General features: G+C 63.3%; 56 protein-coding genes, 1 tRNA gene and 1 pseudogene (1 of these 58 running past the window's edge). 28 read left to right on the top strand and 30 right to left on the bottom strand.

Annotated features, from left to right (window positions below; all coding sequences use genetic code 11):
* Window positions 1-535, bottom strand: a pseudogene (locus NKH05_RS24345) (helix-turn-helix domain-containing protein); the annotation flags it as partial.
* Between the two features lie 175 nt (window positions 536-710).
* Between NKH05_RS24345 and NKH05_RS24350 the strand changes: the two are divergent.
* The gene (locus tag NKH05_RS24350; protein WP_352483545.1) at window positions 711-1,511 is read left to right on the top strand and encodes an SDR family NAD(P)-dependent oxidoreductase; all 801 of its coding nucleotides are present in this window, start codon (window positions 711-713) and stop codon (window positions 1,509-1,511) included.
* A gap of 142 nt (window positions 1,512-1,653) precedes the next feature.
* Here the strand turns inward: NKH05_RS24350 and NKH05_RS24355 are convergent, their stop codons facing one another.
* From NKH05_RS24355 to NKH05_RS24370, 4 genes are read right to left on the bottom strand one after another with little or no spacing between them, the layout of a single operon-like run.
* Window positions 1,654-2,079, bottom strand: a complete 426-nt coding sequence (locus tag NKH05_RS24355; protein ID WP_352483544.1) for a DUF1178 family protein — start codon at window positions 2,077-2,079, stop codon at window positions 1,654-1,656.
* Window positions 2,076-2,942 (bottom strand): carbon-nitrogen hydrolase family protein, encoded by an 867-nt coding sequence (locus tag NKH05_RS24360; RefSeq protein ID WP_352483543.1) that lies wholly within the window; start codon window positions 2,940-2,942, stop codon window positions 2,076-2,078. The genes NKH05_RS24355 and NKH05_RS24360 overlap by 4 nt, the downstream gene beginning before the upstream one ends.
* Window positions 2,943-2,952: 10 nt before the next feature.
* Window positions 2,953-3,222 carry a glutaredoxin 3 gene (gene grxC / locus NKH05_RS24365; protein ID WP_023721036.1) on the bottom strand — a complete coding sequence of 90 codons (270 nt, stop codon included), beginning with the start codon at window positions 3,220-3,222 and terminating at the stop codon, window positions 2,953-2,955.
* Window positions 3,223-3,259: 37 nt separating this feature from the next.
* Complete coding sequence (locus tag NKH05_RS24370) at window positions 3,260-4,060, bottom strand: ComF family protein (protein WP_352483542.1); 801 nt, start codon at window positions 4,058-4,060, stop codon at window positions 3,260-3,262.
* A gap of 54 nt (window positions 4,061-4,114) precedes the next feature.
* Between NKH05_RS24370 and NKH05_RS24375 the strand changes: the two genes are divergently transcribed.
* On the top strand, window positions 4,115-4,987 hold the full coding sequence (locus NKH05_RS24375) for a methyltransferase domain-containing protein (protein ID WP_023721038.1): 873 nt from the start codon (window positions 4,115-4,117) through the stop codon (window positions 4,985-4,987).
* A gap of 51 nt (window positions 4,988-5,038) precedes the next feature.
* On the opposite strand, the gene NKH05_RS24380 is transcribed toward NKH05_RS24375, so the two are convergent.
* The 5 genes from NKH05_RS24380 to argJ all read right to left on the bottom strand — a co-directional run bounded on the left by NKH05_RS24380 (window position 5,039) and on the right by argJ (window position 8,297).
* Window positions 5,039-5,218: a Flp family type IVb pilin gene (locus NKH05_RS24380; RefSeq protein ID WP_023721039.1), complete on the bottom strand. Its 180-nt coding sequence runs from the start codon at window positions 5,216-5,218 to the stop codon at window positions 5,039-5,041.
* 206 nt (window positions 5,219-5,424) lie between these two features.
* Window positions 5,425-5,730: a hypothetical protein gene (locus tag NKH05_RS24385; protein ID WP_023721040.1), complete on the bottom strand. Its 306-nt coding sequence runs from the start codon at window positions 5,728-5,730 to the stop codon at window positions 5,425-5,427.
* Window positions 5,731-5,857: 127 nt separating this feature from the next.
* A complete protein-coding gene (locus tag NKH05_RS24390; RefSeq protein WP_352483541.1) occupies window positions 5,858-6,280 on the bottom strand; it encodes a (deoxy)nucleoside triphosphate pyrophosphohydrolase in 423 nt (140 codons plus the stop codon).
* Window positions 6,277-7,056, bottom strand: a complete 780-nt coding sequence (locus NKH05_RS24395) for a GNAT family N-acetyltransferase (protein WP_352483540.1) — start codon at window positions 7,054-7,056, stop codon at window positions 6,277-6,279. The genes NKH05_RS24390 and NKH05_RS24395 overlap by 4 nt, the downstream gene beginning before the upstream one ends.
* Window positions 7,056-8,297 (bottom strand): bifunctional glutamate N-acetyltransferase/amino-acid acetyltransferase ArgJ, encoded by a 1,242-nt coding sequence (argJ, locus tag NKH05_RS24400; RefSeq protein WP_352483539.1) that lies wholly within the window; start codon window positions 8,295-8,297, stop codon window positions 7,056-7,058. Before argJ ends, NKH05_RS24395 begins: the two co-directional genes overlap by 1 nt.
* Before the next feature lie 180 nt (window positions 8,298-8,477).
* Here argJ and NKH05_RS24405 point away from each other — a divergent pair, with 180 nt between their 5' ends.
* A complete protein-coding gene (locus tag NKH05_RS24405; protein WP_352483538.1) occupies window positions 8,478-9,704 on the top strand; it encodes a caspase family protein in 1,227 nt (408 codons plus the stop codon).
* A gap of 3 nt (window positions 9,705-9,707) precedes the next feature.
* On the opposite strand, the gene NKH05_RS24410 is transcribed toward NKH05_RS24405, so the two are convergent.
* Window positions 9,708-9,944, bottom strand: coding sequence for a putative antibiotic biosynthesis monooxygenase (locus tag NKH05_RS24410; protein WP_352483537.1), 237 nt, complete (start codon window positions 9,942-9,944; stop codon window positions 9,708-9,710).
* A 111-nt stretch (window positions 9,945-10,055) separates the two neighbouring features.
* Here NKH05_RS24410 and NKH05_RS24415 point away from each other — a divergent pair, with 111 nt between their 5' ends.
* Window positions 10,056-10,712, top strand: coding sequence for a TetR/AcrR family transcriptional regulator (locus NKH05_RS24415; RefSeq protein WP_352483567.1), 657 nt, complete (start codon window positions 10,056-10,058; stop codon window positions 10,710-10,712).
* A 43-nt stretch (window positions 10,713-10,755) separates the two neighbouring features.
* Here NKH05_RS24415 and NKH05_RS24420 read toward each other — a convergent pair whose 3' ends face one another.
* Window positions 10,756-11,673 carry a peptidylprolyl isomerase gene (locus tag NKH05_RS24420; protein ID WP_352495602.1) on the bottom strand — a complete coding sequence of 306 codons (918 nt, stop codon included), beginning with the start codon at window positions 11,671-11,673 and terminating at the stop codon, window positions 10,756-10,758.
* Window positions 11,674-11,926: 253 nt separating this feature from the next.
* Between NKH05_RS24420 and secA the strand changes: the two genes are divergently transcribed.
* Window positions 11,927-14,659, top strand: a complete 2,733-nt coding sequence (secA, locus tag NKH05_RS24425; protein WP_023721048.1) for a preprotein translocase subunit SecA — start codon at window positions 11,927-11,929, stop codon at window positions 14,657-14,659.
* Between the two features lie 280 nt (window positions 14,660-14,939).
* Here secA and NKH05_RS24430 read toward each other — a convergent pair whose 3' ends face one another.
* On the bottom strand, window positions 14,940-15,890 hold the full coding sequence (locus NKH05_RS24430; RefSeq protein ID WP_156948167.1) for a 2-hydroxyacid dehydrogenase: 951 nt from the start codon (window positions 15,888-15,890) through the stop codon (window positions 14,940-14,942).
* Window positions 15,891-16,330: 440 nt separating this feature from the next.
* A complete protein-coding gene (locus NKH05_RS24435) occupies window positions 16,331-16,516 on the bottom strand; it encodes a hypothetical protein (protein ID WP_031194557.1) in 186 nt (61 codons plus the stop codon).
* A gap of 270 nt (window positions 16,517-16,786) precedes the next feature.
* Between NKH05_RS24435 and NKH05_RS24440 the strand changes: the two genes are divergently transcribed.
* From NKH05_RS24440 to NKH05_RS24450, 3 genes are all read left to right on the top strand, one after another.
* The gene (locus NKH05_RS24440; protein ID WP_353026295.1) at window positions 16,787-18,187 is read left to right on the top strand and encodes a lipopolysaccharide biosynthesis protein; all 1,401 of its coding nucleotides are present in this window, start codon (window positions 16,787-16,789) and stop codon (window positions 18,185-18,187) included.
* Window positions 18,187-19,467, top strand: coding sequence for a GNAT family N-acetyltransferase (locus NKH05_RS24445; protein WP_023721052.1), 1,281 nt, complete (start codon window positions 18,187-18,189; stop codon window positions 19,465-19,467). The genes NKH05_RS24440 and NKH05_RS24445 overlap by 1 nt, the downstream gene beginning before the upstream one ends.
* 214 nt (window positions 19,468-19,681) lie before the next feature.
* Complete coding sequence (locus NKH05_RS24450) at window positions 19,682-20,290, top strand: hypothetical protein (protein WP_023721053.1); 609 nt, start codon at window positions 19,682-19,684, stop codon at window positions 20,288-20,290.
* 221 nt (window positions 20,291-20,511) lie between these two features.
* Here NKH05_RS24450 and NKH05_RS24455 read toward each other — a convergent pair whose 3' ends face one another.
* Both NKH05_RS24455 and NKH05_RS24460 read right to left on the bottom strand, forming a co-directional pair.
* Window positions 20,512-21,249, bottom strand: a complete 738-nt coding sequence (locus NKH05_RS24455; RefSeq protein WP_352483536.1) for an SDR family NAD(P)-dependent oxidoreductase — start codon at window positions 21,247-21,249, stop codon at window positions 20,512-20,514.
* A gap of 154 nt (window positions 21,250-21,403) precedes the next feature.
* A complete protein-coding gene (locus NKH05_RS24460) occupies window positions 21,404-22,219 on the bottom strand; it encodes an antibiotic biosynthesis monooxygenase (RefSeq protein WP_352483535.1) in 816 nt (271 codons plus the stop codon).
* Window positions 22,220-22,366: 147 nt separating this feature from the next.
* Here NKH05_RS24460 and NKH05_RS24465 point away from each other — a divergent pair, with 147 nt between their 5' ends.
* The 4 genes from NKH05_RS24465 to NKH05_RS24480 all read left to right on the top strand — a co-directional run bounded on the left by NKH05_RS24465 (window position 22,367) and on the right by NKH05_RS24480 (window position 24,669).
* Complete coding sequence (locus NKH05_RS24465) at window positions 22,367-22,798, top strand: winged helix-turn-helix transcriptional regulator (RefSeq protein WP_023721056.1); 432 nt, start codon at window positions 22,367-22,369, stop codon at window positions 22,796-22,798.
* A 136-nt stretch (window positions 22,799-22,934) separates the two neighbouring features.
* The gene (locus NKH05_RS24470; protein ID WP_031194561.1) at window positions 22,935-23,534 is read left to right on the top strand and encodes a hypothetical protein; all 600 of its coding nucleotides are present in this window, start codon (window positions 22,935-22,937) and stop codon (window positions 23,532-23,534) included.
* Entirely contained in the window at window positions 23,531-24,124 is a 594-nt protein-coding gene (locus NKH05_RS24475; RefSeq protein WP_023721058.1) for a hypothetical protein, read from the top strand. The genes NKH05_RS24470 and NKH05_RS24475 overlap by 4 nt, the downstream gene beginning before the upstream one ends.
* Window positions 24,124-24,669, top strand: coding sequence for a hypothetical protein (locus NKH05_RS24480; RefSeq protein ID WP_023721059.1), 546 nt, complete (start codon window positions 24,124-24,126; stop codon window positions 24,667-24,669). Before NKH05_RS24475 ends, NKH05_RS24480 begins: the two co-directional genes overlap by 1 nt.
* Here NKH05_RS24480 and NKH05_RS24485 read toward each other — a convergent pair.
* The 4 genes from NKH05_RS24485 to NKH05_RS24500 form a co-directional block, all read right to left on the bottom strand.
* A complete protein-coding gene (locus tag NKH05_RS24485; RefSeq protein ID WP_352483533.1) occupies window positions 24,662-25,921 on the bottom strand; it encodes a hypothetical protein in 1,260 nt (419 codons plus the stop codon). The genes NKH05_RS24480 and NKH05_RS24485 overlap by 8 nt on opposite strands.
* Before the next feature lie 299 nt (window positions 25,922-26,220).
* Window positions 26,221-26,305, bottom strand: a tRNA-Leu gene (locus NKH05_RS24490).
* 158 nt (window positions 26,306-26,463) lie between these two features.
* On the bottom strand, window positions 26,464-27,156 hold the full coding sequence (locus NKH05_RS24495) for a CPBP family glutamic-type intramembrane protease (RefSeq protein ID WP_353026270.1): 693 nt from the start codon (window positions 27,154-27,156) through the stop codon (window positions 26,464-26,466).
* 198 nt (window positions 27,157-27,354) lie between these two features.
* Entirely contained in the window at window positions 27,355-29,214 is a 1,860-nt protein-coding gene (locus NKH05_RS24500; protein ID WP_352483531.1) for an ABC transporter ATP-binding protein, read from the bottom strand.
* Window positions 29,215-29,584: 370 nt separating this feature from the next.
* Between NKH05_RS24500 and NKH05_RS24505 the strand changes: the two genes are divergently transcribed.
* Together NKH05_RS24505 and NKH05_RS24510 are read left to right on the top strand one after the other, a co-directional pair.
* Complete coding sequence (locus NKH05_RS24505) at window positions 29,585-30,172, top strand: YqaA family protein (RefSeq protein ID WP_352483530.1); 588 nt, start codon at window positions 29,585-29,587, stop codon at window positions 30,170-30,172.
* A gap of 29 nt (window positions 30,173-30,201) precedes the next feature.
* Complete coding sequence (locus tag NKH05_RS24510; protein WP_023721064.1) at window positions 30,202-30,720, top strand: disulfide bond formation protein B; 519 nt, start codon at window positions 30,202-30,204, stop codon at window positions 30,718-30,720.
* 231 nt (window positions 30,721-30,951) lie between these two features.
* On the opposite strand, the gene NKH05_RS24515 is transcribed toward NKH05_RS24510, so the two are convergent.
* Window positions 30,952-31,509 carry an HNH endonuclease gene (locus NKH05_RS24515; protein ID WP_023677956.1) on the bottom strand — a complete coding sequence of 186 codons (558 nt, stop codon included), beginning with the start codon at window positions 31,507-31,509 and terminating at the stop codon, window positions 30,952-30,954.
* Window positions 31,510-31,638: 129 nt separating this feature from the next.
* The gene (locus tag NKH05_RS24520) at window positions 31,639-32,280 is read right to left on the bottom strand and encodes a DNA-3-methyladenine glycosylase family protein (RefSeq protein ID WP_023721065.1); all 642 of its coding nucleotides are present in this window, start codon (window positions 32,278-32,280) and stop codon (window positions 31,639-31,641) included.
* A 124-nt stretch (window positions 32,281-32,404) separates the two neighbouring features.
* Here NKH05_RS24520 and gluQRS point away from each other — a divergent pair, with 124 nt between their 5' ends.
* Both gluQRS and NKH05_RS24530 read left to right on the top strand, forming a co-directional pair.
* Complete coding sequence (gene gluQRS / locus NKH05_RS24525) at window positions 32,405-33,280, top strand: tRNA glutamyl-Q(34) synthetase GluQRS (RefSeq protein WP_353026272.1); 876 nt, start codon at window positions 32,405-32,407, stop codon at window positions 33,278-33,280.
* A 145-nt stretch (window positions 33,281-33,425) separates the two neighbouring features.
* Window positions 33,426-34,316 (top strand): DMT family transporter, encoded by an 891-nt coding sequence (locus NKH05_RS24530; protein WP_023721067.1) that lies wholly within the window; start codon window positions 33,426-33,428, stop codon window positions 34,314-34,316.
* Here NKH05_RS24530 and NKH05_RS24535 read toward each other — a convergent pair.
* Window positions 34,283-35,137, bottom strand: a complete 855-nt coding sequence (locus tag NKH05_RS24535) for a YihY/virulence factor BrkB family protein (RefSeq protein WP_031194564.1) — start codon at window positions 35,135-35,137, stop codon at window positions 34,283-34,285. The genes NKH05_RS24530 and NKH05_RS24535 overlap by 34 nt on opposite strands.
* Before the next feature lie 57 nt (window positions 35,138-35,194).
* On the opposite strand from NKH05_RS24535, the gene NKH05_RS24540 reads away from it, so the two are divergent.
* From NKH05_RS24540 to NKH05_RS24570, 7 genes are all read left to right on the top strand, one after another.
* On the top strand, window positions 35,195-36,061 hold the full coding sequence (locus NKH05_RS24540) for an SDR family oxidoreductase (RefSeq protein ID WP_352483565.1): 867 nt from the start codon (window positions 35,195-35,197) through the stop codon (window positions 36,059-36,061).
* Window positions 36,062-36,084: 23 nt separating this feature from the next.
* Window positions 36,085-36,276: a twin transmembrane helix small protein gene (locus NKH05_RS24545; RefSeq protein ID WP_023677950.1), complete on the top strand. Its 192-nt coding sequence runs from the start codon at window positions 36,085-36,087 to the stop codon at window positions 36,274-36,276.
* A 29-nt stretch (window positions 36,277-36,305) separates the two neighbouring features.
* On the top strand, window positions 36,306-36,887 hold the full coding sequence (locus NKH05_RS24550; protein ID WP_023721070.1) for a cob(I)yrinic acid a,c-diamide adenosyltransferase: 582 nt from the start codon (window positions 36,306-36,308) through the stop codon (window positions 36,885-36,887).
* A gap of 25 nt (window positions 36,888-36,912) precedes the next feature.
* Window positions 36,913-37,716, top strand: a complete 804-nt coding sequence (locus NKH05_RS24555) for a rhomboid family intramembrane serine protease (protein ID WP_023721071.1) — start codon at window positions 36,913-36,915, stop codon at window positions 37,714-37,716.
* A 207-nt stretch (window positions 37,717-37,923) separates the two neighbouring features.
* Window positions 37,924-38,673, top strand: coding sequence for an electron transfer flavoprotein subunit beta/FixA family protein (locus NKH05_RS24560; protein ID WP_023677947.1), 750 nt, complete (start codon window positions 37,924-37,926; stop codon window positions 38,671-38,673).
* Window positions 38,674-38,694: 21 nt separating this feature from the next.
* Complete coding sequence (locus NKH05_RS24565; RefSeq protein ID WP_023721072.1) at window positions 38,695-39,624, top strand: electron transfer flavoprotein subunit alpha/FixB family protein; 930 nt, start codon at window positions 38,695-38,697, stop codon at window positions 39,622-39,624.
* Between the two features lie 114 nt (window positions 39,625-39,738).
* Entirely contained in the window at window positions 39,739-40,617 is an 879-nt protein-coding gene (locus NKH05_RS24570; RefSeq protein WP_023721073.1) for a 3-hydroxybutyryl-CoA dehydrogenase, read from the top strand.
* A 9-nt stretch (window positions 40,618-40,626) separates the two neighbouring features.
* Here the strand turns inward: NKH05_RS24570 and NKH05_RS24575 are convergent, their stop codons facing one another.
* Window positions 40,627-41,265, bottom strand: coding sequence for an NrsF family protein (locus NKH05_RS24575; protein WP_352495609.1), 639 nt, complete (start codon window positions 41,263-41,265; stop codon window positions 40,627-40,629).
* A gap of 1 nt (window position 41,266) precedes the next feature.
* Window positions 41,267-41,809 (bottom strand): sigma-70 family RNA polymerase sigma factor, encoded by a 543-nt coding sequence (locus NKH05_RS24580; protein WP_352483526.1) that lies wholly within the window; start codon window positions 41,807-41,809, stop codon window positions 41,267-41,269.
* A gap of 202 nt (window positions 41,810-42,011) precedes the next feature.
* On the opposite strand from NKH05_RS24580, the gene NKH05_RS24585 reads away from it, so the two are divergent.
* From NKH05_RS24585 to NKH05_RS24595, 3 genes are all read left to right on the top strand, one after another.
* Window positions 42,012-43,019, top strand: coding sequence for an iron ABC transporter substrate-binding protein (locus tag NKH05_RS24585; RefSeq protein ID WP_352483525.1), 1,008 nt, complete (start codon window positions 42,012-42,014; stop codon window positions 43,017-43,019).
* A 169-nt stretch (window positions 43,020-43,188) separates the two neighbouring features.
* Entirely contained in the window at window positions 43,189-44,772 is a 1,584-nt protein-coding gene (locus NKH05_RS24590; protein ID WP_352483524.1) for an ABC transporter permease, read from the top strand.
* On the top strand, window positions 44,769-45,851 hold the full coding sequence (locus tag NKH05_RS24595; RefSeq protein ID WP_023721080.1) for an ABC transporter ATP-binding protein: 1,083 nt from the start codon (window positions 44,769-44,771) through the stop codon (window positions 45,849-45,851). Before NKH05_RS24590 ends, NKH05_RS24595 begins: the two co-directional genes overlap by 4 nt.
* Before the next feature lie 22 nt (window positions 45,852-45,873).
* On the opposite strand, the gene ugpC is transcribed toward NKH05_RS24595, so the two are convergent.
* From ugpC to ugpB, 4 genes are all read right to left on the bottom strand, one after another.
* Window positions 45,874-46,941 (bottom strand): sn-glycerol-3-phosphate ABC transporter ATP-binding protein UgpC, encoded by a 1,068-nt coding sequence (ugpC, locus tag NKH05_RS24600; protein ID WP_352483523.1) that lies wholly within the window; start codon window positions 46,939-46,941, stop codon window positions 45,874-45,876.
* A gap of 7 nt (window positions 46,942-46,948) precedes the next feature.
* Window positions 46,949-47,797 carry a sn-glycerol-3-phosphate ABC transporter permease UgpE gene (gene ugpE / locus NKH05_RS24605; RefSeq protein WP_352483522.1) on the bottom strand — a complete coding sequence of 283 codons (849 nt, stop codon included), beginning with the start codon at window positions 47,795-47,797 and terminating at the stop codon, window positions 46,949-46,951.
* Between the two features lie 8 nt (window positions 47,798-47,805).
* Complete coding sequence (gene ugpA, locus NKH05_RS24610; RefSeq protein ID WP_352483564.1) at window positions 47,806-48,690, bottom strand: sn-glycerol-3-phosphate ABC transporter permease UgpA; 885 nt, start codon at window positions 48,688-48,690, stop codon at window positions 47,806-47,808.
* Between the two features lie 185 nt (window positions 48,691-48,875).
* A complete protein-coding gene (ugpB, locus tag NKH05_RS24615; RefSeq protein WP_352495610.1) occupies window positions 48,876-50,186 on the bottom strand; it encodes a sn-glycerol-3-phosphate ABC transporter substrate-binding protein UgpB in 1,311 nt (436 codons plus the stop codon).
* A gap of 293 nt (window positions 50,187-50,479) precedes the next feature.
* Here ugpB and NKH05_RS24620 point away from each other — a divergent pair, with 293 nt between their 5' ends.
* Window positions 50,480-52,912: a bifunctional diguanylate cyclase/phosphodiesterase gene (locus tag NKH05_RS24620; protein ID WP_352789532.1), complete on the top strand. Its 2,433-nt coding sequence runs from the start codon at window positions 50,480-50,482 to the stop codon at window positions 52,910-52,912.
* A gap of 2 nt (window positions 52,913-52,914) precedes the next feature.
* Here NKH05_RS24620 and tlpA read toward each other — a convergent pair whose 3' ends face one another.
* On the bottom strand, window positions 52,915-53,598 hold the full coding sequence (gene tlpA, locus NKH05_RS24625) for a thiol:disulfide interchange protein TlpA (protein WP_352641354.1): 684 nt from the start codon (window positions 53,596-53,598) through the stop codon (window positions 52,915-52,917).
* 35 nt (window positions 53,599-53,633) lie between these two features.
* On the opposite strand from tlpA, the gene argH reads away from it, so the two are divergent.
* Window positions 53,634-54,584, top strand: partial view of an argininosuccinate lyase gene (gene argH / locus NKH05_RS24630; protein WP_352495613.1) — the 5' portion only. The gene runs 450 nt beyond the window's last position; the window shows 951 of its 1,401 coding nt (coding positions 1-951); it begins with the start codon at window positions 53,634-53,636; its stop codon lies beyond the right edge, outside the window.

Here is a 54,584-nt window from a genome sequence, read left to right on the forward strand (position 1 = left end):
CGCCGCGGCCCGCCCGGCCGGCTGGGGGGGGGGCGGGGCGCGCAGGACCGGTCCGCAAGCGGCGGATGGCGATGCCGGCGACAGCCAGCTCGTGGGCGGCCCGCGATGCCGGCGGCAGCGGCGAGGGATCGAAGCCGTCCAGCCTGCGCTCGGCTTCGTCTAGATGACCAATCAGCAGCAGGCGCCGAACTTCGAGGTTGCGCGCATGCGCGGCGTTGACGCGGTCGCCATGCTTTTCAAGCGTCGCCCGCGCGGTGTCGAGTGCCTTGGCCGGCCAGGCGAGGTCGCGCGAGACGAGCGCGATCTCGGCCTCGGCGACGATACACCTCGCGCGGGCCACGGCCTCCCTCGGGCTGAATGCGTGCGCCGCCCTCTTGAGAAGAACCTTCGCCCTATTCAGGTCGCCAAGCTGCGCCATCGCGATACCGCGCAACGCAAGGGCCGGCGCATCGTCGCGCAGCGCAACCCGTTTCAAGGCGCCGAGCGGATCGCCCGCCGCGAGCGCATGCGCCGCGGCCGTGATCAGCGAGTCCATCGGAATCCCGTCACACTTGTCACTCCCATGGCTTCGACATCCGGCGCTAAGTCCATCTCACCAACCAGTCGTATCGAGAATGGCGACTGTAGCCAACCTGAGTTGCGGCGCGCCTGAGTTGCGGCGCGATTGTGCACTGAGCTCGAACACAACGATAAGCACTAGGAGAGACGCAATGAAGATCGAAGGCACAACTATCCTGGTGACTGGAGCCAATCGGGGCATCGGTCGGGCACTGGTCGAGGAAGCCCTGAGCAGAGGCGTAAAGCGCGTCTATGCCGCAACCCGCCAAGCCATGGCTCACCCGGACCGGCGTGTGACGTCCCTGACCATGGATGTAACGAACGCTGCGCAGATCCGGGAGGCCGTCGAGAAAATCGATGCTCTCGATATCCTCATCAACAATGCCGGCGTATCGCCCTTCGACGACCTCAGCGACCGTCGCGTGCTCGAACAACAGCTCGCCGTAAACCTCTTCGGCGCGTATGACGTGACCCAGGCTCTGCTGCCGTTGCTGGCCCGGTCGCGGGGAGCCATCGTCAACATTCTGTCGCTGGCCTCTATTGCTGCCGTGCCGTTCAGTCCGGCTTACTCGATCTCGAAGGCGGCCTCGTTCTCACTGTCACAGTCGTTGCGCACCCTCTTGGCCGGACGGGGTGTCAGCGTCCACAGGGTCCTTCCCGGCCCCGTGGACACGGACATGACACGGGGCCTGGACATCCCGAAGGCCTCTCCGGAGTCTGTTGCGCGAGCGATCCTGGACGGCGTGGAGAACGGCGAGGAGGAAATCTTCCCCGATCCCATGTCGGAATCCGTGGCGGAGGGTTGGCGCAGCAGTGCGGTCAAGGCGCTTGAACGCCAGTTTGCAGGCTATGCGGAAGCAAGCCCGTCAAGTGAAGCAAGCCCGTCAAGCAGTGGGCACGAAAGAAGCAGCGAAACGACTACCCGAGAAGCCCATCCTTGCTGCTCGGCATGAAACTGCAGACGCCTGTGCAGGGGGCGGCAGCACCGCCGCCCTCGACGCCGGCGGTCGGCTGTCGCTGGGGACGGCGCCGACCTTCACGGTCATGGCGCGGCCTGGCGGAGATGCCTCGTTATGTCCCGGGCAAGTTGACGGATCAGTTGCGGTCGTCCGGGAAGCTGGGAATAGGCAAGAACTCGACGCCGTCGTCGGCGAGGCTCTTGGCCTCCTCCAGCGTCGCCTCGCCATAGATGCCGCGCGGATCGCTCTCGCCGAAATGGATTTTGCGCGCTTCCTCGGCAAACTTGTCGCCGACATAATCGGCGTTCTCGCGCACCTTCTCGGCCATGGCCTTCAATTGCGCCAGCGCCTGCTTCTGGGCCTCGCCCATGGCGAGCGCGATCTTTTCCTGGTTGCGCCCGGTCGAGACCGCGGGCGCCATCAGCGCCTTGTCGACCTTACGCGAGCCGCAGGCCGGGCAATCGACGAAACCGCGCTTCTTCTGTGTGTCGAAATCGTCGTTGCTGCGGAACCATGCCTCGAATTCGTGCTCGTGCTCGCAGGTCAGGGAAAAGCGGATCAAGAGGCGGCACCCCTGAGCGGCAGCGCGTCCACCGGACCGGCGTTGACGGCAAAATCGCGTGCGTTCTTGAGGTTCGGTATCTTCTTGCGCGCTGCGACCGACTGCGCCGGGTCGATTTCGGCGACGATCACCGCCGGCTCGTCATGCGCTGCTTCGGCGATGATGCGGCCCCAGGGATCGACGATCAGCGAATGGCCATAGGTTTCGCGACCGTCTTCGTGCACTCCGCCTTGCGCGGCGGCGACGACATAGGCGCCGTTCTCGATGGCGCGCGCCCTGAGCAGCACATGCCAATGCGCTTCGCCGGTCTGGCGGGTGAAGGCGGCGGGCACCGCAAGCAGATCGGCGCCGGCCAGCGCCTCGGCGCGGAACAGCTGCGGGAAGCGCAGATCATAGCAGACGGCAAAGCCCAGCTTCGCGCCATCGATTTCGGTGACGACAGCCTCCGTGCCCGGCTCATAAGCGGCGGATTCGCGCCAGCTCTCGCCATTGTCGAGATCGACGTCGAACATGTGGATCTTGTCATAGGTGGCAATCGTGGCGCCGTCAGGCCCGAACAGAAGTGCGCGGTTGGCGAGCTTGCCGTCGGCGCGCAGAATGGCGGTCGAGCCGATATGCAGGAAGATGCCGAGTTCGTTGGCCAGCTTCCGCGACGTCGAGACGATGATGTCTTTGTCTTCGGAGGTGAACGAAGCGGCCCGGGCTTGGCTGTCGCGGATCAGCGCGCCGGTCATTTCCGGGGTCTGGATGTAGCTCGCGCCCAGGCCTGCCGCCTCGCGCACCAGCCGTTCCAGATCGACCGCATTGCGCTCCGGGCTGGTTCCCGAACGCATCTGGATCGCCGCCGCCTTGAAACCAGTCATCGTCATGTCCTTACCTGGCCGAGCCGTTGGCGAGCAATCTGTCCAGCCGTCCTTCCGCCTCCAATTCGTGGAGATCGTCGGAGCCGCCGACATGCGTGTCGCCGATGAATATCTGGGGAAAGGTGGAACGGCCGTGAGCCCGGGAGATCATCTCCTGGCGCAGCTCCGGCGAGAAGGAGGCGTCGTGCTCGGTGTAGGCGACACCCTTCCTGTCGAGCAGCCGCTTGGCCGCAGTGCAATAGCCGCACATCATCCGCGTGTAGATCGTCACATCGACCATCGGTCAGCAACCCTGCCTCGTTCCGCTGTCATATAGGCTATATAGGCGCCGATTCGTCGGCCCGAAAGTCCCCCGGCAGCACGCGCGCGAAGGTCAGTACGTCGACTGCGCCGGCACCGCCCTTTTTTAACGCCCTGGCGACCGCACGGACCGTGGCGCCGGTGGTGTAGACATCGTCGATCAACAGCACCCGGCGGCCGGCGATTTCGATCTCCGCTTCATCAGGCACTGTGAATGCGGCGCGCACATTTTCCTCGCGTTCCCGCCGCTCCAGCCCGACCTGCTGGCGCGTGAGTTTGACGCGCTTGATGGCTGATGGCGCGAAAGGCCGATCGCCGAGCTGCGCCACCGCCCGCGCCAGTTCCGCCGACTGGTTGAACTGCCGCCTGAAGAAGCGCCGCCAGTGCAGCGGCACCGGCACGACCACCTCGGCCTCGGCGATGAGCTCGGCACCGGCGCGAAGCATCCAGCGCGCCATCCACGGCGCCAGATCGGTGCGGTCCTGGTATTTCAGCCCTTGCACCATCTGGCGGGCAACGCCGGAATAGGCAACCGCCGCCCGCGCGCGCTCGAATGGCGGCGGGTCGGCTATCGCCTCCGCCGACAGGAACCCCTCACCCATATTGTGGGTGAACGGCGTGCCCATCACCGGGCACCATGGCCGTTCCAGCAGCCTGAGTTTCGGCCAGCAGGCGCCGCACAACACGCCGGGTTGCGAGACATGGCGGCGGCAGCCGGCGCAGACCGGCGGGAACAACAGGCGCGCCGGCCAGCCCAATGCCTTGCGGGCAATGCTCTTGATCGCAATACGCTTGATCTCCGGCATGGGATCGGCCACGTGGTTGGTCCTCCGCATCACTATATCAGAGAGCGAAGCACAAGGACCTGCCCATTGCAGCTTGTAATCGACACCTCGCTCTGGCTGGCGCACAAGCGTCGGGCACTGGCCCGCCCTATCGCCGGGGCGGATTTCCTCATGCGGCGGGCGGCCGAGGATCTTGCCGACCGGCTCGGCGCCGTCGAACGCAAGTTCGGCAAGGCGGCCTCATTGTTTTGCCAGACGCCGGCAGCAGCAGAGGTGCTCGCAGAAAGCGGCAAGGTAGCGGAAAACGTGCGCGTCGAGGCCGACGCCGCTTTCCTCGACGGCCGGCCAGGAGTGGTGGCGCCGTTGGAAACCGTGCCATTCGAGCCGGAAAGCCTCGATCTTGCTGTCTCGCTGCTGTCGCTGCAGGCGATGAACGACATTCCCGGCATGCTGGTGCAGATCCGCCGGGCGCTAAAGCCGGACGGGCTTTTCCTCGGCGCCTTCGCCGGCATAGGCACGCTCTCCGAACTGCGCGAAAGCCTGCTTGCCGCCGAGACCGAGCTCTACGGCGGCGCCAGCCCGCGTGTGATCCCGTTCACCGATGTCCGCGACGCCGGCGTGCTGCTGCAGCGCGCCGGCTTGGCGCTGCCGGTTGCCGACGTCGAGACGATTACGGTGCGCTACGATTCCCTCTTTGGCCTGGTCGCCGACCTGCGCGCAATGGGCGAGACCAGCGCGCTTGTCGACCGCAGCAGACGGCCGGGCACCCGAGCGCTGTTCGCGCGCGCCGCCGAAATCTATGCGGAGCGGTTTTCGGACGCCGATGGCCGCGTCAGGGCGAGTTTCTCGGTGGTCTGGATGTCAGGCTGGGCGCCCGATGCCTCTCAGCAAAAACCGCTGAAGCCGGGCTCCGCAAAAATATCGCTGAAGACGATCCTGGAAAACCCCGGCGGCCCCTGAGCATATCCCTGCGCAAAAGCTAGGCGTAGCCCTGCGCAACAGCCGAGCGAATCACTGCGCAAATGCGTTGGCAAGCCTGCTGCTGTTGTCGCTGAACAGCCACTCGATCGCACCGGCAGCCTGGCCGATGCCTGTGACAATGGCAAGCGACAGCACGGCCACGATCAAACCATATTCGATAGCCGTCGCACCCCTCTCGTCTTCTAAAAATCGTTGCAGCAAGATTTTCATGGGCGCCCATCCCTCTTGCCGGAACCTAGCGCCGACCCGTTAAGAAAGGTTAACGTGACAGGCTTAACGCGCGGTGAAACAGCTGCATTCCAATGCATGTCGCGCAAAAGTGTGCAGCGGTTTTGCGATAACGACATGCATCGAAACATAAGCGCGTCGCACGAGGCCGGTCGAACGCGACGCGCTTCAGATATCTGTTGAGGACGTCAGCAGTCACCGCTGCTTCTGCCATCGGCCCGAATGACGCAAACCGAACTGGGCAGCGGCTGCAGCACGCTCTTGCGCAGCGTATAGCTGTCGCGCTGGCCGATCGAGCCGGTGCTCATTGTATCAAGCCCATCGCGGGCAAACTGCGATCGGGTCCGGCTGTCGAGGTAGGGTGTCGCGATCAAGGCCAGAGCCACCGCGGCCGAGCCGAACAAAAGGGCGATGCGCAATATTCCCATGCCAGCATTGGCGGCGCCAGGAAGGCGATCGGGCCAAGGCAAGTCCCAGTCCTTGTCGAAGCTCATGCAAATCGCTCCCCAGCGGTGGAATCGGCGTAACCGCTTTGCGTCAATTTTTCACGGCCAGATAAATCTTTCATTAACGCTGCTGATATCGCTTCGCGGAGCTGCCCGGTTTACGGGAGATCGGCCGTTACAGCAGATCGATGAGGAACTGGATCAGCGGGGCATCGGCCGGCGGCATTGGAAAATCGCGCATCTGGCGCGGCCGCACCCATTTCAGCACCTGCCGTTCCTTCGGCTGGGCAATGCCGCGGAAGCGACGGCAGACGAACAGCGGCATCAGCAGGTGAAAATCATCGTAGGAATGGCTGGCAAAGGTGAGTGGTGCCAGGCAAGGGATATCGGTCTCGATGCCGATCTCCTCATACAGTTCGCGGATCAGGCATTGTTCCGGCGTTTCGCCGGGCTCGACCTTGCCGCCCGGAAACTCCCATAGGCCGGCGAGTTGCTTGCCTTCGGGCCGCTGCGCCAAAAGCACGCGCCCGTCGGCATCGACTAGCGCGCAGGCCGCAACCAGGAGCAGGCGCTTGCCGACCGTGTCTGAGCCGCTCATGCGCCTTGTGGCCGGCGATAGTGATAGCGATAGACTTCGTCGAATCCGAGCAAACGGTAAAGCGCCAGCGCCGGCGCGTTGTCCGCCTCGACTTGCAGCCAGGCTTCCCGCGCCCCGCGCAGTCGCGCCCATTTCAGCGCCGATCGGATGAGGTGGCGGCCATGGCCCTGGTTGCGCACCGATCTGTCGGTGGCGATCTCGAACAGCCCGGCAAGGTCGCCGTCATGCACGCAGATCAACGTTGCCAGCGGCTCGCTGCCGTTCTCCAGCGCAAACAGCCCGGCCTCCGGCTGGATGGCGCCAATGATCTCCGACAGGCCGGGCCGTAGCGACACGTCCGAACCGCTCACCTTGAGCGCTGCGCCGATGAAACGGCTGATGTCCTTCAACGGAATCTGGTCCATGGCGTCGTCGAGCATGGCGTCCGCCAGCGGCAGCCGCATGACCAGCGACTCCGCGAATGTGCTCCAGCCCTCGCCGTCGAGGTACTTTGAGAGATCCGGCCCAGACAGCGGCGAGACGCGAAAGGTCAGCGGCCTGCCATAGGCGTCGAAGCGACGGCTGGCGCGGCCGATGCGCTCGGCAATGTGCTGGATGTCGCCCGGATCGAGCGGATTGACCGAATTCAGCCGCTTGGCCGGATGGCCGGCCGTCAGCCGCACGACCCAGGTGCCGTCATAATGGACGGCGGCCGCCGGCCAGGCGCGAAAGCCAGCCGCCTCGTAGCGGCGCACGATCGCCAACACGCTTGCCGGATGTCTGGAAGCCAATGTCATCAGCTCCGATAATCGCCATTGATGGCGACATATTCCTTGGTGAGATCGCAGGTCCACACCGTCGCCTTGCCGCGGCCGATGCCGATATCGGCGCGGATGCGGATCTCGTCGCGCTTCATATACGCCGAAGTCGCCGCTTCGGAATAGGCGGCGTCGCGCTCGCCCTGATATGCCAGGCGGTTGTCGCCGAACCAGATCGACAGAAGGTCGCGGTCGGCCGGTTCGCCGGCCTTGCCGACGGCCATGACGACACGGCCCCAATTGGCGTCCTCGCCGGCGACTGCCGTCTTGACCAGCGGCGAATTGGCGATCGACAGCGCGATGCGCTTGGCCGAGCGGGCCGATTTGGCCCCGGTGACGGTGACCTCGACCTGCTTGCGGGCGCCCTCGCCGTCGCGCACCACCTGTAGCGCCAGCGACTTCAACACCTTGCCGAGGGCACGGCGGAACGCGCCGAGGCGCGCATCCTTGGGGTCGGAAATCGCCGGCGCGCCACGCCTGGCGGCAGCAGCTGTGGCGAACATCAGCAGCGTGTCGCTGGTCGAGGTGTCGCTGTCGACGGTGACCGCGTTGAAGGTCTTGGCCGTGCCGCGCGACAAGAGATCCTGCAGCGCCGGTGCTGCGATCGGCGCATCGGTGGCGATGAAGGAAAGCATCGTCGCCATGTCGGGCGCGATCATCCCCGCGCCCTTGGCGATGCCGTTGATGGTGACGTCGGCATTGCCGAGCTTGACCGTCGCGGTCGCCAGTTTGGGATAGGTGTCGGTGGTCATGATTGCCTTGGCGGCTTCGGTCCATAATTCCGGCTTGCCGTCCTTGATCAGCCCGGCCAGCAGGTGGCTGAACTTACCAGTATCGAGCGGTTCACCGATGACGCCGGTCGAGGCCAGGAACACCTCGCCTGGCGTGCAGCCGGCCGCCTTCGCCGCCGCCTCGCCCGTGAGTGCGGTCGAAGCGCGGCCCTTCTGGCCGGTAAAGGCATTGGCATTGCCGGAATTGACGACCAGAACGCGCGCCTTGCCCGCCGTGAGGTTTTGCCGGCAGAAGTCGACCGGCGCCGAGGGGCATTTCGACCTGGTGAACACCCCGGCGACGGTGGTGCCGGCGTCGAACACCATGGCCAGCAGATCGGTACGGTTCTTGTATTTTATGCCGGCCTCGGCGGTGGCGATGCGCACGCCCTCGATGGTCGGCATCTTGGCATATTTCTTCGGCGCGAGCGGCGAAACCTGTGCGGACATGGAAGACCCCGGGCGGGAAAATCGCGAAAGGAACGCCGGTTTGCCCGATAGCGCGCGTCGGCGCAAGCCGTTTTCACAGCCGTTACGGGTGCCGGACGCCTGACACTGCCTCATGCCGCAAGCAGGGCTGTTGCAAATTTGTTGGCATCGCTGCGGCCGATAGCGCTATGATCCTGCCCCATGGGCAGGCTTGTGGTCTTGGCACTGGCGTTTCTGGGCTTTCTGCTGCTGCGCGCGGATGCGCAGACGGCGCGGCGCGTGGCGCTTGTGGTCGGCAACGGCAGCTACGCCAAAGCCGGCACGCTGGCCAATCCCGTCAACGATGCGCTCGACATTGCCGACAAGCTGCGCGCCATCGGTTTCGAAGTGATCGAAGGCAACGATCTCGGCAAGCGCGAGCTCGAACGCAAGATCGGCGAATTCTCCGATGCGCTGCAGGGCGCCGGTGCCGGGCTGTTCTACTATGCCGGCCACGGCCTGCAGGTCGACGGGCGCAACTTCATCGTGCCGGTCGACGCCAGGCTGGACATGCCGGTCAAGCTCCAGCTCGAGGCCGTGCCGATCGACGAGGTCCTCGACATCATGGAGCAGCAGACCAAGGTCAGCCTGGTCTTCCTCGATGCCTGCCGCAACAACCCGTTTGCGCGAAGTCTCAGCCGCAGCGCCACGACGCGCTCGGCGACGGCTCTCGCCGGCCTCGCCCAGTTCCAGTCGACACGCGGTTCATTCATTGCCTTCTCGACGGCGCCCGGCGCTGTGGCAATGGACGGGACGGGGCGCAACTCGCCCTTTGCGGCGGCACTTTTGCGGCATATGGCGGAGCCCGGACAGAGCATCAACGACATGATGATCGCGGTGCGCCGCGATGTCGTTTCCGCAACGCGCGAGGCGCAGCGTCCCTGGGAGCAGGGATCGCTGCTCGAGCGTTTCGAATTTGTGCCGGGCGGAGACAGTGCCCAGCAACCGAAACCGGCCGTCACCCCGGCGCCCGCGTCTGAGGTCGCAGCGCTCGAACGCTCCGTCGGCGACAAGGGCGCCATCGAGCAGTTTCTGCGCCACGACTATCTGGCGCCTGATGCCAAGGCGATGCGCGAGACCGTCAAGCGGCTTTACGGTGCGTCGGCCACCATCTACGGCACGCGCTACGACAGCGAGGCCATCGTCAAGGTCAAGACTGACTGGTTCGCGCAATGGGCGTCGTGGTCGTTCGGTCTTGAGCCCGGCAGCCTTGAGGTGACGCCGCACGGCAAGGACCGCGCCGATGCGGTTTTCGCCATGACCTACGATTATGTGCCGAAGGACCACTCGGCGCAGCGGCTGACCGGCAAGGCACGGGTCATGCTGGAACTCGTGCTGGCCGACGGCGAGTGGCGCGTTGCGTCGGAAACGTCGCAGGCGCTGGAATGAACATCACCGGACCGCTGGGTTAATGAACCCGCGAAACGCCCGCTGCACGCCCGGAATCAGTCCCCAGATCATGATCGAGACCATCAGCGGCGCGATGACCAGTGTACGCTGCCAGATTTGCCACTCCTTGGTCAGCGGAAAAACCATGTACAAAATGGCAGTGATCAGCGGGTAGACGCCGAGCAGCACCAGCAGGGCGAAGCGCAAGCGCGAAAAACGCGTGGCGACAGTCGAGGTCATTGCTGTTCTCCTTATCGTTACGGAACGTTCCGTTACATATGAAACGGATCGTTTCGTTTCGTCAAGGGGCTGTGTATGATGGCTGCTGAGATCATCGGCAAGGAAGACGAGATGGGCGAAACCACCGATCCCGGGCGCAAATCAGCCGGCGCACGGCGCAGCCCCGAAAGCGCCGATGCCATTCTCGATGCCGCCGAAGCGGTACTGGTCGAAGCCGGCTATTCCGGCTTCTCCATCGAGGCGGTGGCGCGGCGGGCGCGCGCCGGAAAACCGACGATCTATCGCTGGTGGCCAAGCAAGGCCGCTCTGCTGCTCGACGTCTACCAGCGGCAAAAGCGTGTCGACAATCCCGACACCGGGAACCTTGAGCAGGACCTCGTCGGCTTCCTGAAGAGCTTGTTTGCGCACTGGCGCGACACATCGTCGGGCAGCGTGTTCAGATCGCTGATTGCCGAGGCGCAGTCGGACGAAAAAGCGGCCGCCGCCCTTGCCGAATACGCGAGAGGCCGTCGTGTCCACACCGGCCAGATGGTCGAACGCGCCAAGGCAAGGGGAGAGGTGGCAGCCGATGTCGATGCCACTGTCGTCGCCGACCTGATCGCCTCGTACGCCTGGACGCATCTTCTGACGAACCGCCTCGACGAGGACGAAGCGACGCTGCACAGGGCGGTCGGCTATGTCTTGAAAGGCATCGTCGCTGGCGATGCCGGCGATGCCACGGCGGTCCGGCGGCGGCGTCGACGCATCATCGTTCGCCCTACCAAATAGAAGCGACAGGGCGGCAGCGCGCCCTGTCGTAGCTCAATCTGGCCTATTTCGCGCTTTCCAGTGCGTCGACCGTCTTCTTCAGGTTGGCATCGGGGATGTCGACCTTGGCGTTGGCGCGCAGCGACTTGACCAGCGCGAAATACTTGTCGCGGATGACCGCCTGGCGGGCCTGGTCCTTGACCTCGTCGAAGGCCGGCGGCTGCTTGGTGCGCTTGTCCTCGACCTTGATGACGTGCCAGCCGAACTGCGACTGTACCGGCTGCTCGGTGTATTTGCCGACCGCCAGCGCAAACGCCGCCTTGTCGAATTCCGGCACCATCTGGCCAGGCCCGAACCAGCCGAGATCGCCGCCGCTGGTCTTGCCGCTCGGATCGCTGGTGTGCTCGTTGGCAAGCTTCTGGAAATCGGCACCGCCGTCGAGCTGCTTGATGATGGCGTCCGCCTCTTCCTTCGTCTTCACGAGGATGTGACGGGCGTGCACCTCGTTGGTGGGCGGCGTGTTGGCGATTTCCTGGTCGTAGCGGGCGCGGACCTCGGCATCGGTAACTTTGTCGACGACGCCCTTCTCGACCATTTCGCCATGCAGCGCGCGCTGCTGCAGGAATGCCATGCGGCGCTGGAAGTCGGGATCCTTGTCGAGGCCGGTGGTCACCGCCTGGGCCGCCATCACGCGGATTTCGATCGCCGCCGACAGCGCCGCGGCGCGGCGCTGCTCGGGCGGAAGCTGCGCGAACTGCTGCGACAGCTCGCCCTCGGCAAGCCCAAGGTCTGCCTCGGTCAGCGTCTGGCCGTTGATGGTGGCGACCACGGCGTTCGGATCGACCGGCTTGGCCGCCGGGGCGGGTGCCGCCGGCTGGGCAGGGGCGGCTTCCTGCGCCATCAACGGCGACAGCGAGAGGGCCGACAGCCCGAATGCCAGACCAAGGCTGGCGAGCGACGCGCGGCGGAACAATACAGACATTACGATTATCTCCAAAGCGGGGTAGCTAGAGCGGAATGGCTTCCAGACCAGCAGGATTGTGGCGGAATTTGGCGCGGTCGACAGGGCGAGCGCGGCGTTGACATCGAATGAGCCCCCTCTTATCTGTCCAACGACTTTGCGTCCAGAACCGTTTTCCGGGCGCTTTTTGCGTTTGTCCGCGTTCACGCGGATTTGATGGGGGCCGGCCGGCGCCCGTCGCAATGACTTGGAATGCTATCGAAAGGGCCATTGGATGGTCAGTCTCGGCGGTCTCGCCCGTAAGGTTTTCGGCTCCTCCAACGATCGTCGGGTCAAATCGACCCGGCCGCGCGTCGAGGCGATCAATGCCATGGAAAACGAGATGCGGGCGCTTTCCGACGCCGAGCTTCAGGCCCGCACCGACAAATTCCGCCAGGACATCGCCAACGGCGCCAGCCTCGACGACCTTCTGGTGCCGGCCTTCGCTACCGTGCGCGAGGCCGCCCGCCGCGTGCTCGGCATGCGGCCGTTCGACGTGCAGCTGATCGGCGGCATGGTGCTGCACAATGGCGGCATCGCCGAGATGCGCACCGGCGAAGGCAAGACGCTGGTGGCGACGCTGCCGGTCTACCTTAACGCGCTCGCCGGCAATGGCGTCCATGTCGTCACCGTCAACGATTACCTGGCCACGCGCGACTCCGAATGGATGGGCCGCGTCTACAAATTCCTCGGCCTCAAGGTCGGCGTCATCGTCCACGGCCTGTCCGACGAGGAGCGCCGCGTCGCCTACGCCGCCGACGTCACCTACGCCACAAACAACGAGCTCGGCTTCGACTATCTGCGCGACAACATGAAATACGAGCGCGCCCAGATGGTGCAGCGCGGTCACAGCTACGCCATCGTCGACGAAGTCGATTCCATCCTGGTCGACGAAGCCCGCACGCCGCTGATCATTTCCGGTCCGCTCGAGGACCGTTCGGAAATGTACAACACCATCGACACCTTCATCATCCAGCTGCAGCCGCAGGACTACGAGATCGACGAGAAGCAGAAGACCTCGATCTTCACCGAAGAAGGCACCGAGAAGCTGGAGAACATGCTGCGCGATGCCGGCCTGCTCAAGGGCGAGTCGCTCTACGACGTCGAGAATGTCGCCATCGTCCATCACGTCAACAACGCGCTGAAGGCGCACCGGCTGTTCCAGAGGGACAAGGACTATATTGTCCGCAACGGCGAGATCGTCATCATCGACGAGTTCACCGGCCGCATGATGCCCGGCCGCCGCTATTCGGAAGGCCTGCACCAGGCGCTCGAGGCCAAGGAGCATGTGGCGATCCAGCCGGAGAACCAGACGCTCGCCTCGGTCACCTTTCAGAACTATTTCCGCCTCTACAAGAAGCTGGCCGGCATGACCGGCACGGCGCTGACCGAGGCCGAGGAATTCGCCAACATCTACAATCTCGACGTCACCGAGATCCCGACCAACCTGCCGGTCATCCGCATTGACGAGGACGACGAGGTCTACCGGACGGTAGAGGAGAAATACAAGGCGATCGTCAAGGAGATCAAGGAAGCCCGCGCCAAGGGCCAGCCGACGCTGGTCGGCACGACTTCCATCGAGAAGTCGGAGCAACTGGCTGAACGCCTGCGCAAGGAAGGTTTCAAGGATTTCGAGGTGCTGAACGCCCGCCACCACGAGCGCGAGGCGGCGATCGTCGCCCAGGCGGGCAAACCGGGCGCCATCACCATCGCCACCAACATGGCCGGCCGCGGCACCGACATCCAGCTCGGCGGCAATGCCGACATGCGCATTGCCGAGGAGCTTGGCGACATGCCGGCCGGCCCCGAGCGCGAGGCCAGGGAAAAGGACATCCGCGACGACATCGCCCGGCTGAAGGAAAAGGCACTCGCCGCCGGCGGTCTTTATGTGCTCGCCACCGAACGCCATGAATCGCGCCGCATCGACAACCAGTTGCGCGGCCGCTCGGGCCGCCAAGGCGATCCCGGCCGCTCGAAATTCTTCCTGTCGCTGCAGGACGACCTGATGCGCATCTTCGGCTCCGAGCGCATGGACGGCATGCTGCAGAAACTCGGCCTCAAGGAAGACGAGGCAATCATCCATCCGTGGATCAACAAGGCGCTGGAAAAGGCGCAGAAGAAGGTCGAGGCGCGCAACTTCGACATCCGCAAGAACCTGTTGAAATATGACGACGTCTCGAACGACCAGCGCAAGGTGGTGTTCGAGCAGCGCATCGAGCTGATGGACGGCGAAGGCTTGTCCGAGACCATCACCGAGATGCGCGAAGGCGTCATCGAGGAGATCGTCGCCAAGAACATTCCCGAAAACGCCTATGCCGAGCAGTGGAACGTCGCCGGGCTCAAGGCCGAGATCGCCGAATTCCTCAATCTCGATCTGCCGGTCGAGGACTGGGTCAAAGAAGAAGGCATTGCCGAGGACGACATCCGCGAGCGCGTCAGCCAGGCTGCCGAAGCCGCCGCCAAGGAGCGCGCCGAGCGCTTCGGCCCCGACGTGATGACCTATGTCGAGCGCTCCGTGGTGCTGCAGACGCTCGACCATCTGTGGCGCGAGCACATCGTCAATCTCGACCATCTGCGCTCGGTCGTCGGCTTCCGCGGCTATGCCCAGCGCGATCCGCTGCAGGAGTACAAGGGCGAGGCGTTCGAGCTGTTCCAGGCGATGCTGGGCAATCTGCGCCAGGCCGTCACCGCGCAATTGATGCGCGTCGAGCTGGTCCGCCAGGCGGCGGACGCGCCGCCGCCCGAGGCCCCTGACATGTTCGGCAGCCATATCGACGGCAGCACCGGCGAAGACGATTTCGACGGCGGCGAGACGGCCGTGCTGGTCCGCCAGGAAAGCAACGCCATCGTCGCCCCCGAAGACCGCGACCCGAAGAACCCGGCAACCTGGGGCAAGGTCGGCCGCAACGAGGCCTGCCCGTGCGGGTCGGGCAAGAAGTACAAGCACTGTCATGGGGCGTTTGCGTAAGGCTGCGCTTTCCTTCTCCCCGTGATGGGGAGAAGGTGCCCTAAGGCGGGGCGGCACGGACGTCTGCGACTAGCCAATCTCCCCACCTGAGGGGGAGATGGCCGGCAGGCCAGAGGGGGGCGGTGTCCCGCCGACACCAAAATACGCATTTCGAATTTTCTGTATCTCGACCGGCGGTGGTGTTTGAGTTTGAAATCTAATAGCCGGGTGACGCACGCGCTGATGTCCGCGCTTCATGAAGATCGGAACCTGCTAAAGTGGGTAAAGACACTACTTTGATTCAATAACCCCGTTCGAGGTCGATCTTGTTGGACAGAGGCTCTCCTCTGGCGACTTGACCGCAGAGATCGGCGGCCTGGTCGATTCCAGAATCCACCCAGAAGCTCGCGACATGAGGTGTGACGGTCACCTTGGGATGAGTCCACAACGGCGATGAAGCCTCCAGCGGTTCACGCTCAAACACGTCAAGACAAGCACCAGAAAGCTGACCTTCGTCGAGAGCGCGGATCAGGTCGGCTTCGTTGACATGCGCGCCCCTGCCGACATTCACAAGGTAGGCACCTCGCTTCATTTTTCCAAAGGCACTCAAGTTCAGTATCCCACGAGTCTCACCAGTCAGGGGAAGTGAACAGATAACGTAGTCCCGACTTGTGAGTGCGCCCGCAAGCTGGGCACGGCCAAAGTAACTGTGTATGCCAGGAAGCGTCTTTTGATGACGAGACCAGACTGCTGTGTCGTAGCCAAAGTCCGCAAACAGCTTTGCGGCCCAGCCACCGATCCGGCCCGCACCAAGCACAACTATTCTTGTCTCGGAGATCTTCCGCGGCGCGATCGGATTCCACAACTTGCGGGCTTGTAGACTCATGTAATCCGCAACATGCCGTTGCTGGCAGAGAACGCGAAGGACGATGTACTGCACCACTTCCGAAGCCTGCTCACGCGTTGCGAGCCTGATGAGCGGAACACTCTTGGGAAAGCTCTGAAGATCAATACCCTCGACACCGGCTCCCAAATAGACGACGGCGCTTAGCCCCGTCATGGCATCAAAAAAGCCAGGACTGGCGCCCTTGTCGATCAGCACAATATCTATGTCACTTTTGTTCCCGGCGTCTGGCCAAAGCCTGAACTCCAGCTGCGGCACACGGGTTTTCAGCTCAGCAGCCCACACTTGTGCATCAATGTAGTCAGGATACTCATTGACCATCAGAACGGTAATGGGCTCGCCTAACACTTCGCCCCTCCCAGATTCAGGTAATCAGGCATCCACCGGATTACCGTTCTGTTGAGACTGAGGTTTGCGCAAACTGGCACCAGTTGCAAGATCAGACCCCGGCAAAAATGGCGTTGGTGATCCGCCAAAGCCGTGATGTCTGCCCGCTGCTGGCCGAGGATGTCGATTTCGCTTTCTTCAAGGCATAGTTCTCCCCTTGTTTTGCTGAAACGCATGACAACCGGGCCGGTCACGCCGGTGATGGATGGGGCGATGGCCGGAGTTCCGCGATCAGCCGCAGGATGTCGGTGAAGAGTTGCCTCGGGATAGCGACCTCCGCATCTGGAAGGCGACATAACGCCCATGGCTGATAACCTCGGCAACGATCTTGATGAGCTTCTTTGTGAGCTGGTAAGTGGTGCCAGAACATCCTTCCTGGCCTTTAGGTCCGGTTGGCATTCTTAGTTCTCCGCATGGCTAAAGACGACAGCGCCGTTGTCCTTACGAACTTCAACGGACACGATTCCATCGTCACCCTTTCGGGTTTGGAACATGGAGGTTGCATGATCTTTCGCGGTCTTCTCGTCGTCGAAGATCACCTTGTCGACGATGCCCTGCCTTCCATACCAAATGACAGTGTAGACCATTGTTGCTGCCATGCGTTCCGCTAAGCATATAGGCGTTTTCGCATATGGGGCAAACGAGATAGGCGTTTCCGCGTATTTCAAACTGAGACACTAAAGAGCAGGGTGAAGGGTTGCGCGAATGATGAATATGAAGCAGCGCGCCGCCCCTCATCCGCCTGCCGGCACCTTCTCCCCGTGAACGGGGCGAAGGAACACCCACCCAACCGTTTCTTAATGTGTTTTCGCTACACGCATAGCCAGAAAAGAAGCGGAAAACGGAGTGTGATCGGGGTGCGCTTTTCCGCGGCGACGACAGCCGGGCGGTTCCTGCCGCAGCGCTTTGCGCTGCGCATACGGCCGCTGCTTGGCCTGATCGATGCCGTGCTGTTCAGCGCCGGCGAGCGCGGCGAAGCCGGCCGCATGTCGCTGATCGCCTTTTCGGTCCGCATCGTCAGCGCCGTCATCGCCTTCGTCAGCCAGGTCTTGATGGCGCGCTGGATGGGCTCGTTCGAATACGGCATTTTCGTCCTCGTCTGGGTAACGATGGTCATCGTCGGCAACCTCGCCTGCCTTGGCTTCCACACCTCGGTCATCCGCTTCATTCCCGAATATCGCGAGCGTGGCATGCTGGCCGAATTGCGCGGCATCGTGCAGGCCAGCCGGCTGTTCGTGCTGGTTGCCTCCACGGCGATCGCCGGGCTCGGCGCGCTCGGCGTCTGGCTGCTGTCGCCCTTTATCGAAGACTATTATGTCGTGCCGTTCATCCTCGGCATCATCTGCCTGCCGATGATCGCCATGTCCGATCTTCTGCAAGGGCTGGCGCGCGCCAATTCCTGGGCGCTGTTTGCGCTGTCGCCGACATTTCTGGTGCGGCCGCTGCTGATTCTGGCGTTCATGGCGCTGATGCTGCTGGCGGGCTACGCGCCCGATGCCAAAACGGCGATCTTTGCCGCAATCGCCGCCACCTACGCCACCACGCTCGGCCAGCTCATCGGCGTCACCTCGCGGATGGACAGACGGATCCCGGCCGGGCCGATGAAGCTGCATTTCGGCCAATGGTTCATCGTCTCGCTGCCGATCTTCCTGGTCGAGAGCTTCTTCTTCCTGCTCACCAATGCCGACGTGCTGATGGTCGGCGCCTATCTCGAACCCAACGACGTCGCCGTCTATTTCGCCACCGTCAAGACGCTGGCGCTGGTGCATTTCGTCTATTTCGCTGTCAAGGCCGGCGTTGCCCAGCGCTATGCGCAGTTCACCCATGGCGAGCCGCACAAGCTCGCCGCCTTCGCCCGCGAAACCGTGTCGTGGACGTTCTGGCCGTCGCTGGCGATGGCGCTGCTGGTGCTGGCCCTGGGCGAGCCGATGCTGACCTTGTTCGGCCCGGAATTTGCCGCCGGCTATCCGCTGCTGTTCCTTTTGGTGTTCGGCGTCGTCGCCCGGGCCGCCGTCGGCCCTTGCGAAAGCCTGCTCACCATGAGCGGCAACCAGAACATCTGCGCCGCCGTCTACGCCATGACGCTGGCCTTCAACATCGCGCTCAGCGTCGTGCTGATCCCGCTCTTCGGTCTGTGGGGCGCAGCGATGGCCACCGTCTTCGCCATGATCTTCGAGGCCGGCGCGCTGTCCTTCACGGTCTGGCGCAAGCTCGGCATCGCCATGGTCATTTTCGTGCCCGCCAAAGGAGCCGCCTGATGGCTGCCGTCCCCTTGCTCGAGGAAACCAGCGGCGGCCCGGCCGGCGCCATGGTGTCCGGCCTTGCCGGGCTTGCGCGCGAAGCCGATCCCGCCCATGTCGAGATCCTCGCCAACAACCGGCCCGAGCGCAAGCTTGCCATCTATCCGGCCTCCGCCGGCTTCGACCTGGTCGAGGAGCTCGACTATCTCTGCACCCGCACGATCGAGCCGAACGTCTTCTTCAATCCGCGCTTCCTGGCTCCGGCCATGCCGAGGCTCGAGGACCGCGAGGTGCGGCTGGCGGTCATCCGCGACGGCGACCAGTATCGCAACCGGCTGCGCCTGCTGGTGCCGTTCTCGGTCGAGCGGCCGATGGTGCCGCTCGGGATTCCCGTCATGCGCACCTGGTCGAGCCCGTTCGGCCCGATCGGCACGCCGCTGGTCGATCGCGACGATCCGATCGGCGTCATCGAGGATTTCTTCTCGATGCTGTCCAGGCCGCATCTCAAGCTGCCGAAGGTCTTCGTGCTGCCCGACATAAGGCTGGATGGTCCGGTGGCGAGCCTGCTCGCCAGCGTCGCCGAGACGCGCGGCCTGACGCTGGTCACCACCGGCAAGGCCGACCGCCCGGTGCTCGAAAGCGAGCTCGACGGCGAGGCGTATCTGAAGGCTTCGCTGCGCGCCCACCATTATCGCGAGTTTCGCCGCCTGAAGCGCCGCCTCGCCGACCTCGGCCGGCTGGAGCATGTCGTGGCGCGCGGGCCCGACGAGATCCGCCACGCCATCGAAAATTTCCTGACATTGGAGGCCGCCGGCTGGAAAGGCCGCGAGCGCACCGCCATGGCCATCGACCGCTACCGCGCCGCCTTCGCCCGCGAGGCGGTGCACCGGCTGGCCGAGCAGGATCTTTGCCGCATCCATTCGCTGACGCTCGACGGCCGCACCATCGCCTGCCTGGTCGTCTTCGTCGAGGCCGGCGTCGCCTATACCTGGAAGACCGCCTATGACGAGACGCTCGCCGCCTATTCGCCGGGCACGCTGCTGATGATCGAGGTGACCAGGCAGCATCTCGACGACCCCAACATCATGATGACCGATTCCTGCGCGGTGCCCGACCACCCCGTGATGAGCCGGCTGTGGAGCGAACGCAAGCCGATGGGCACGCTGGTGATCGGGCTGACGCCGGACGCCGACCGCCCCGCCCGCCAGGCGGCCTCGCAGCTTCACCTCTACCGCGAGACCCGCAACATGGCGCGCCTGCTGCGCAACCGGATGAGAAGCCTGCTGCGGCGACGGTAGCGCATCGGGTCCAAAGGGGGACCCGGCCCGGCCGACCGTCTCCGCACCATCGACCTGCTCCGGCCTAGGTCGTCAGGGTTAATTCTCCCGATCAGCGGAAAGGATTAGCATCGACGCAGTCCCAACAGGGATGAGGCGATCAATTACGGCCGCGCGTCCAGCATCACTGCCGCCTCGGTCCTGCACGGCCAGAAGAAAAATCTGGGAGGAATGCATGACGAAAACAACTCACCTCAGGCGTCTCGGTATCCTCACATTGGCAGGTCTCGTCGGCGCGTGTCTGAACGCCGCCGCTCCTCGGGCCGCCGAACCCGACAAGGCCGAGATCGATGCCCTGCGTAAATCGCTGTCCAGGTATGAAGACTACAAGGTTGCCATTCGCGAGCTTTATCTGTCGACGGTTGGATGCGTCTTCTACAGCGGCGAAAAGGTAGAGGGAGCGATGGACTACCCGAAGGGCGCGATGGGCATCCATTTCGTCAACGTCACGACTGTCGGCCCGACCGCGGATCCGACGCGCCCCAATGTGCTGATCTATGAGCCGGTCGGCGGCGAATTGCGCCTGGTCGGTGTGGAATGGCTCGTGCCCTTGACGCCGGACACCAAGGAGCCGCCGAAGCTCTTCGGCCAGACATTCATGGGGCCTATGGAGGGGCATTATCCGCTCATCCCGAAGGAGTTCCACCACTACGACCTTCACGCCTGGCTGTTCAAGGAGAACCCGCTCGGAATGTTCAGCCCGACGAACCCGGACGTGAAATGCGACAATTATGCGTTTCCGATGCCGGAGCAGCCGACCAAGATGGTGCCGGGGCCGATGTGATAGCGGCTCGGGCTGCGATCCGCAGCTTGCCAGGAAGGGCTGCCGGATCTCAGACGTTATCCCAGAGGACGCTCCTGGGATAACGCCCAAGTAACCTCTCGAGGTTTCCCGGAAGAAAATGGTGCCCTCAGCCCGGATCGAACCGGCGACGCATCGGCAGCCTAGGGCAATTTCGCCATAGCGCATTCGCTGCGGGGCCGTTGGGCTCGCAGCGCGGTCGCCTATGACTTGGCGGGCATGGCTTGGACGAAAGCCGCCATCTGGCGTTCGAGCGCCTTGAACGCGCTGCCGCGCCAGCTCTCGGCCATGGACGCCGATTTTGGATCGGGGAAAATTTCCTCCTCCCCTCGCGCCATGCCGTCCAGGATACCTTTCGCGACGCTCTCCGCAGAGCTCTTCGGGATGTCGGCGTCTCTGCTCATGTCGGTGTCTATGGGACCGGACAGGACCGCATGAACGCTCACGCCACGAGCGCCGGCGAGAGCACGGAGCGATTGCGTCATGGAGAACGCGGCGGCCTTCGACAGCGAGTAGGACGGAATAATCGGGAAGGGAACGAGGGCCGCTTCCGACAGGATGTTGACCACGGCGCCGCGCGAACTCGTGAGCAGCGGCAGGAATGCGTCGGTTACGCCGTGCACGCCGAGCAGGTTGACGGCGAGGTGTCGCTCGAGCGCAGCACGATCGCCGAGGTCGTCGTAGAGCCCGATGCCAGCATTGTTGATGAGGATATCGAGAGACCCGACCCTTTCGACAGCCGCCTCAATCTGCGCCGTATCGGTCACGTCCAGGATCAGCGGCGTGACACGCCGATCCGCGTGGGCGAGCGGTTTGCGCGCGCCGGCATAGACGCGCTTGGCACCCCGCCTCAATATTTCCTCGACCAGCGCCTTGCCGAGGCCGCGGTTGGCCCCGGTTACCAGAACGGCCTTGTCTGTGACTTCCATCGATTTTGGCACGGCGATCTCTCCTCCTACTTGCATGAATGCAAGCCATTCGTTCTTGCATCATGCAAGTAGGTTATAATTTTCTGTTCCATGCTTGGATGCCGTCCCCCATTGCATTGCTCCAGGGCAGCCGGCACCGGCACCGTCGCCGGGCGAACCCTTGCAATCAGGACCCGACTTCCAATGTCGTGTAGGAGATCGGCGAAGGCCGCTCCAGGAAGGCGCCGGTTATGGCCGAAACGAAATTCTTCGCGTCCGCCGAGCCCAGAAAAGCGTCGCGCTCCTGCTTCGATGCCCAGCGCTCGACGCAGATGGTAACGTTCGGCTCTGCCTCCGAGCGAAAGACGCTGTAGTCGATGCATCCGCTTTGCTTGCGGGCCGCGCCGGCTACGTCCCGCAGGGCATCCCGCACCTTGCTCTCGATGCCGGGCTTCGCCGCTGCCGTCGTCATGACGATCATCTCGGCGCCATCGCTCGCTGTCTTGCGCTCGAGGCCGATGTTCTCGTTTTGCGGCACGACCGTTGGATTGGCGTTCTCTTCGCCCTTGTTGGGCTGCCCCTTGCCCGTCGAAATCAGGTCGCGAAGACTCGCGACATAGAAGCGCCAGGAGTCATGGCAGACGTCGTAGCATTCTTCACTCGGCTTCAGCCCGACATGGGTGAAGCGCAGCTCGGTACCCTTGTCGGTCGGCGCGATCTCGAAGACCACGTCCGTGCCGGTCCACTCGGTCGCATCCTTGACGAAGTTGAAGTAGTTCTGGACGACGTGCCAGACGACCTTCTTGCCGGGCACAAGCTCCGTAACCTTGAAGGTACCGCGGTGGATATCCTTGAAGTGATAGTAGAATATCGCACCGGGCTTGTTGGTATCGCCGTCGATGTCTTCGGACCACCAGGCGCGCGGATTGACAACCGCCGCAAAAACCTCTTCCGGGCTTTGCTCAACGACAAATAACGTCGTGTAATCTTCATCCTTTTTCATGACATATCTCCTGTCTGGATCCGACGGTTGATGGGCACCCAAGTCTCGGGCGATGAAGTGAGCGACGCTCTCTCGAGCTCCATCGCTTGCATCATGCAAGCACAATGCATACTTGCATGATGCAAGTCAACAGGGTATGTTCACGCCATGCTTGGTCGTCTTTATGAAAAACAGAACTGCTCGGCCTCACGCGCCCTGGAGCTGGTCGGCGAGCGCTGGAGCCTGTTGATCCTGCGCGACGCGATGTTCGGCGGCTACACGCGCTTTTCGCAATTCCAGAAGAGCCTGGGGATTGCCACCAACATCCTGGCCAAGCGCCTCGAGGATTTCGTCGAGGCCGGCCTGATGGACCGTCGTCCGGGTGCCGCCGGCGAGCAGGCCGAATACGTCCTGACCCGAAAGGGGCTGGAATTCAAAACGGTCATCATCGCGCTGACCGAGTGGGGCGACAAATGGGTGCGGCCCGGACCCATCTTCTACTGCGACCAATCCGACGGCAGGCCCGTCGAGGTGCAATTGCGCCGCGCCGACAATGGCAAGCGGGCCGATTTCGCCGACGTCGTGGCGGCCCTCCGCTAGGCACGGCGGCGGGTCCGGCCCGCAGCACGATCCAAGACGAAGCTGTTTCGAATTGTGCCATAAATGTTACCGCATAGCTCACCTCTCCAGGTTGCATCTGTGGCTCGGGTCTGGTGGATAGTCCGCGGGAGGAAACATGTCCGTCGGACAGCGATCGACTTTGCGGCAGCGTCTTTTTGCGTTTCTCGTCGCCGGCCTTGGTGGCCTCGCGGCGGCCGCCGCGTCATTCGCAATGACGGTGTATGAAGCATCCAACTCGCGGCCAACTCCAACGGTCGCAGCCGGCGAGCCCATCGACACCGGGCGCTGGGTTATTACGTTTCGCGGTGCCCGAACCGGCTCGGTTCCGCCGACGGGAACCGAGCCGTCCCAGCCGAAGACCTTTTTGATGGTCGAATTCGACCTCGACAACCGCTCGGCGGCGACCAGCAACGCCTTCGCGTCCATGTTTGACATCGACCCGCCGATCACGGACGTGCAGGCGCCGGCCTTCTATCTTGCACGCGACAAATGGATCGCAAGCGGCGTCCATCCCGGCATACCGGAACACATGATCGCCGCCTGGGAGTGGCCGAAGGCGCAGCCGCTGCCGCAGGATCTGCGTCTCGTGGTGGGCAGCCAGATCTACAAGCGGCGTGACAATCTCTACGGCGGCTCGGGCTGGTTCGATCGCGATCCGGTCGCGATCGTGGCATTGCCGGTAAAGACCGAAATGGTCGTCGGGCCGGGGCAATGAGAACAGGTCTCAAGGAAACCGGCGCAATCATCTTCGCGGCGGCGATCCTCTACGCAATGCAGCGGACTACCCCGCTCTACAGCAACATCACCTCGCCCGTCTCGATTGCTGGCGAGCAGGGTAAGCGCACCGACGCACGCGCCTTCGCGCTGGCCGTCGGCGACGTGCATCTCGCGCGTACCGTAAGGATCGAGCGCTTTGGCCAGACCCGGACCTACACCACTTCCGGGGTCTGGGTCCTGGTCGAGGCCGCCGCCGAAGCAAAACGCGAGAGCCTGACCCTGACCTCCGCCGAATGGCTCGGCCCGAGCGGGTTGCGCTATTCTCTCAGCCAGCGCATTTCCACCATGCCGGCAATGCTGCCGGCAGAGCGGCTGGAGCCGGGACTGCCAAAGCCCGTGCTCATGGCTTTCGAAGTCCCGGAAAACGAACTTGCGGGCGGAACCGTGCTGGTCGCGCCATCGGCATTCACACCGCTGGGTGAAGAGGTCCGGGTGGCAATCACCGAACTTGCGGTGGGCGACATCCCTGGCGCCGTGACGATCCGCCGGAGCGATGGCCCGATGCCTTGGACGCTGGAGACCGAGTGATGGCGGAGGCCATTTCCCGTGCCGAGAGACGCCGCTACTGGCTGAGCCTTGCTGGGCTGGGCTTCGCTCTGCCGGTTGCAGTGCTGGTGCATTCCTGGGAAAGCCTGGAGGCATGGCGATCCGGTAGCGACCGCGACCCGATCGCGGTCGACAGGGGTGAGTCGCAGCGCTACGCCGGGGCCGAATGGCGGCTGACAACGCTGTCGCGCCTGCCCGGCGGCTCGGCAGATGAAGCCGTCGTGCTGGCCGAATTCGAGGCGAGGATCGAGGATCCTGGTCTCCTTGCAGAAAGCCCCTGCGCCGTTGTGCTCACAGACGCCGAAGGCCGCCGCTGGCTGCCTGCCTTCCTGACCCGGCCCGTCGTGCGCAAGATGCAGCCCGAGGCAGCCGACAAGCCCCGCTGCGGCGGGCTGGCCTTCCAGGGCGCCGGCACGCACGGCACGGCGCGCATGGCCGAGACTTTCGTCATTCCGGCGACGGCAAGCGGCCTTGCGCTGTCGGTCACGCTGGCGAACGCCAGGCCGCGCCATCTGCTCTTCAGGTAGCGACCCTCAGCGGCTGCCGTTGCGCCGCCACCGCAAATTCAAGCACCGCCGCCAGCAGCGCGATCCTCAAGGCGTCGAGCACTATGCCGCCGTCAAGATCGCTCGGACTGCCGATGAACACGCTGGCGAAGCTGAAGACGACCTGCCATGTATCGAGGTCTGGCGCGCCGAGCGTCCGCGTCGCGCCAAACCACAGCCAGGCGCAAAGCCAGCCGATCAGCCGGTAGGCGACGACGAAGGTGAGCAGCGTCGCGAGTCCTGCGCCGAGCGTGAGCTTGAGACAGGCCCAAATCGGCGCATAGCGCGAGCGGTAGCCGCCGAGGAAATGCGTGATGAAGTCGCTCAACCATTTGCGCCAGGTGGACCCGCGCGACGGCGGCGGCGCGGCCGCTGCCGAAGCGGCCGTCAGCTCGTAGCCGTTGATGATCGCCGCCATGACCAGCCAGACCATTGGCAGAAGCGCATAGAAGAACAGGCTTTGCGCCTGTTCCAGGATGCCGGGCTGCCTGAACTCGACCGGCGTGAAGCCTTCGGCAGCGTGAGCGGCGATCGACAGGACAAGCGATCCTGCGCCCATGCTGAGTTCGCTGCGCAACGCACTAGCCCCGATCCAGGTGATGAACTCGTCCTTCCAGATATCGAGCGCATAGAGCCCGATAAAAATCCAGCTTGCATCCGCCGCCACGACGAGCAGCCGCCAGTAAGGCCTGCGCGCGCCTTTGTTCATGCGCTTCGCGAACCAGCGGACCAACCAGCAGCCGACAATCGACGCAATGAGGCCGCTGGAGCGCAGCAGGCCGAATATGTCGGCGCTTTCTCCCAGCGGAATGCGTTCGAGCGCCAGCCGCGAATATTCTCGCACACTGTCGCCGAGGAATCCCCATGCGGCGTAATAGGCGAAGAAGGGCAAGATGGCGGCCGCGGTCACCGCCAGCAAGTGGTCGGCGGGCTGGGACGTTTTCTCCTGTTTCGCACCGCTTGCCGACATTTGGCGAAGCGAGGCGAGTGCCGGCAGTCCCGGACGCAGGGCGACGAACATCGCCACGATGACCAGAAGCTTCGTCAGCACCACCAGCGAAAGCACAACCATCCCGCCGAGGGGATTGACGAGGCCCACCGTGACTGCCGCGTTGAGCAGGAGGTCGCGCGCTACATAGCCGATGGCGCCGAGAAGCAGCAGTTGCGGCCAGAAGCGGGCAATAAGACCCACGGTAAGGGAAAGAGGCCTGACAATATCGTCGGTCGTTGTCATGCCATGTGCATAGCCGAGCAAGACCGGCGCCTCAATCCACGGAATGTCCGGTTCGGCTATACCAGCTGACCGCGGAGTTGGCGGCGCATCCCTCGTGATGGCGGGGACCGCAGCACGCCCGATTGCGGTGGTGAGGAACGCCCAATTGCGCTTGGGTCTAGTCCGCGCACCGTTCAGCGGAAGCTTGGGCAGCTTGCGGCAACAGGCAAGACGCAACCATTCGATGCCGTCGAGGGCGTCGTGGACGATCCCACCGACGCCCTTGGGTTTAATAAGAAGTGGCGTGGCAATTTAAGAAATGGTGCCCCTAGCCGGGATCGAACCAGCACTCCTTGCGGAACTCGATTTTGAGTCGAGCGCGTCTACCAATTCCGCCATAGGGGCTCAGGCCGGGCGGCCTGGATGGGCGCGGACTATACGGTTGGAGGCCTGTTCGTCAACTGGCCAATTCCCGAGACCCTATCTAGCCCAAGCCCAGGCTTTCGATTTCGTCGATCGGAGGCTTCGGTCCATAGTGGGCATCTCAGCCCGTTTGAACCCTTCTACCTCAACAGCGGCCACAGAATGCCGATGAATGCTGACACCCCATCCATGAGCCAATGCGCCGTCGCCAGCGGCAGGATGCGGCGCACGCGCAGGTACACGAGGGTGATGAATGTCGAATGGGCGATAGGCGCCAAGAGCCGGTAGAGCATGAAGTGTGGGTCGAACGTCAGCGGCATCACGGCGTGCTGAAACGACCAGGAAAACGCTACGACGGCAACGGCAAATCCCGTGCTTCCCGACAAGACTTGGAAACGCGGCAGAAGATAGCCGTTATAGGTGGTCTGCTCCGTAATGCCCCAGACCAACGGAAAGATCAGCACCCCGTAAAGCGCAGGCAAGAGCGGCAAAGGTCCGTATATTTGCAGTGCATCAGGGTTGCCGTAGACCAACAGGCTGCTGGCGATGATCCCACCGTAGATGAAAACGAGGCCGGGAGGATGAGCGCGACGCCCAACAACAGATCGCGCCCCAAGCGTTTGCGATCGAAGCTGATAAAATCGAGCAGCGTGATGCCCTCGCGCCCGTGCAAGCCACCACAGGAGACCAAGGCAGCCCGCGTCGATCAAACTGCCGTATGCCGGCAGCCAAGCCCCTGCGTCGCGCCAGGGCGTTGCCGAACCGTGCGCTGCATAAATGGCCGCAACCAGGCCCTGCGCGGCAACAGCGAACGCCGAGCGCGCGAACAACATCAAGGCGGGGCCGGACCATGTCAGCACGCCGGCAGATCGCCGCTCGAGAATGGCGGCACGGGAGTTCGGGACTGTGGCTTCGCTCATGATCGGCTTCCGAACGCTACGGTGGAAACGAGTTCAGCCAATTCCGGTTTCTGGAGTGAAAGCAGAATGTGTCGAGCCGGCCATGAGCAAAACATCATCACCGAGGGCGGCTCACATCTCCTCGATGGCGTCGGCAATGTAGCCGCCGGTCTGACGCTTCCACAGTCGGGCATAGAGCCCGTCGCGTTCCAACAGCGCCGATGGTTTTCCCTCCTCGACGATGCGGCCTTTGTCGAGGACGACGATCCGGTCCATCCTGGCAATGGTCGACAGGCGATGGGCGATGGCGATCACGGTCTTGCCCTCCATCAGAACCGCGAGCTTGGACTGGACCGCCGCCTCGGCTTCGCTGTCCAGTGCGGACGTCGCCTCATCGAGAACCAGGATTGGCGCATCCTTGAGCAACACCCGGGCGATCGCGACGCGTTGGCGCTGGCCGCCGGAAAGCTTCACGCCGCGATCGCCGACGAAAGCGTCGTAGCCGGTGCGGCCTTCAGCATCTCTGAGATCGGCGATGAAGCCGTCGGCCTCGGCCAGCAGCGCGGCGTGCTCCAACGCCTCCGGCGGGGCATCGGGCCGGCCGTAGCGGATGTTGTCGCCGACGGAGCGATGCAGCAGCGAGACGTCCTGGGTGACGACGCCGATGCTCTCCCGAAGGCTGGCCTGGGTCACGCTGCGGAGATCCTGTCCATCGATCAGGATCGCGCCGCCCTTCAGCTCGAAGAACCTTAGGAGCAGGCTGACAAGGGTCGACTTGCCGGCCCCGGAGAGGCCGACGAGCCCGACCTTCTCGCCTGCGCGCACGGTGAGCGACAGGTCTTCGATCACCCTTTGGCCCTCGCGGTATTCGAACTGGATGTTCTTGAACTCGACTTCGCCGGCCGTGACGTCGAGCGGGTTGGCGTTCGGCGCGTCTTTTATAGTCGGCGGCGTCGTCACGACCGGCATTGCGTCGCGGATCGTGCCCACCGCCTGGAAAATCTGCTGGCCCATCTGCAGGAAGGCACGGGAGTTGGCATTGAGCCGCTGAACGATGGCGATCGATGCGGCGAACTGGCCAATCGTGACAAAGCCGGCGACAAATCCCCAGAGCCCTATGGCAACGTTGGTGAGAAAGAGCGCAACATTGAGCAGGACGACGCCCATGTCGGTCGTCAGATAGATGCGCCTTTCGCGCTGCTGGGTCTCGATGGCGTTTTCCATGACGGTGCGCATTGCGCCCGCCTCGCTGTCTTCCGCCGCAAACAGCTTGACCATCTGGATGTTGCTGTAGAGGTCGGTCATGGCGCCGACAACAAGGCTGCGCCCCCGCGCCGAGCGGCGCGAGCGTTCGGAATATTGGGGCACCGCCACCACCGCAATGGCGATGTTGGCGGCGATCCAGACGAACACCGGAAGCGCCAGCGGCCAGGATAACGCGCCAAGCAGAACGAGCGAACCGACGAGCTGCACCAGAAACAGCGGTATTCTGTAAAAGGCCACGACGATCTGCTGCTGCACGGCGGATGCGACTTGCGAAATGCGCGACGCAACCTGACCTGCGAAGAGATCGTGGAAGAAGGCAAGGTCCTGGCGTTCCACCGCCTTGTGGCCCTGCCATTGCATCGCCGCCGGCATGCATACGGCCACCGTCTGCGAGTTCAGCGCATTGCCCAGGAAGATGAGCAACGGCAGCACGGGGAAAACCAGCACGCCGAGCACGACCAGCGTCGGCCAGTCCTCGTGCAGGAAAACCGCCGCGCCCTTCGCGCTCACCCCGTCGACGACGAACGAGGCCCCCCAGATCGTCGCAAGGTTGATCCCCTCGATCGCCATCATCAAGACGGTAATGGCCGCAAGAGTGCCGCGGAACATCCTCGCGAAATGCAGGAGCAGCGCAAACGGCCCGCTCGCTGGCAGCGGCCCGGGTGGAATATCCAGCGGACGGATGAGCGTCTCAAAGGGGCGGTAAATGAAATCGGAGAACGTCATGGCGGCGCAAAGGGCGGATGGAAAGACAGGATGTGACAAAAATCGCCGTATTTAAACACGGATCGTGTTCGACGGGAAAACCCACGATTTATTAGATATTGCCTTGACGCACTTCAGGCGGGCAGGTGCTCGATGCCATGGCCTGGTCGTCAACTGGCCAAATCCCGACATCTGGGCTCGCTCAAGCCTCAGCCTTTCGATTTCGTGAAGCAGCTGCCATTGTGCAGCGCGGAAAATCTTTCTAGACAGGCGGCGCATGTCATTGAAGCGCACCTTGTCCGACGAGATTGATACGGCGCGCTTCCAAGTCTTGTTTGTACATGTCGTGACCCAAGACCACTACCGGTTTGGGCGTGCATTAGGAGTGCCGATGCTTCGCGGACTTTACGACTGGACCTTGTCGCTGGCGGCCAGCAAATCGGCCGAATGGTGGCTGGCCTTCATCGCCTTCGTCGAGAGCTCGGTGTTCCTGGTGCCGGCCGACGTGCTCTATCTGCCGATGGCGCTTTCGCGGCCGGATCGCGCCTATCGTTACGCGCTGGTCGCCACCGTCGCCTCGGTGCTGGGCGGCATCGCCGGCTGGTTCATCGGGCACTACGCCTATGACGCGGTGGCGCGGCCGATCCTCGAATTTTACGGCAAATATGACGAGTTCGAGGCGATGCGCGTCTCGTCGGGTGTTGGCTTCATCATCCTGATGCTGGTCACCTCCGGCCTCGCCCATCTGCCGCCGATCAAGGTGGTGACAATCCTGTCCGGCGTCATCGGCGTTCCTTTGCTGCTGTTCATCGTGCTGGCAATCGTTGCGCGCGGAGCTCGCTTCCTGTTTCTCGCCTGGCTCTTGCGCCGCTATGGCGAGCCGATCCGCCACTTCATCGAAAAGCGCCTTGGCCACATTGCGGGCGCCGGCGCCGCTGCCCTGATTTTGCTCTATATCGTCGTCAAATACGCCGTCTGAACGGCATCGAACCGAATGGACTGATTCCGATGACAGCGACCGTGAATGCCGATACCGGACGCCAGCGGCTGCGCACCGCCCTGTTCCTCGCCGTCGCCATGGCCGCCACAGTCGGCTCGGCGCTGGCCTTCCAGTATGTTGGCGGCTACATCCCTTGCAAGCTCTGCCTCGAGCAGCGCACCCCTTACTATGTCGGCGTGCCCTTGATGCTGCTGGCGGTGCTTGCGTCGGCCCTTAAGGCGCCCGCCTGGATAAGTCGTGGCCTGCTGGCCATTGGCGGCCTGCTGATGCTCTACGGCCTCTATCTCAGCGTTTATCACTCCGGCGTCGAATGGGCGTGGTGGCCGGGCCCGACCGATTGCACCGCAGCCGCCGGACCGGTGGACACCGGCGGCAAGGGCGTGCTCGACGCGCTCGACAAATTCGTCCCGCCCTCCTGCGACAAGGCGGCGCTCCGCATCCTCGGCCTGTCCTTGGCCGGCTGGAACGCCATCGCCAGCTTTGTCCTGGCAGTCGTCGCCTTCCGCAGCGCCTTTGCCCGCGATTGAGCGGTTCACCCTTGCGCCGACGCGAGATTATTCAAGAATTCGGCAGGCTGAGTCGTATCAAGTGATTATCGAGAACCGGAGCGGAGCGTACTAAAGTACGTGAGCACCAGCCTACGCCAGCCGTAGCCTTAACTACCACACCACGACCGCTCATGAATGCTTCGGCCGGGCGAAGGCCGGAAGCGCAGAAAATCGCTTCAGACGGCCAGCCTCCCGAATTATCGGATGATCTCAAGGCTCCAGTTCGACATCCCAGTACAGATAATCCATCCAGCTTTCGTGCAGATGGTTGGGCGGGAACAGCCGGCCGTTATTATGCAAATCATGCACCGTCGGCTGGTAGGGCTTCTGCAGCGGCCACATCTTGGCGTGGGCCGGCATCATGCCGCCCTTCCTCAGATTGCAGGGCGAGCAGGCAGCGACGACATTCTCCCAGGTCGTGGCGCCGCCGCGATGGCGCGGAATGACATGGTCGAACGTCAGATCGTCCGGCGTGCCGCAATATTGGCACTGGAAACGGTCGCGCAGGAAGACGTTGAACCGGGTAAACGCCGGATGCCTCGACGGCTTCACGTAGGCCTTCAGGCTGACGACACTCGGCAGCTTCATCGAAAAGGTCGGCGAAGACACGGCGTGTTCGTATTCGGCGACGATGTTCACCCTCTCGAGGAACACCGCCTTGATGGCATCCTGCCAGGACCAGAGCGACAGGGGGTAATAGCTGAGCGGACGGTAATCCGCATTCAGCACCAGCGCTGGAAGCCCATCCGGAGATACGGCAACCGTCACGTCGTTGACCTCCTTCACCCTAGAACCGGTCGACGCGGATACTGTAAGCCCGACATGACAGGGATGTGAAGCGGATTGTCGATCATGCCGGGTCTCAAAAACGCATGATTTCAATGCTTTTTTGCGGATTCAGGCCGGAGGCGCGGCATCCCTGCCCTTCAATTCGCGATAATAAGCCCAGAAAAGCCGCGATGCGACACCGCGCCACGGGCTCCATGATTCGGCAAGCCGGATCAGCATTTTCTCCGGCGGACGCGGCTCGATGCCGAGTGCATGGCCGACCGCGCTCTGCAACGCAACATCGCGCGCCGGAAAGATATCTGGGTGTCCGGCGGCAAACAAAAGGTAGACTTCAGCCGTCCACGGGCCGATGCCCGGCACCTTGGTCATGGCAGCGATCGCTACCGTCGCATCGAGTTGGCAGAGGTGATCGAGGTCGAGCCCGTCGGCCACCGCCTGGGCGACGGCAATCAGGCCGCGCTGCTTGGGCCGCGACAGCCCGACCTCGCGGAAGACCGCCTCATCGGCGGCTAGTATCGCCTGCGGCGTCAGCGGATCGAGCAGTTTCGTCAGCCGGCCGAAGATGGCATCGGCGCTCGCGCGGGACACTTGTTGCGAAACGACGATCGAGGCAAGGCTCCTGAAGCCCGGCTCCGACAGCCTGAGCGGCACCTCGCCGGCCATGCCGCGCACCTTGTCCAGGCGCGGATCTAGCAGGCACAGCGCGTCCAGGCCTTCTACAATGTCGTCAAGGTTGGCGATGCGTTGCATGTCTGCTTGTTCCAAAATCAAAAGTGCCGCACACGCTTCGTCACGCGTCCCTCTGGACGCGCGACGCTGCCGGCGCAAAGTAGCAATTGGCGAAAGCGCCGCACAACCCGATTGCCGCCGGACAATGACACTGCTGACATTCCGCTTCGCGCCGAGCCCGAATGGCGAATTGCATCTCGGCCACGCCTATTCGGCACTGCTCAACCAGAAAATGGCCAAGGCGGCGGGCGGACGCCTGCTGCTGCGCATCGAGGACATCGACACGACACGCTGCACGCCGGAATTCGAGGCGGGCATTTTTCGCGACCTGAAATGGCTGGGGCTTGGCTGGGAGGAACCGGTGCGCCGCCAGTCCGAGCATTTTGCCGAATATCAGGCTATGCTCGAGCGTCTGATCGAAGAGGAGCTTGTCTATCCAGCCTTCATGAGCAGAAGTGAGATCCGCGCCTTCATCGCCGACAGCGAAAAGCGCGGTCGCGACTGGCCGCGCGACCCGGACGGCGTGCCCCTCTATCCCGCCGCCGACAAGGCGCTGCCGGCCAGCGAGCGTAAGCGGCGCATCGTCGAAGGTGCACCATTTGCCTGGCGGCTAGACGTCGATGCGGCAATGGCGCGGGTCGGCAGGGACCTGACATGGGCCGAATACACGGACGAGACGCTCTCTGGGACGCGTCATGTCGAGGCCCGACCGCAGGATTGGGGCGACGTGATCGTGGCGCGCCGCGAAATCCCGACCAGCTATCATCTCGCCGTCACCTTGGACGACGCGCTGCAGGGCGTCAGCCATGTCGTGCGCGGCCAGGACCTTTATTCCGCGACCAGCGTGCAGCGGCTGCTTCAGCAACTGCTTGGCCTGCCGCAGCCGGCCTATTTCCACCATCGCCTGATCCTCGGCCCGGATGGACGAAAACTGTCGAAGGGTCTTGGCGATACCGGCCTTGCCGCCCAGTGTAAGGCGGGCGCCTCGCCCGACGATGTCAGGCGGCTGGTCGGTCTTTAGACCGGTGAGCCGACGGCCATCAACGGCGCTCCTTCAATTCAAATGACTCTATGGATCAACCGTTTGGTTTTGCTTGCCGGCCCGAACGGCATTAAGCAATCGCCGCAGTCGATCCCTCACCCGAATTCACCGCGGCCTCCGGAAAATGCACAGCCTCAAGCGGTTCATCCCCGCCTCTTTCGTCGTCCTGTGGGCGACCGGCTTCATCGGCGCGCGCTATGCCATGCCGTGGGCCGAGCCTTTTACTTTCCTGGCTGCGCGCTTTGTCCTGGCCGCAATCCTGCTTGTCGCGTTGATGGCCGCGCTTGGTTCGAGCCGCGCCACCCGCGACGAGGCGCTGCACGCAGCCGGCGCCGGCATCCTGATGCATGGGGTCTATCTCGGCGGCGTGTTCTGGGCCATCCACCGGGGCATGCCCGCAGGGCTTTCAGCCCTGATCGTCGGCCTGCAGCCGCTGATCACGGCAGTGCTCGCCGGCCGGCTTCTGGGCGAGGCCATCCTGCCGCGCCACTGGGCCGGTCTCGGCCTCGGGTTGATCGGCGTGGTAATCGTGCTCTGGCCGAAGCTCGGCGCGCTCGGCGGCGGCGTGACCGCCGAAACATTGGGCGCCTCGCTGGTCTCCGTACTCGGCATGAGCGCCGGCACGATCTGGCAGAAGCGTTTCGCCTCCGGCGGCGATCTGGTGGCTGCCACGTTCTGGCAATATGTCGGCGGCGCATCGGTGATGGCTCTGGCCTCGCTCGCCTTCGAGACCCGAACGGTGATCGTCAACGGCGAACTGATCTTCGCCACGGCCTGGCTCGTGCTGGTGCTGTCGATCGGTGCCATCTTCCTGTTGATGGTAATGATCCGCGACGGCGAGATGTCGAAGGTCGCCTCGCTGTTTTACCTCGTGCCGGCCGTCACCGCGGTCATCGCCTGGACATTGTTCGGCGAGCAGCTGAGCCCACTCCAGATCGCCGGCATGGCCATCGCGACGCTCGGCGTCGGGCTGGCGACGGCTCAGCCACCGACGCGGGCGCGCGCCTCCAAATAGCGGCTGATCGCGGCGTTGAGCTCGCCGCCGAGGATGAAGATCGCCGAGACGATGTAGAGGAAGACAACGGCGATCATGATCGAGGCGAGGCCGGCATAGGTCGTCACATAGGACGAGAAATGGTCGAGATAGGCGGCGAAGATGGTCGACCCGATGAGCCAGCCGACCAGCGTGAAGATAATGCCAGGCACGATCGAAACGAACCGGCGCTTGCCGGCCGGCAACCAGAAATGCACGGCGAACAGGCCGCCGATGATGACGACCGAGGCGATGACGTAACGCCAGAGGGTGATCGTGCCCATATAGGGTTTTATCCATTCAAGATGAGATTCGGCCAGCCGCGCCAGCAATGGCGCAAAGACCAGCAGCACGCTGATCGCCAAAAACCCGGCCGTCGCGATCAGCACGAAGATGATGCTCTGCACCCGCCGGTAGATGATGCCGCGCGTTTCTGAGACACGATAGGCGCGGTTGAGCGAGGTGCGCAGCGCCTCGATGCCGTTCGAGGCGAAGTATCCGGCAAGCACGATACCGTAGGTCAACAGGTCGCTGCGCCTGACGGTAAGCACGTTGAGCACTTCGCGCGCGATCGGTTTGGCGATCTGCTCGGGCCATGTGTCGAACACAAGGTGCACGGCGGTGTCGGCGAAAGCCTGCGCGCCGAAAAAACTCGCCAGCGTCGTGGCGAAGATCAGGAAAGGAAAAAGCGCCATCAGCGCGGTGATCGCCAGATGGCTGGCCATTGCCCAGCCGTCGTCGGTGTTGAAATGGCCGAGCGCGTCGTAGAGCACGCGTTTGAGGGCTACGATCTTCCGCAACAAGAACCGCGTTCCCTTCGATTGTCCCGACGCCGCGAATATGGGAAGGGTTTGCGGCAAATGACAACCCTCGGTCAAACCACCATTCCTCCCGAAGAAGAGTTGCGCACCATCATTGTCACCGGTGCCTCTTCCGGAATAGGCGCCTATTGCGCCCATGCTCTTAAGAAGGAAGGCTGGCGGGTGTTCGCAACGGCCCGAAAGCCGGAAGATATCGCTACGCTCGAGGCCGACGGCATCGAGGCCTTTTATCTGGACTACACCGAGCCCGGATCGATCGAGGCGCTGGTGGCGTCGGTGCTGGAGCGGACCGGCGGCCGGCTCGATGCCCTTTTCAACAACGGCGCCTACGGGCAGCCCGGTGCCGTCGAGGACCTGGCGGTCGAAGCTTTGCGGCAGCAGTTCGAGGCCAATGTCTTTGGCTGGCACGATCTCACTCGCCGTGTCGTACCGGTGATGCGCCGCCAGGGCCATGGTCGTCTCGTTCATTGCTCATCGATCCTCGGCCTCGCGCCGCTGCCTTTCCGTGGCGCTTACTCGGCATCGAAGCACGCCGTCGAGGGGCTGATGCTGTCCCTTTATCAAGAACTCCTCGGCAGCGGCATCCATGTTTCGCTGATCGAGCCGGGGGCGGTGAAATCGAAGATCGCCAGCAACAGCCTCCCCTGGTTCCTTGCGAACATCGATCACGAGAACTCAGTCCATCGCCTCGCCTATGCTGTGCAACTCAAACGGCTGCGGGCCGGCGGCAGCACATCGCGGCTGAAGCCCGGGCCAGAGGTGGTTTATGCCGCCTTGCGCCATGCGCTTCTGTCGCGGCGCCCGCGCCCGCATTATGTGGTAACTGTGCCGGCCAGGATCGGCGCGATCCTTAAACGCATCCTGCCGTCTTCGGTACTCTATCGTCTGCTCGCCAAACGCGCCTGAACGCAATCCAACTGGAACACACCATGGCAACTGTCTTCAACATCCTCGCTGTTCTCGTCATGGTCGCCGTGGTGATCGTGCTGATCCGCGGCCTCATCAACATGATGCGCGGCGGCTCCAGCATGACCTCCAACAAGCTGATGCAGACGCGCGTGCTGTTGCAGTTCGTGGCCTTGGTGCTGATAATGCTGGCGGTGTATTTCACCCGTAAGTGACGCACCGGCCGGCAGCCGGGAGGTAACCCGTGGTCAAGCTCAACAAGATCTACACCCGCACCGGCGACGATGGCACCACCGGCCTCGGTTCTGGTGAGCGGCGGCTGAAATCCGACCTTCGCATCGACGCCTACGGCACGGTCGACGAGGCAAATGCCTGCATCGGCATGGCTCGCATCCATACAGCGGCGGTAAATCCGGCGATCGATGCGATGCTCGGCCGCATCCAGAACGATCTTTTCGATCTCGGCGCCGATCTGGCAGTCCCCGATAATGGCAAGCCGCTCGACTACGAGCCGCTGCGCATCATCGCCTCGCAGACCGAGCGCATCGAACAGGACATCGACCTCCTCAACAAGGACCTTGAGCCGCTCAAATCCTTCGTGCTCAACGGCGGTACGCCGGCAGCGGCTGCCCTTCACCTCGCCCGCACGGTGGCCCGCCGCGCCGAGCGCATCATGGTGGCGCTGTCACAAGATCCAGACGAGCACGTCAACCGCGAGGCGATAAGATACATCAACCGTGTCTCGGACTTTCTGTTCGTCGCCGCACGCGCGGTCAATGACAATGGAAATGCCGACGTGCTATGGGTTCCCGGCAAGAACCGCTGAATCCGCCGGAAGCGGGAGAGGCCCGATGTTCATCCCGCTTTACGACACCAACCGGCTGCGGCACATCAAGCTGCAATATGTGACGATCAGCCTGATCGCGCTCAATGTGTTGATCTATTTTGTAACAACACTTGGCGGCGAGGACTTCGCCAACGCCGCGGTATTGGGCCTCGGCTTCATCCCGTCGGTTGTGCATGACAGCGTCGAGCTCGCTCCGCAATTTGTCGTCATTCCGGAGAGCCTGAGCTATCTGACCTATTCCTTCCTGCACGCGGATATCTTCCACCTCGGCGGCAACATGCTGTTCCTGTGGGTGTTCGGCGACAATGTCGAGGATGCGCTCGGCCATGTCCGCTATCTCGTCTTCTACCTGCTTTGCGCCATTGCCGGCGCTTTCTTCCAGGGCTTGGTGGCCTGGGATTCGCAAGTGCCGCTGATCGGCGCGTCGGGCGCCATCGCCGGTGTCGTCGCCGCCTATCTGATCCTTTATCCGCGGGTGAAGGTATGGGTGCTGGTCTTCGCCCGCATCCCGTTGCGCATCCCGGCCTTCATCCCGCTCATCCTGTGGATTCTGTTCCAGATCTTCATGTTTGCCCAGGGTGGCGAGGACCAGGTCTCCTGGGCCTGCCACATCGGCGGCATCATCGCCGGAGCCGTGCTGGTGCTTGTCTTGCGCAGCCGCGGCGTGCCGCTACTCGCCGGCGCCGACGAGGAGCCAGCCGTAGTCGCCGGGCCGGCGCCCATTGCCGTGGAGCCGCCGGCAAGCGATCTGCCGCCCGCCCAGCCGGCGCCGCGCTGGGGCCGGGGAAGCGTTTCCGGGCCGGACTGAACCGATTTGAATGCTTTGCCGAGGATCCGAGTGCGCCCGGGATATTGACGGGCGGGGTCGCCGCAACTACGGAAGCGCCACCCTACTGGCGTGGCGAGACCAGAATTCCGTCCGGAATGTCGGCTTTCGACAACTCTGAAGAGGTGCACGCTGCTATAGCGCGCCCGACGAGCGTGAAGAGACTATCGTGAAAGAGGTGACAGGCAAATGAAGATCCTTGTGCCCGTGAAGCGGGTTGTGGATGCAAACGTCAAGGTCCGGGTGAAGGCGGACGGTTCGGCGGTGGAACTCGCCAACGTCAAGATGGCGATGAACCCGTTCGACGAGATCGCGGTGGAAGAGGCGATCCGGCTGAAGGAAGCGGGCAAGGCCGAAGAGATCATCGTCGTGTCGATCGGGCCGCAACAGGCACAGGAGACCTTGCGCACGGCGCTCGCCATGGGCGCCGACCGCGCCATCCTGGTCAAGACCGACGAGCAGACTGAGCCGCTGGGCGTCGCCAAGGTGCTGAAGGGGGTCGTAGAGGCAGAACAGCCCGGCCTGGTCATTCTCGGCAAGCAGGCGATCGACGATGATTCCAACCAGACCGGCCAGATGCTGGCTGCACTTCTCGGGTGGGCGCAGGGCACCTTCGCCTCCAAGATCGTGCTCGACGGTGACAAGGCCACGGTGACGCGCGAGGTCGATGGCGGCCTGCAGACGCTGGAACTGAAGATGCCGGCAATCGTCACGGCCGATTTGCGGCTGAACCAGCCACGCTACGCGTCGCTGCCCAACATCATGAAGGCCAAGAAGAAGCCGCTCGACGAGAAGAGCCCTGCCGACTACGGCGCCGACGTCAAGCCGCGGCTGAAAGTGATCAAGACCGAGGAGCCGGGCGGCCGCAAGGCGGGCGTTAAGGTCAAGAGCGTCGCCGAACTGGTAGACAAGCTGAAAAACGAAGCCGGCGTGCTGTAAGGCCAGGAAGGGACAACAAAAATGACAATTCTTCTGATTGCCGAACACGACAACGCGACGCTTTCCGACCAGACCGCGAAGGCGCTTTCCGCGGCGCTGCAGATCGGTTCGGACGTGCATGTGCTGGTTGCCGGCAAGGGCGCCAAGCCGGCAGCGGACGCCGCCGCCAAGCTCAAGGGCGTCACCAAGGTGCTGCTCGCCGACGCCGACGAACTGACCGAGCGTCTCGCCGAACCGCTGGCGGCGCTCGTCATTTCGCTTGCTGAGCCATACGACACGATCATTGCGCCGGCGACCTCGTCGGGCAAGAACGTCTCGCCGCGCGTCGCGGCCCTGCTCGATGTCGCCCAGATATCGGAAATCATCGAAGTCGTGTCGCCCGACATCTTCAAGCGGCCGATCTATGCCGGCAACGCCATCCAGACCGTGCAGTCGAGCGACGCCAAGAAGGTCATCACCGTGCGCACTGCTTCCTTTCAGGCAGCACCCGAGGGCGGTTCCGCGCCGGTCGAGACGGTTCAGGCGGCAGCCAATCCCGGCCTGTCGAGCTTTGTCGAGAACAAGCTGTCCGAGACCGACCGCCCGGAGCTGACCTCGGCCAGGATCATCATTTCGGGCGGCCGTGCGCTGGGCTCCTCCGAGAAGTTCCAGGAGGTCATCCTGCCGGTCGCAGACAAGCTCGGTGCGGCTGTCGGCGCATCTCGCGCCGCGGTCGATGCCGGCTATGCGCCGAACGACTGGCAGGTCGGCCAGACCGGCAAGGTGGTGGCGCCCGATCTTTATATTGCCGTCGGCATCTCCGGCGCCATCCAGCACCTTGCCGGCATGAAGGATTCAAAGGTCATCGTCGCCATCAACAAGGACGAGGAAGCGCCGATCTTCCAGGTCGCCGACTACGGCCTCGTCGGCGACCTCTTCGTCATTCTGCCGGAACTGCAAAAGGCGCTTTGACGCCCTCTGCCAAAGCGTATTAAATTCTGCGGGGTGGGGTAGACGAAGTCGCCCCGCCCTTTTAGTTTGCACTGCACAAAAAGCAGGCCGCAAAGGCCTTGACGGGATCGGGTAATGAGCAAGATCGAGACGATCGGCATCATCGGCGCGGGCCAGATGGGTGGCGGCATCGCCCATGTATCGGCGCTGGCGGGCTACAAGGTGCTGGTTTACGACATTTCGCCCGACCGCATCGAAAAGGGCATTGCTACGGTCAGCGGCAACATGGCCCGTCAGGTCGGCTCCGGCAAACTTGAGGAAAAGCTGCGCAACGAGGCGATGGCGCGCATTTCCGCGGCGCCGGCCATGGCCGACCTTGCGGGCGCCGATCTGGTGATCGAAGCGGCGACCGAAGACGAGACAGTCAAACGCAAGATCTATGCTCAGCTCTGCCCGCAGCTCAACCCCGAGGCCATCCTGGCGACGAACACCTCGTCGATCTCGATCACCCGGCTGGCTTCGCAGACCGACCGCCCGGAACGCTTCATCGGCATACATTTCATGAACCCGGTTCCGGTGATGAAGCTGGTCGAGCTGGTGCGCGGCATCGCCACCGAGGACCAGACCTTCGAGGCAGCAAAAACCTATGTGAAGCAGCTCGACAAGACGATCACCGTCTCGGAGGATTTCCCGGCCTTCATCGTCAACCGCATCCTGCTGCCGATGATCAACGAGGCGATCTACACGCTCTATGAAGGTGTCGGCTCGGTCGACGCCATCGATACCGCCATGAAGCTCGGCGCCAACCATCCGATGGGGCCGCTGCAGCTTGCCGACTTCATCGGGCTGGATACCTGCTTGTCGATCATGCAGGTGCTGCATGACGGCCTGTCGGATTCGAAATACCGCCCCTGCCCGCTGCTGGTCAAATATGTCGAGGCCGGTTGGCTCGGCCGCAAGACCGGGCGCGGCTTCTACGACTATCGCGGCGAGCATCCCGTTCCGACGCGCTGATCGCCACCGCTACCAGCGCACGAAAAGCCGTCCGCCGACCGCCCCGAGCGCGGCAAGGCCGGCGATCGCGATCGTATACCAGGTGCCGACGAAAAGCGGCGAATCGTCGAAGCAATGCGCTGCATAGAAGGTCGCCGCCAGCCCGCCGGCAAGCAGGCCCGCGGTCGCACCGGCAAGCACCGGCCTTGTTGGCGCGCCATGGCGCAGCACCGCGAGAAAGACGGCAAGCGGGCCGATGCCGATCAACGGAATGAAGGTCAGGCAGATGACCATGTTCGTGCCGACCAGGCGCGTGCCCCAGTCGGACACAGGCACGACGAGGAGTTCGAGAATCACGGCCATAATCACCAGCAGCGGCGCGGCGATCATCCAGCTCGCCGCCCGCCCTGTCGATGCACCGGGCGTCGACAGCGCGCGGACGAGGGCAAAGGCGCTGACGGCTAGAGCAATCGTGAAGACGAATTTGGACAGGAACCGCATCGTGTGCATGGCAAATGCGATGTCGGGACGTGGGCCGATCGTCAGCCAGAAAACCGCGGCCGCGATCACGATGGCCGCGCCGGTTGCAAGCAACCAGGCGGCGCCTAGCGGCAGCGCCTTGCTGCGGACATCGGCATCGAGCGCCTTGATAAGATCTTCGGTCCTCATGCTATTCCCGCCCCGCCCCGAACCGTTTGGCAATGGCGGCAAGCCCGCGGTGTAGTGACACCCGCACAGCCGTCTCGCTGATGCCGAATTTCGCCGCCGTCTCGCCGATCGAACGGCCTTCGACCGACACGGCCGAGACGACCGAACGCTGCGCCGGCGACAGGCAGTCGAGTGCCCGGTTGACGTCGCGCTCGCTGATCGTCTCCGATTCCGGCTCGGCAAAGGTCTCGGCGATTTCGTCGATCTCGATCTCGATCCGCCGGCCGCGCCGCCGGAACGCATCGATCAGCTTGAAGCGGGCTATTGCATAAACCCAAGGCAGCACCGGCGCATCATGGCGCCAGGTATGTCGTTTCACATGAATGGCCAGCAAGGTTTCCTGCACGACGTCCTCGGGATCGACCCCGCCCTGCACGATCTTGCGCCGGGCAAAGCCACGAACGAGGGCGGCGATCCGGTGCAGAAAGTCGGCATAGGCCCTTTCGTCTCCGGCGATTGCGGCCCGCAGCAGCCGGGAAAGCTCGGCTTCGTCCTTGCCGCTCACAAGAGTTCACTCCCCGATATTCGCGTCTCGGCGCTGGTTTGTTACGTGGCCGGCGAAATAATGTCCAAGGCAAATTAGCTGGGCATCACGAAAGTTTGCTCCTTTTGAGCGATTGAGCGGGCCAGCAATGTTGACTGCGCTAGTCATGTATTGATAGGTGCAGCATACCAAGCCAAAGACCATCGAAATCGAGGACGATGCCATGAAATATGCTCTTTCCGCCCTTGCCGGTGCGACAGCACTTGCAATCAGCCTGATCGCCGGCCCGGCGTTAGCCGAGGACGAGGGCATCGTCGTCTACAACGCCCAGCACGAAAACCTGACCAAGGCCTGGGCGGAAGGATTCACCAAGGAAACCGGCATCAAGGTCACCGTCCGGAACGGCGGCGACAGCGATTTCTCCAATCAGATCGTTGCTGAGGGGTCCTCTTCGCCAGCTGATGTGTTCCTGACGGAAAACTCACCGGCCATGGTGCTGGTCGAGACAGCCGGCCTGTTCGCGCCGGTCAACGCCGAGACGCTGGCCCAGGTTCCGCAGGAGTACCAGCCGGCGAGCGGCAAATGGGTCGGCGTTGCCGCGCGCAGCACCGTCTTTGCCTACAACAAGACCAAGCTGACCGCCGACCAGCTGCCCAAATCGCTGCTCGATCTCGCCGATCCGAGCTGGAAGGGCCGTTGGGCCGCTTCGCCCTCCGGCGCCGATTTCCAGGCGATCGTCAGCGCCTTGCTGCAACTCAAGGGTGAGACTGCCACGGCCGACTGGCTGAAGGCGATGAAAGAGAATTTTACCGCCTACAAGGGCAACAGCACGGTGATGAAGGCGGTCAATGCCGGCGAGGTCGAAGGCGGCGTGATCTATCACTACTACTACTACGGCGATCAGGCCAAGACCGGCGAGAACAGCAAGAATGTCGAGTTGCACTATTTCAAGCACGAGGACCCCGGCGCTTTCGTCTCGGTTTCCGGCGGCGGTGTGCTGGCCTCGAGCAAGCACCCGAAGGAAGCCCAGGCTTTCCTGAAATGGGTCACCGGCAAGGGCGGCCAGGACGTGCTGAAAACCGGCGATTCGTTCGAATACGCAGTCGGCAAGGGCGCCGAGTCCAATCCGAAGCTGGTGCCGCTGGCCGATCTGCAGGCGCCGAAAGTCGACCCGACGGCGCTGAACTCGAAAAAGGTGACCGACCTGATGACGGCGGCCGGCTTGCTTTAGCCGGCGTTCGTCCTAAAAGGGCAACCGACTGCGCTCCTGTGGGAATTCGCTTTCCGCGGGAGCGCTCTGTTTTCAAAATGGCATTTGCCCATGACCACAAGCTGCTCGCCACATTGTCGGCCGCCGATCGTTTCCGCCTCCGGGCGGACCCGGCGCAACGTCTGATCTGATGCAGTCTGCGATCGATCTCGCACCTTCAGGCTTGCCGGCCGACACCACGGCCGTGCGGGCACGTCGTTGGTCGGTCTCATGGATTGCGTTGGCTGCCGTCTTTGTCTCGCTTTTCGCGCTGCTGCCGCTTGCCTTCATCGTCTGGGTGGCGGTGCAGACCGGCTGGGAAACGGTGGCGGCGCTGGTGTTCAGGCCGCGCGTCGGCGAGCTTCTGGTCAACACCAGCCTGCTGGTGGTGCTGGCGGTGCCGATCTCGATCGTGCTGTCGGTGGCGCTGGCTTGGCTGACGGAGCGCAGCGATCTGCCGGGTGCCCGCTTATGGGCCTGGCTGTCGGTGGCGCCGCTCGCCATTCCCGCCTTCGTCCACAGTTACGCCTGGATCACCATGGTGCCCAGACTGCACGGCCTGTGGGCCGGCGTGCTTGTGTCCGTCATCGCCTATTTCCCCTTCCTTTATCTGCCGGTGGCGGCGGCATTGCGCCGGCTCGATCCCGCTCTCGAAGATGCAGCGGCAGCCCTTGGTCTCGGCCCGTGGCGCGTGTTCAGGCGTGTCGTGCTGCCGCAGCTCCGGCTCGCCATTTGCGGTGGCTCCCTGCTGGTCGGCCTGCATCTCCTGGCCGAATACGGGCTCTACGTGTTCATCCGCTTCGATACATTCACCACCGCGATCGTCGACCAGTTTCAGTCGACCTTCAACGGTCCCGCCGCCAACATGCTGGCCGGCGTGCTGGTGACCTGCTGCTTCGTGCTGCTCGGGCTGGAGGTGCTGGTGCGCGGCGAGGAGCGCTATGCCCGCGTCGGCTCGGGTGCTGCGCGCCACCAGCAGCGCACGAGCCTTGGGCGCGCCACCATTCCTTGCCTGCTGCTGCCCGCTGTTACCACGCTGCTGGCGCTCGGGGTGCCGTTCGTCACTATCGGTCGCTGGCTCATGGCCGGCGGCGCCGATATCTGGCGGCTCGACGAGATCGGCCTGGCGCTTGGTCAGACACTGTTCCTGGCGATTGCAGGCGCGCTGCTCGCCACCGTCGCGGCAATGCCGATGGCGTGGATTTCGATCCGCGCGCCGGGAAGGCTGCAACGCGTCCTGGAGGGCTGCAACTATATCGTCGGCGCGTTGCCCGGGGTTGTCATCGCCCTGGCGCTGGTCACCATCGCCGTGCGTATCGCCATGCCGCTCTACCAGACCCTGTTCACCATCCTGGTCGCCTATGCGCTGATGTTCCTGCCGCGCGCTCTGATTAGCCTCAGGGCGTCGATCGCACAGGCGCCGGTCGAGCTCGAACGCGCCGCCTCCAGCCTCGGCCGGTCGCCGCTCAAGGCGCTGTGGTCGACGACCATCCGCCTGTCGGCGCCGGGTGCCGCGGCCGGCATGGCATTGGTCGCGCTCGGCATCATGAACGAGTTGACCGCAACCCAGATGCTGGCGCCCAACGGCACCCGCACGCTGGCCATGGCGTTCTGGTCCTATAGCGGCGAGATCGACTATGCGTCGGCGGCGCCTTATGCCTTGATCATGGTGGCGATGTCGCTGCCTTTGACCTGGCTGCTCTACGTCCAGTCGAAGCGGATGGCCGGGCGATGAGCTTTCTCGAGCTGAGCGGCATCCACAAGCACTACGGCCCCGTGGCAGCACTTGCCGGCGTCGACCTCAGCGTGGCCAGCGGCAGCCGTACGGCGATCGTCGGGCCATCCGGTTGTGGCAAGACCACCTTGCTGCGGCTGATCGCCGGCTTCGAGGCGCCCGACCAGGGCCGCATCGTGCTCGATGGCGAGGTGCTGGCCGATGGCGACACGGCCGTGCCGGCGCATCGCCGCGGCATCGGGCTGGTGGCGCAGGACGGCGCTCTGTTCCCGCATCTGAGCATCGCCGCCAATATCGGGTTCGGCATGGGCCGTCACGAGGAAAAGCGGAGCGAGCGCATCGCCGAGCTCGCCTATGTCGTCGGGCTGGACAAAGGGATCCTGAAGCGCCGCCCGCACGAACTCTCCGGCGGCCAGCAGCAGCGCGTCGCGCTCGCCCGCGCCATGGCCATGAAGCCGCGGCTGATGCTGCTCGACGAGCCGTTCTCGGCGCTCGACACCGGCTTGCGCGCCTCAATGCGCAAGGCCGTGGCCGAGCTCCTCGAAACGGCCGGCATCACCACCATCCTGGTCACCCATGATCAGGCCGAGGCGCTGTCATTCGCCAGCCAGGTCGCGGTGATGCGCGACGGCAAATTCTCGCAGGTCGGCACGCCGCGCGAGCTCTATTTCAAGCCGAAGGACCGGATGATCGCCGAGTTCCTCGGTGACGCCATCGTCCTGCCGGCCAGGATCGCCGATGGCGTTGCCACCTCGCCGCTCGGCCGCATTGCCGTCGACAGCACGGAGCGGCGCGACGTCGCGCGCATCATGCTACGGCCGGAGCAGGTGCTGCTGAAACGGACATCGCGTGAAGGCATGTCCGGCACGCCGGACATGCTGTTCGGCGAGGTGACGGAATCCGAATTCGCCGGCTCGATGTGCACGATCGCGGTGCGTCTCTTGAACAGCCCCGATCCGCCCGATGCCGCCGCCATCGGCAACACGCCGTTGATCCTGCGCAAGCCGGGAATGGACGCGCCGGCGATCGGCGAGATCGTCCGGCTGACCGTGTCGGGCAAGGCGCATGTGTTTGCCTGAACGGTTTTGCGCAAGGCCGACCTCAATCGACCCGTTTACCGGCATGATCGAACCAGTGCAGCTTTTCAGACCTGGCCACGACGCGCAATTGGTCGCCTGGCTTGGCGCTGGCGCGGCCTGAGACGCGCACGACGATACGGCTGCCGGCTGCCGCGCAGTGGAGAAAGCTTTCGGCACCGACCGGCTCGACTGCTTCCACTGTCGCCGGCAACGCGAGCGCGCCGGCCGGCGCCTCTGCCGTGAAGGTGATATCGGCATCCTCCGGACGAAAGCCGAGTGTCACCGCCTTGCTTTGTCCAGGCGCCGAGCCAATCACCGTCCCGTCCGTCAGTACCGAGCCTGGAGAGGCCCCCGTGAGGGCCAGCAGATTCATCGGCGGCGCGCCGATGAAGGAAGCAACGAAGATCGAGGCCGGCTTCTCGTACACGTCGAGCGGCGCGCCGATCTGCTCGACCAGGCCGGCGTTCATGACGACAAGGATGTCGGCCAGCGTCATCGCCTCAAGTTGGTCGTGGGTGACATAAACCGAGGTGACGCCAAGCGAGCGCTGCAAATTCTTGATCTCGACGCGCATCTGCCCGCGCAATTTCGCATCGAGGTTGGACAGCGGTTCGTCGAACAGGAAGACTTTCGGGTTGCGCACGATGGCGCGGCCCATGGCGACACGCTGGCGCTGACCGCCGGAAAGCTCGCGCGGGCGCCGGTCGAGCAGCCCCGAAAGCCCCAGCACCTTGGCAGTCGAGCGCACCCTGCTGTCTATCTCGTCCTTCGGCGTGCCGCGGTTGCGCAGACCATAGGCCATGTTGTCGTAGACCTTCATATGCGGATAGAGCGCGTAGTTCTGGAACACCATGGCGATGTCGCGCTCGGTCGGGCCAATGGCGTTGACCACCTTGCCGTCGATGGCGACTGTACCGACCGAAATCGTCTCGAGCCCGGCGATCATCCTCAGCAGCGTGGACTTGCCGCAGCCGGACGGGCCGACCAGCACGCAAAGCTCCTTGTCGGGAATGGCGATGGAAACGCCCTTCACGGCCTCGACGCCGCCGGGATAGATCTTCTTGACATCCTTCAGATCGACGGTCGCCATCGGCTTCTCACTTTTCGGATTCGACCAGGCCGCGCACGAACCAGCGTTGCATCAGCACCACGACCAGGATCGGCGGCACGATGGCCAGCATCGCGGTGACCATGACCAGGTGCCATTGGGTGTCGGCATCGGCGAAGGAAACCATCTTTCGCAGCGCGATGACGATGGTGTTCATGTCGTTGCTGTTGGTGACGAGCAGCGGCCAAAGATACTGCGTCCAGCCGTAGATGAAGAGGATCACGAACAGCGCGGCGATGTTTGTCCGCGACAGCGGTACCAGAATATCGAAAAAGAAGCGCCATGGACCGGCACCGTCGACACGCGCCGCCTCGACCAGTTCGCCCGGGATGGTCATGAAGAACTGGCGAAACAGCAGCGTTGCGGTGGCCGAGGCGATCAGCGGGATGATCAGGCCGGCATAGGTGTCGATCATGCCGAGATCGACCATCACCTTGTAGGTCGGCAGAATGCGCACCTCGACCGGAAGCATCAAGGTGATGAAGATCAGCCAGAAGAAGGTCATGCGCAGCGGAAAGCGGAAGAACACGATCGCGTAGGCCGACAGGATCGAGATGAAGATCTTTCCCACCGCGACGCCGAGCGCCATGATCGTGGTGTTGAGGAGCAGTCTGCCCACGCTGACACCGCCGATACGACCGATGCCGCCGAACAGCGCCTCGCTGTAATTGTTCCATAGCTGGTCGCCGGGCAACAGCGGCAGCGGCGGCCTGAGGATCGTTTGCAGCGTGTGCGTCGAGGCAACGAAGGTGTAGTAGATCGGAAAAGCCACGATCAATATGCCAAGGATAAGCACGGCATGGGCGATGACGGTGCGGAGCGGAGATTGGCCGATCATCGCTGCCCTCAGCCGTAATGGACTTTGCGTTCCACATAGCGGAACTGGATGGCTGTGAGCGCGATGACGATGGCCATCAGGATGACCGACTGCGCCGCCGAGTCACCCAGGATCAGATTGACGAAGCCGTCATTGTAGACCTTGTAGACCAGCGTCTCGGTCGTCTTGCCCGGGCCGCCGCCGGTGACGGCATGAACGATGCCGAACGTGTCGAACAGGGCATAGACGGTGTTGACGACCAGCAGGAAAAAGGTTGTCGGCGCAAGCAGCGGGAAGACGATGGTCCAGAAGCGCTTGGTCTCGCCGGCGCCATCCATGGCCGCCGCCTCGATCAGCGTTTTCGGCACCGCCTGCAGGCCGGCGACGAAGAACAGGAAATTGTAACTGATCTGCTTCCAGGCAGCCGCCGACACCAGCAGGATCATGGCGTGGGTGCCGTTGAGCAGCGGGTCCCATGCGATGCCGAGGCTTCTCAGCAAATAGGCCAACGAGCCGATCGAAGGATTGAACAAGAAAAGCCACAGCATGCCGGCAATCGCCGGCGCGACGGCATAAGGCCATATCAACAGTGTGCGGTAGAGGCCTTTGCCGCGCACGGCCTTCTCGGCCATGACCGCGAGCAGCAGGGCCACAACCATGGCAACGATCGCGGTCGCAAGCGAGAACACCACGGTGACCTTGATCGAGTTGAGGTAGGCCGGATCGGCCAGCACCTTCCGGAAATTGGCAAACCAGACAAACCTGCTCTTCAGCCCGAACGGGTCTTGCCTGAGCATCGACTGGTAAAGCGCCTGACCGGCCGGCCAGTAGAAGAAAACCAGGGTGATGGCGAGTTGTGGCGCCACCAGCAGGTACGGCAGGATCTTGTTGGGAAATACGACGCGTGGAGACAAGCTGATTTCCCTCGCTATCCAGGTATCGCCCACGCGAGCTCGCGTGGGCGATATTCCAACCGACTAATGCATGTCGCCCAAAAGTGCGCAGCGGTTTTGAGATAACGACATGCATAAGAACAAGAGCTTAAAGCGCGTCGCATGTGGCCATTCAAACGCGACGCGCTTTAACCGAGATAATCTCGTCAGTTCTCCAGCGCTTCCTTGATCGCGGCGTTGCCGCGTGTGACCGCATTGTCGAGCGCCTGCTGGGCGGTTTGCTGGCCGGCCAGCAGCTTCTCCAACTCCTCATTCTGAATATCACGCACCTGCGGCAGATTCGGCAGGCGCACGCCCTTCGAGTTGTCGGTCGGCGCCTTGCCCGTCATCTGCAGGATGGGTGTCTCGCGGCCGGGGTTTTTGTCATAGAAGCCTGATTTCTTGGTCGCCTCATACGCGGCGAGCGTCACAGGCAGGTATCCCGACTTCTGGTGCAGATATTCCTGCACATCGGTCTTGGACAGATAGGCAAAGAAGGCGGCAACACCCTTATATTCCTCGTCCGACTTGTTGCCGAACACCCACAGGCTGGCACCGCCCGGCGTGGTGTTCTGTGGTGCGCCCTTGGCGTCGCTATCGTAGGGAAGCTGGCCGATGCCATAGTTCATGCCGGACTTGACGATATCGCCGAGGCCGCCCGACGATTCGGTGAAGATGCCGCATTCGCCGGCGAGGAATATCTGCTTGGCTTCGGAGGTGCGCCCGCCATACTTGAACGTGCCGTCCTTGGCCAGGTCCGCGAGTGCCTGGAAGTGGTTGACGAAAATCGGCGCATTGATCTTGAGTTCGACATCGCCGCCGGCCAGGCCGTTCTGCCGAGTGGCCCAAGGCACGTCATTCCACGCCGCGAAATTCTCCAGATGGATCCAGGTCAGCCAGGTCGAGGTATAGCCGCAAGGGGCGGCGCCGCTCGTCTTGATCTTCCTGGCAGCTTCCCACACCTCGTTCCAGGTCTGGGGCGGGCTGTTCACGTCGAGGCCCGCCTTCTGGAAAATGTCCTTGTTGTAGTAGAGGATCGGCGACGAGGAGTTGTAAGGGAACGACAGCATGGTGCCGTCCGGCTTCGAATAATAGCCGACGATGCCGGGCAGATACTGGCTCTTGTCAAAGGTCATCCCGGCACTGGTCAGCACATCGGCCGCCGGCTTGATCGCACCCTCGGCCGCCATCATCACGCCGGTGCCGACGTCGAACACCTGGAGGATATCGGGCGCCTGGCCGGCGCGGAAAGCGGCGATGCCGGCATTCAGCGTCTCCGGATAGGTGCCCTTGAACACCGGAACGAGCTCATAGTCGCTCTGGCTGGCGTTGAAATCCTTGGAGATCTTGGCGACGACCTCGGCGTTGGCGCCGGTCATGGCGTGCCACCAGCTGATCTGCGTGACGGCGAAGGCGGAGGTGGTGGAAAGCAGGGTCAAGGTGGCGGCAACACCGGCCGCGAAGCCGAAGAACTTCATGTTTCATCTCCCGTTTGTCATTGGCGAAAGGGGCACTCTCGCAAAGCCAATATGTGGCGCTGATGACAATCGGACAACGGTTTTGTTGCGGGTCAATGAACATCGCTTCCGGCTAAAGTGCGCTCGCTACCGAAAGCGTCGCCAGGAACTACATCACCGCCTTCTCGGCGGAGCGCATCGGTTTTCCCCCGAAAAGGCCCGCCTCATGGCCCGCGGGTTAACCATTCGTTAAAATCTCCAAGAGCTAATCAGTCACACCTCCCCTGTTATTTGGCAGACCGAGTGAACCCAGGATGCTGACGGTCTATAATTGTATTGTAAGTCAGCACGACCTGAGACTGGTCGCACTTGCCGCCCTCGTCTGCGGCATTTCTTGCTTCTCTGCAGTAAATCTCCTTAAGCACGTCGGCCGATCGACCAACCGAAACCGGCTTGTCTGGCTAATGATCGCCGCAACTTCGACCGGGTTCGGCATATGGGCGACGCATTTCATCGCCATGACTGCGTTTACGCCGGGAATACCAAACGCATACAATCCGGGATTATCCGCCTTTTCGCTTGCCGCCGCCGTCATCCTGACCGCGCTTGGGATGTGGGTTGCCACCTTGCGCCGCGGCATCGACCATTTCCTCGTCGGCGGTGCCATTCTCGGTGGTGCCATCGCGACGATGCACTACATCGGCATGGCGGCGTTCGAGGTCGAGGGCCGGATCGTATGGAACCTGCTCCTTGTCGCGATATCGCTTCTGGCCGGCGGGACGCTCGCGGCAATGGCGCTCCTTGTCGTCTTGCGCCGCCCGTCCGCGCTCGCAACACTTGGTGGCGCCGCGCTTTTGACGCTGGCGATTTGCAGCTTGCATTTCATCGCGATGGGCGCGGTGTCGATCATTCCGGATTCCTCGATTGAAATATCCGAACATTCCATCGAGCCCATTTCCCAGGCCTTTGCCGCAGCGGTCGCCAGCCTGGTAATCCTTGTGCTGTCAGGCGCCGCGCTGTGGATCGACCTGCGCTTTCGCCGGCAGAGGCTCGAGGCCGATCGCATGCACGATCTCGCCAATGCCGCGGTCGAAGGGCTGATCGTTTGCGATGGCACACGCATAGTCAGCGCCAATGACAGCATGGCGAAACTGACGGGCACGGCGACAGCCACCCTGAACACGATGCAACTCGGCGAGCTGTTCGATGGACAGAGCGCAGCCGATGTATCCGGCTTCGGCGAACAGGCACAAGAAACGAAATTGAGGGGCAGCGACGGCACGAGAATTCCTGTCGAGCTGATCGCCAGGAAGATCGCCTACTGCGGCAGGCCTCATACGGTGCTTGCCGTTCGCGACATCCGTGAGCGCAAGAAGGCGGAAGAAGAGATCCTCCGTCTCGCGCATTTCGATCCACTTACCGGGCTTGCCAATCGGCGGAGCTTTTCTTCCCGGCTCGAAGCAGAAATCGCTTCGATGGAGCGTGGCAGCAAGGATGGATATCTGGCGCTCCTGCTGCTTGACCTCGACCGATTCAAGCAAGTCAACGACCTCTACGGCCACAGCGCCGGTGACGCCATGCTGCAGAAGCTGGCGCACTGCATTTCCGGCATTCCGCGCCACGGACAGATGCTCGCGCGTCTCGGCGGCGACGAGTTTGCCGTCTTAGCTCCGAACCTCCCCGACCCCCTGGCCGCAGGCCGCATAGCCGAGGACTTGCTGGCGGCGATCCGGGAGGAAAACAGGGTTTCAGTCGGCTCCGGCCTTGTTTCGGCCAGCATCGGCATCGCCTTCTTTCCGCTGGATGCCGAAGATCAGGCCGGCCTGATCGGCCATGCCGACACGGCACTCCATCGCGCCAAGACCGAGGGGAGGGACACGTATCGTTTTTTCGAGATAGCCATGGGCACCGCGGCCCGCGACAAGCGCGTGATGGAGCATGAACTGCGCCAGGCGATCGCCCGCAAGGAGTTCCACCTCGTCTACCAGCCGCAGAAGGAAATCCGCAGCGGCAAGATGATCGGCTTCGAAGCCCTGGTCCGTTGGCAGCATCCGGAGCGGGGCGACATTTCCCCGGCCGTTTTCATCCCCGTGGCCGAGGACAGTGGCGCCATCGCGCAGATCGGCGACTGGGTGCTGACGACGGCTTGTAACGATGCTGTTCGCTGGACGAATCCGCTGATGGTCGCCGTCAACGTCTCCGCCGTGCAGCTTCACAATCCGAACTTCAGCCGCAAGGTGCACGACGCACTGTCGAGATCCGGCCTCGCACCCGGCAGGCTCGAACTGGAGATCACCGAAACGGCCCTGGTGAAGGACATGCCCCGCGCATTGGCAACCTTGAGGCAGGTCAAGGCGCTTGGCGTGCATGTGGCGATGGACGATTTTGGCACCGGCTATTCTTCGCTGTCCAACCTTAGCGCCTTTCCCTTCGACAAGATCAAGATCGACGGGTCGTTCATCAAATCGGTCGACAAGAACGGCCAGTTCGCGGCGATCGTCCGCGCCGTGCTGGGGCTTGGACGCGGTCTCGGCCTGCCGGTCCTGGCGGAGGGCATCGAGACGCCGGGCGAATTGCAGTTCCTTGACGCCGAGGCTTGCGAGATCGGGCAAGGCTATTACCTCGGCAAACCGGCTCCGATCGAGACATTCGGCGAGTTGACGGGCGTCACGGCTCCGGCAGTCCGCACCGCCAGCCGGCGCGGCGCAAGCATCGCCGTGCTCAAGCCGCGCCTGCGCACGGTCTGAGCCTATCCCGGCTGAAGCGCTGCCTCGACCAGACGCTTGGCATCCGGCCCCGACCATTCGGCCGGGCCGTTCATATGGGCGATCAGGCAGCCTTGCCCATCGATCAGCATGGTGACCGGCAGACCGAGCGCCAGGCCGCGCGTCTTGACATCGTTGAACAGTGCCATGGTGGCATCGCGATAATAGCCGAGGGCCTTGACGCCGGTGTCCTCGAGGAACTTCTTCGGCTTGGTATCGTCGCCGGCATCGACGTTGACTGCAACAACCTGAAACGCGTCGCTGCCCATCTCCTTCTGCAGTGCATCGAGCGCCGGCATTTCGGCGCGGCAAGGTGCGCACCATGTTGCCCACAGATTGAGCAGCACCGTCTTGCCGGCATGATCGGCGATCGTCGTCGGCTTGCCGTCGGGGCCGTTGAAGGCGAGGCTTTTCAGCGATTGCGGCGGATCCGCCGGCAAAAGCGCGGCGACTTGACCGGTAGCGGCCGCGGCGATCTTCTTGGCATGGTCGGTCTTGGCGGCGCAGGCCACGTCGTCCTTGCCGCCGCCGGCGGCCACTTGCGCGGGCGCGTTGTTGCCAGAACCGCTTTCCCTGACATATACCGCGACCGCGCCGGCCAGCACGCCCGCAACCAAAGCGGCGAGGATGAGACGCAAAGCCGGGAAAAATCTATTGCCGTCTGCCATTTTTCAAAAACTGCTCCGGAGCACGGGTTATAGCGATGAGCGACAAGAAGGCCAGCAACCAGATGTGGGGCGGACGTTTTGCCTCGGGTCCGGCCGCAATCATGGAAGCGATCAACGCGTCGATCTCGTTCGACCGCAAACTCTATGCCCAGGACATTCGCGGCTCGATCGCCCATAGCGAGATGCTGGCGCAAACGGGCATTATTTCGGCGGCCGATCAAGAAAAAATCAGTCACGGGCTGAACACGATCCTGGCAGAGATCGGGGCCGGCACATTCGAGTTCTCGACCAGGCTGGAAGACATCCACATGAATGTCGAGGCCCGCCTCGCCGATTTGATCGGCCCTGCCGCCGGCCGCCTGCACACTGCCCGCTCGCGCAACGACCAGGTGGCGGTCGACCTCAGGCTCTGGGTCAAAGACGAGTGCTTTCGTGTCGCCGAGGCGCTGAAAGGCCTGATCACAGCGTTCCTCGCCCGAGCCGAGGAGCATGCGGCAACGGTGATGCCGGGCTTCACCCACATGCAAGCGGCGCAGCCGGTGACCTTCGGCCACCACTGCATGGCCTATGTCGAGATGTTTGCGCGCGACCTGTCGCGCGTCCGCGATGCGATCGAACGGATGGACGAAAGCCCGCTCGGTGCGGCCGCCCTTGCCGGCACCAGCTTTCCGATCGACCGGCACCAGACGGCAACGGCGCTTGGTTTTCGCGAACCGATGCGCAATTCGCTCGACAGCGTTTCGGACCGCGATTTCGCGCTGGAATTCTTGGGGCTGGCGGCGATCTGCGCGACACATCTGTCGCGGCTGGCCGAAGAGATCATCATCTGGTCGACCCCGCAATTCGGTTTCGTCAGGCTGTCGGATAGCTTCTCGACGGGTTCGTCGATCATGCCGCAGAAGAAGAACCCCGACGCCGCCGAACTGGTGCGCGGCAAGACCGGCCGTGTCACCGGCCATCTGGTCGGCCTGCTGACGGTAATGAAG

Source organism: Mesorhizobium sp. M1399 (genome assembly GCF_040317735.1).
In the GTDB taxonomy this organism is placed as follows: domain Bacteria; phylum Pseudomonadota; class Alphaproteobacteria; order Rhizobiales; family Rhizobiaceae; genus Mesorhizobium.

What these genes read in the sequence shown, in the direction of transcription:
- NKH05_RS24350 (WP_352483545.1), top strand. Translation starts at nt 711, where the DNA reads ATGAAGATCGAAGGCACAACTATCCTGGTGACTGGAGCCAATCGGGGC.
- NKH05_RS24360 (WP_352483543.1), bottom strand. Translation starts at nt 2,942, where the DNA reads ATGACTGGTTTCAAGGCGGCGGCGATCCAGATGCGTTCGGGAACCAGC.
- grxC (WP_023721036.1), bottom strand. Translation starts at nt 3,222, where the DNA reads ATGGTCGATGTGACGATCTACACGCGGATGATGTGCGGCTATTGCACT.
- NKH05_RS24380 (WP_023721039.1), bottom strand. Translation starts at nt 5,218, where the DNA reads ATGAAAATCTTGCTGCAACGATTTTTAGAAGACGAGAGGGGTGCGACG.
- NKH05_RS24385 (WP_023721040.1), bottom strand. Translation starts at nt 5,730, where the DNA reads ATGAGCTTCGACAAGGACTGGGACTTGCCTTGGCCCGATCGCCTTCCT.
- NKH05_RS24390 (WP_352483541.1), bottom strand. Translation starts at nt 6,280, where the DNA reads ATGAGCGGCTCAGACACGGTCGGCAAGCGCCTGCTCCTGGTTGCGGCC.
- NKH05_RS24395 (WP_352483540.1), bottom strand. Translation starts at nt 7,056, where the DNA reads ATGACATTGGCTTCCAGACATCCGGCAAGCGTGTTGGCGATCGTGCGC.
- argJ (WP_352483539.1), bottom strand. Translation starts at nt 8,297, where the DNA reads ATGTCCGCACAGGTTTCGCCGCTCGCGCCGAAGAAATATGCCAAGATG.
- NKH05_RS24405 (WP_352483538.1), top strand. Translation starts at nt 8,478, where the DNA reads ATGGGCAGGCTTGTGGTCTTGGCACTGGCGTTTCTGGGCTTTCTGCTG.
- NKH05_RS24410 (WP_352483537.1), bottom strand. Translation starts at nt 9,944, where the DNA reads ATGACCTCGACTGTCGCCACGCGTTTTTCGCGCTTGCGCTTCGCCCTG.
- NKH05_RS24415 (WP_352483567.1), top strand. Translation starts at nt 10,056, where the DNA reads ATGGGCGAAACCACCGATCCCGGGCGCAAATCAGCCGGCGCACGGCGC.
- NKH05_RS24420 (WP_352495602.1), bottom strand. Translation starts at nt 11,673, where the DNA reads ATGTCTGTATTGTTCCGCCGCGCGTCGCTCGCCAGCCTTGGTCTGGCA.
- secA (WP_023721048.1), top strand. Translation starts at nt 11,927, where the DNA reads ATGGTCAGTCTCGGCGGTCTCGCCCGTAAGGTTTTCGGCTCCTCCAAC.
- NKH05_RS24435 (WP_031194557.1), bottom strand. Translation starts at nt 16,516, where the DNA reads ATGGTCTACACTGTCATTTGGTATGGAAGGCAGGGCATCGTCGACAAG.
- NKH05_RS24445 (WP_023721052.1), top strand. Translation starts at nt 18,187, where the DNA reads ATGGCTGCCGTCCCCTTGCTCGAGGAAACCAGCGGCGGCCCGGCCGGC.
- NKH05_RS24450 (WP_023721053.1), top strand. Translation starts at nt 19,682, where the DNA reads ATGACGAAAACAACTCACCTCAGGCGTCTCGGTATCCTCACATTGGCA.
- NKH05_RS24460 (WP_352483535.1), bottom strand. Translation starts at nt 22,219, where the DNA reads ATGAAAAAGGATGAAGATTACACGACGTTATTTGTCGTTGAGCAAAGC.
- NKH05_RS24465 (WP_023721056.1), top strand. Translation starts at nt 22,367, where the DNA reads ATGCTTGGTCGTCTTTATGAAAAACAGAACTGCTCGGCCTCACGCGCC.
- NKH05_RS24470 (WP_031194561.1), top strand. Translation starts at nt 22,935, where the DNA reads ATGTCCGTCGGACAGCGATCGACTTTGCGGCAGCGTCTTTTTGCGTTT.
- NKH05_RS24475 (WP_023721058.1), top strand. Translation starts at nt 23,531, where the DNA reads ATGAGAACAGGTCTCAAGGAAACCGGCGCAATCATCTTCGCGGCGGCG.
- NKH05_RS24480 (WP_023721059.1), top strand. Translation starts at nt 24,124, where the DNA reads ATGGCGGAGGCCATTTCCCGTGCCGAGAGACGCCGCTACTGGCTGAGC.
- NKH05_RS24485 (WP_352483533.1), bottom strand. Translation starts at nt 25,921, where the DNA reads ATGACAACGACCGACGATATTGTCAGGCCTCTTTCCCTTACCGTGGGT.
- NKH05_RS24495 (WP_353026270.1), bottom strand. Translation starts at nt 27,156, where the DNA reads ATGTTGTTCGCGCGCTCGGCGTTCGCTGTTGCCGCGCAGGGCCTGGTT.
- NKH05_RS24500 (WP_352483531.1), bottom strand. Translation starts at nt 29,214, where the DNA reads ATGACGTTCTCCGATTTCATTTACCGCCCCTTTGAGACGCTCATCCGT.
- NKH05_RS24505 (WP_352483530.1), top strand. Translation starts at nt 29,585, where the DNA reads ATGCTTCGCGGACTTTACGACTGGACCTTGTCGCTGGCGGCCAGCAAA.
- NKH05_RS24510 (WP_023721064.1), top strand. Translation starts at nt 30,202, where the DNA reads ATGACAGCGACCGTGAATGCCGATACCGGACGCCAGCGGCTGCGCACC.
- NKH05_RS24520 (WP_023721065.1), bottom strand. Translation starts at nt 32,280, where the DNA reads ATGCAACGCATCGCCAACCTTGACGACATTGTAGAAGGCCTGGACGCG.
- gluQRS (WP_353026272.1), top strand. Translation starts at nt 32,405, where the DNA reads ATGACACTGCTGACATTCCGCTTCGCGCCGAGCCCGAATGGCGAATTG.
- NKH05_RS24530 (WP_023721067.1), top strand. Translation starts at nt 33,426, where the DNA reads ATGCACAGCCTCAAGCGGTTCATCCCCGCCTCTTTCGTCGTCCTGTGG.
- NKH05_RS24540 (WP_352483565.1), top strand. Translation starts at nt 35,195, where the DNA reads ATGACAACCCTCGGTCAAACCACCATTCCTCCCGAAGAAGAGTTGCGC.
- NKH05_RS24545 (WP_023677950.1), top strand. Translation starts at nt 36,085, where the DNA reads ATGGCAACTGTCTTCAACATCCTCGCTGTTCTCGTCATGGTCGCCGTG.
- NKH05_RS24555 (WP_023721071.1), top strand. Translation starts at nt 36,913, where the DNA reads ATGTTCATCCCGCTTTACGACACCAACCGGCTGCGGCACATCAAGCTG.
- NKH05_RS24560 (WP_023677947.1), top strand. Translation starts at nt 37,924, where the DNA reads ATGAAGATCCTTGTGCCCGTGAAGCGGGTTGTGGATGCAAACGTCAAG.
- NKH05_RS24565 (WP_023721072.1), top strand. Translation starts at nt 38,695, where the DNA reads ATGACAATTCTTCTGATTGCCGAACACGACAACGCGACGCTTTCCGAC.
- NKH05_RS24570 (WP_023721073.1), top strand. Translation starts at nt 39,739, where the DNA reads ATGAGCAAGATCGAGACGATCGGCATCATCGGCGCGGGCCAGATGGGT.
- NKH05_RS24575 (WP_352495609.1), bottom strand. Translation starts at nt 41,265, where the DNA reads ATGAGGACCGAAGATCTTATCAAGGCGCTCGATGCCGATGTCCGCAGC.
- NKH05_RS24585 (WP_352483525.1), top strand. Translation starts at nt 42,012, where the DNA reads ATGAAATATGCTCTTTCCGCCCTTGCCGGTGCGACAGCACTTGCAATC.
- NKH05_RS24590 (WP_352483524.1), top strand. Translation starts at nt 43,189, where the DNA reads ATGCAGTCTGCGATCGATCTCGCACCTTCAGGCTTGCCGGCCGACACC.
- NKH05_RS24595 (WP_023721080.1), top strand. Translation starts at nt 44,769, where the DNA reads ATGAGCTTTCTCGAGCTGAGCGGCATCCACAAGCACTACGGCCCCGTG.
- ugpC (WP_352483523.1), bottom strand. Translation starts at nt 46,941, where the DNA reads ATGGCGACCGTCGATCTGAAGGATGTCAAGAAGATCTATCCCGGCGGC.
- ugpE (WP_352483522.1), bottom strand. Translation starts at nt 47,797, where the DNA reads ATGATCGGCCAATCTCCGCTCCGCACCGTCATCGCCCATGCCGTGCTT.
- ugpB (WP_352495610.1), bottom strand. Translation starts at nt 50,186, where the DNA reads ATGAAGTTCTTCGGCTTCGCGGCCGGTGTTGCCGCCACCTTGACCCTG.
- NKH05_RS24620 (WP_352789532.1), top strand. Translation starts at nt 50,480, where the DNA reads ATGCTGACGGTCTATAATTGTATTGTAAGTCAGCACGACCTGAGACTG.
- tlpA (WP_352641354.1), bottom strand. Translation starts at nt 53,598, where the DNA reads ATGGCAGACGGCAATAGATTTTTCCCGGCTTTGCGTCTCATCCTCGCC.